The following is a 57,671-nucleotide window of genomic DNA, read 5'->3' as shown; positions in this document are numbered from 1 at the left end:
CGCCACGCTCCAATCTGATAAAGCGATCTGCCCAATTTCAGTGCGATACGGCCCCAAGACATGAATCGCGACCACAAATAATGCGGCCAACACGCGAAGTACATCGAGATACGCAATATGCCCTTGATGTTGCGCTGGTTGCATTTGTTAACACCTTTAACCATCTGAGTGAACAAGACGAACTTCATAATACGCCAAATTGCCGTCAAAAGACGCTCATTCACGACAACTTACAGTCAAGTATGTCAATTTTTATGCCGAAAACTAGCACACAGATCGGCTTATTACGTTAAAAGTTAGTATTTAATGTTGATATTTGGTTTAAAAAACAATTAACATCCGGCCTTCTTTCCCATTGACGGGAAGTGCAGCACTAACATGGAGACGAATGACATGCACTCAAACACCTCCGAGCAACGGGGCGGCCCACATAAACGCACGCTGTTTACGCGTTTTCTCGATACCGTCGAGTGGCTCGGCAACTTATTACCCCATCCTGTGACCTTATTCGCAATTTTCTGCGTCGCTATTCTGCTGGCATCGGGTGTCGCCGGTTACTTTGATGTTTCAGTGGCGGATCCGCGTCCAGAAGGCGCAAGCGGGCGTGCCGCCGATGGCATGATCTACGTGCAAAGCCTGCTTAATGCCGAAGGTTTGCAAATGATCGTCACCAATTTGGTGAAAAACTTTACTGGCTTTGCGCCATTAGGCACCGTATTGGTTGCTATGTTGGGTGTCGCAGTAGCCGAGCATTCTGGCTTACTCTCAGCATCAATGCGCGGTTTAGTGATGGGCGCCTCTCGCCGTACCGTCACCTTTACCATTGTCTTTGCAGGTATTATCTCTAACACCGCCTCAGAGCTCGGTTATGTGGTCTTAATTCCGCTCGCGGCGATGATCTTTCACTCGTTAGGCCGCCACCCACTTGCCGGCTTGGCAGCAGCATTTGCCGGGGTGTCGGGCGGCTATTCAGCTAACTTATTGCTGGGTACCGTCGACCCATTGCTCTCCGGGATCACCGAATCTGCTGCACAAATGATTGATCCCGAGTACACCGTGGGCCCAGAGATGAACTGGTACTTTATGTTTGTCTCCACCTTCTTTATTGCCTTTGTCGGCGCTTGGATAACCGATAAGATTGTTGAGCCTAAGCTTGGACCTTATGACCAAAGCCAAGCGTCTGAAGACATTTCTGCGGCCTCGGCCAGTAAGCTTAATGATGACGAAAAACGCGGCCTGCGTAATGCGGGGATTGCGGTGCTGATTGTCAGTGGTATTTTAGCGCTCACCATTGTCCCAGAGTGGGGAGCACTGCGTCATCCCGAGACCGGTGACGTGGCGGGATCTCCGTTCTTGAAAGGGATTGTCGCCTTTATCATGGTGTTCTTCGCGGTACCGGGTATCGTGTTTGGTCGTACGGTTGGTACCATCAACAACGATCGTGATGTGATTGACTCGATGTCGAAATCGATGAGTGCGATGGGGATGTACATCGTACTGGTGTTCTTCGCCGCTCAGTTTGTCGCCTTCTTTAAGTGGACCAACTTCGGCCAAGTGATTGCCGTCGGCGGCGCAGACTTTCTGCAAACCATTGGTTTAACCGGCCCTGCGTTATTCTTTGCCTTTATTTTAATGTGCGGTCTAATCAACCTATCGGTGGGATCTGCATCGGCACAATGGGCGATTACCGCACCGATTTTTGTGCCGATGTTAATGTTGGTGGGGTATGCACCAGAGACCATCCAGTCCGCTTATCGTATCGGTGACTCGGTCACCAATATCATTACTCCGATAATGAGTTACTTTGGGCTGATTTTGGCGGTAGCTTGCCGCTATGTGAAAAACCTGGGGATTGGTACCTTAATAGCCACCATGCTGCCTTACTCGATGATCTTTATGGTCGGGTGGAGCATCTTGTTCTATGTGTGGGTTTTTGTTCTCGGTTTGCCGGTCGGCCCGGGCGCAGAGACGTATTACAACTTTAACCAATAATCGTCTTTTATTCTTTACCAGGCAAGCCGATCACGCTTGCCTTTTTTCCCTCTTAAGTGGGATTTTCATCCTTCCTCGAAGACGGTTATAGTAACGCTATCTCAATGATGGTAGCCAACAAATGACAACTCTTGCCGACAGTCAGGACCAACCGGCTTGCGACGCTCACTCTCTTGCCCGCGAGGCACAACTGAGTGAGACGTTTAAACACAATATTACGCCCTTTTGGCAGCAACGTGAGCATGGATTTTTCCATGGAGAAAGTGGCTTGCGTCTGCATTGGTGTAGCTTTACGCACCCACAACACACGCGTGCAGTCGTGGTGGTAAATGGCCGTATTGAAAGCGTAATGAAGTACCAAGAGATCTTTTATGACCTCTTTCAAATGGGCTATGACGTTTACAGCTTTGATCATCGCGGCCAAGGTTTATCAGAGCGTTTAGTCATTAAACCGCGCGATTTGGGACATGTTGAACGTTTTGACGATTATGTCACCGATCTCGCGACCTTCATGCAAACCATTCGGGCCCATCGTCATTATGATCAGACCTTCATGCTAGGTCACTCGATGGGGGGCGCCGTTGCCACACTCTATGCGCATCAGTATCCGAACGCGCTCGCAGGATTAGCCATGACCGCGCCCATGTTTGGCGTACAAGTGAGTCCCTGGCTCGGCCGTATCGCGCCTTGGCTTTGTCGCTCGATGGCACGCTATCAACACCCACCGCGTTTTGGGCCGGGGCAAGTGGGCTATCGTCATGTGCCGTTTGAGCAAAACCGCCTGACTCACTCGCGAGCACGCTATGCCTGGTTTCGCCAGCTATATATCAACCAACCCCAGTTACAAATCGGTGGACCGAGCGCGCGCTGGATTGCCGAAGGCATGGCCGCAGGCGAACAATGCTTAGCGGTCGCATCACAATTAACGACGCCAACATTTATCTGCCAAGCTGGTGGCGAGCAAATCGTCTCTAATCCGGCCATGTCGCAATTTCATTTTTTACGCCAACAGGCCAATCAACCCAGCCAATGGCAGTTTTTTGCGGGGGCACGGCATGAGATCCTGTTTGAAACCGACACCCATCGTATTGCCGCTTTATCCGCAATACGCGACTTTTTTGATCGCCAATGCGAGGATCGCTAATGCAAGCTGTCGGCTCATCCATGGGGTCACTAAAAGCGGAAATCAAACAGTGATAGTGTTCCCTTTTTAACCGCTACGAGTTGCAGTAGACTCAAAGGATACTGTGATTGTGATCGCCAAACTAATGAGGACATGATGTACAAACTTGTCGCTTCTGATCTCGACGGTACCTTGCTGACGCCTGAGCATCGTATCGCCCCCTATACCAAGCAAGTGCTGGAGCACCTTCATCAGCAAGGTATTCACTTTGTGTTTGCGACAGGTCGCCATCATGTCGACGTTGCTAGCATTCGTGAAACGGTTGGTATTCCAGCTTACATGATCACCTCGAACGGCGCCCGTGTGCACGACAGTGATAACCAGTTGGTTTACCAGCATAATGTTGACCCTGCTATCGTCGCGAGTCTGATTCAAGACGTCAAAGATGATGCAACTGTCACCATTCACTTATACCGTGATGATGAATGGCTACTGAGTAAAATGGACGAAGAACTCGCCCGTTACCATCAAGACTCAGGGTTCCAGGCCCGTGAATTTGACGTCGATAATCCCCCGGTTGATAACGTGGCCAAGATTTTCTTTATCCGCCATGATCATGACTACCTACTGCAGTATGAGCATCAATTTATTGAGCAGTATGGGGATCAAGTCAGCATTGCTTTCTCTACCCCTTTCTGTCTCGAAGTCATGGGGAGTGGGGTGTCAAAAGGCGCAGCCTTAGAGGCCGTCGCCCGCCGCCACCAGCTCAATCTCAGTGACTGTATTGCGTTTGGCGATGGCATGAATGATGTCGAAATGCTGAATGCCGCCGGCCAAGGGCTGGTGATGGCAACGGCACAAGCACGGGTAAAAGCGACTCTTTCAGACAAGGCAATCATTGGCAGCCATGCCGACGAAGCCGTCGCTCGCTATTTAAAAGCCCATTTATTGGATCAGTGACAGCTTCATTGGGCTTACTTTTGGCGCCAGCCTCGCTGTGGTTACTCCCCCACCATGGCGAGGATGGCCTGCCATTGCGTATCCGTCACCGGCATCACACTTAGACGGTTGCCTTTTTTCACCAAGGGCATCTCAGCCAGGGCCGGATTACCTTTTATCTCAGCCAAGGTAATTAACGGTAAATGACGCTGATAGGCCACATCCACCATAAACCACCTCGGTATCTGTGGCGTCGATTTCGGATCAAAATAGCCGCTTTCTGGCTCAAACTGGGTATGATCGGGATAACACGCACGCACCACGGTCGCCATGCCGACTACCCCAACGTGCTTGCAGGATGAGTGATAAATCAACACCTGATCACCGACCGTCACCTCATCACGCAGCATATTTCGTGCTTGATAATTGCGCACCCCTTCCCAGCATGAAACCTTTTGCTGCTTTAAGGTGTCTATGGAAAACGTATCTGGCTCGGTTTTAAATAACCAATAACGCATGCTAGCTTGCTCTTCATCCAATCCTAACGGCAATCTTGCCCGCCAGCTTGAATCGGCGCAAGTCTGTCTATCGCTTATCACAAGGAGTTTATCGTGCCATCCACTCGTCATCTGTTCGTGATTACCGCTGTGAGTGTGCTCAGTTTGGTGGGATGCAGCCAATCTTCTGGCCCTATAGAGCTTGGGCACCGTAGCGATGTCGTTGCCTCGGGACTCAGTCAGTCGCCAATTCCTTTTATGCAAAGCGGTCGTATCGCTGTGAGTCCCGAAACAGCCAGTTTTATCCCCTGCGGCAGCCAACAACAGTACTGGCTCGATTTAACCAGCGAACAGCGCGCGGCACTTGACCAGCATGAGGCATCGGTTTATGCCGAATTTGAAGGCTTTTTCACCCCTGTCTCTCGCCGAGGTTTTAGTGCCGATTACCCCGCCGCCGTCACCGTTTCGCGCTTAAACATGCTGACAAGTGAGCTAAAAGGTTGTGCTCAACCGCGTAATACTGTGCTGGCCGAAGGCAGTGATCCCCAACTTTGGTCCGCCGCGGTAGGAAAAGGACATGTAGCGTGGGAAAGTGACAATGATACCCAAGAGGTTCCCCTATCCGACTATCAGTTGGACGATGAACAGGCGCAGTTTAGCAGTAAAGAGGCCGTTCTCACTCTCACCCTCAACGGCTGCCAACAAAGCGAACACACCCTTTATGGCTGGCAGGCTCGTTTAAAAACAGCCCAAAATACCTTCCAAGGCTGCGCGGTTTTGCCTTCAGCCGATACCAGCCAGCATTGGACGGGCCAGTATCAAGGGATTAGCCAACACTCGGGCCAACCAACACTGACCACCCAACTGACGTTACTGCCTGACCACAGCGCCATCACCATCTATCACCCGCAAGGGGAAGCCGTGACTAAAGAAACCGGGGTTTGGCAGCCGGTCGCTAACAATAAGGTACAAGTGCTAACCACTCGCAGTGGCGAACAAATGGTAGTGTCTGAGCGTATTTATCAACGCAACGGCTTGTCCTTGACCGCAACCGAAGAGACATTTAATGGCAATACGTATCCTTTGGGCCCTGAAGGGTTAACACTTAAGCGTCAGGTCGATGGCGCGGACAGCAGACAACAATGACCTGGTATTCGTGGCTTGGCTTGCGCACAATAGCGCGCTATTAACCAAGGAGACAATCATGGCCCGTTCGCCCTGCCGCCAATGCGGTTTTACCTATCACTGCATCTGTCACTGCTATTGGCCGCTTGAAAGCCAATTGCAATGCGTGCTGGTGATGCACGAAAACGAAGCGGCGCGCCAATCCAACACCGGCAAACTGGTTAAAGCGGCGCTGCCCCACACTCAGATAGAGATTTGGCAACGCAAACAACCACCGCAAGCCTTGCTCGACAGCTGGGCGCGCGGTGATGTGTCACCTTGGTTGTTGTTTCCCAGTGATGATGCCGTCCCCGCAGATAGACTCTTCGCTGACCCGGCTCGGTCTGTCTCTTGCGAGAATAGGTTAGTCTCTTGCGCGGATAGGTCAGTCTCTTGCGCGGAGACGTTAGCCGCCACGAATGCGCCTCGCGCGCCGTTACAATTTGTGGTGCTGGATGCGACTTGGCAGCAGGCGCGAAAAATACTCAATAAAAGCCCATGGCTCAATCGTCTGCCGCGGGTCAGTTTGCCGTCGACAGCCGCCTCGCAATATACGCTCAGGCGCAACCAACCCGAGGGGCATTTGTGTACCAGTGAAGCGGTAAGTGCATTACTACGAAGCCGAGGCGACGTGGATGCCGCCACGCAGCTGGACTATTTTCTTGCCCACTTTATCGAGAGCTACGAGGCCGACCGCCATCATCAAACCGAGCCTCTCCCCGCCGCCAAGGTGCTGACGCCAAAAGAATGAAAAAAGAACGCCGAGCACAGCGCGCTGCCATGCTCGGCGTTTAAGCGGTTTATAGGTTACAGCTTAAAGCGGCTGATCTCTTGCTCGAGGCTATGAGAAAGCTCGGATAACGTCGCAGCTTGACGCGCGGCTTCATCCGCTTCAGTCGATAACTCATTGGACACATCGCGAATGCCCTCTGAGTTGCGGGTGATCTCCGACGTCACGCTCGACTGCTCTTCCGCCGCCGAGGCAATTTGGGTGGCCATATCGCTAATTTGGCTCACCGCCGCAACAATTTGGCTCAGGCTTTCATGCGCAACGCTCGCCTCATCGACACTGGCATGTGCCCGTTGTTGGCTATTTTGCATCATAGTCACCGCTTTACCGGTCGCTTGCTGCAAGGTATCAATCATTTGCTGGATTTCGGTAGTCGAGGCATGGGTGCGTTGACTCAAAATACGCACCTCATCGGCCACCACCGCAAAGCCTCGGCCTTGCTCGCCCGCACGCGCCGCTTCGATCGCGGCATTCAACGCCAACAAGTTCGTTTGTTCGGCCACACTCTGAATGGTCGATAAGATACTCGTGATGCTGTGCGCGTGTTGATCCAACTCACCAATCACACCGGTGGCCGCCTCGACGTCATGGGCCAACTCGGTGATAGCGTGTTTGCTTTTCTCTACCTGCTGGCCACCATCGTTGGCGACGCTTTCGGTCTCTTGGGCAGTGCGTGCGGTGTTATCGGCATTGCCGGCAATATCTTGGGTCGCCGAGGCCATTTCATGGATAGCGGTCGCCACCATATTGATTTCATCTTGCTGATGACCAATACGGGTGGAACGCTCTTCCGCTTGCGCCGCGGTCAGCTCGGCTTGTTGCTTGAGCGAGCCAGACAGCTGGCGCAAATGCGACACCATGGTGTGCATGTTGCCGACAAAGCGGTTGAAGTTATTGGCCAGTTTACCAATTTCATCATTGCTGTGTGGCTCAAGGCGCTGGGTTAAGTCCCCTTCACCGGAAGCAATTTCTTCTAGCGCGGCGGACACATTGAGCAAGTCACGGAACAACACGTGCATCAACCACGTCACGGCACCGGCCACCAACAAGGTGATAACGAGGGCTGTCAGTATAAGATCGAACAAGGCATCACCCTGGCTGGCGTATTCGGTGCGCTTATCCAGTTCAATCGCCAGCACCCAATCAGTGTGAGGAACCGACGCAAAATAAAACAGTTTATCAACGCCATCGACAGGCAATTCCACCAGCGATTGCTGTGCCAACGCCTGACGCACGCGGTTTTCATTCAGCTCAGGAGACAGGCTACGATACGGCTTTAGCAAGCGTGCTTTGTCTTTGTGGGCGAGAAAAGTGCCGTCAGCGCCTAGCAGCATCGCGTTCGCATTTTTGCCCACTTTCAATTGGGTCACATCGCGGATCAACTGGTCAATCAACACATCTGCGCCCACTACACCGATCAATTCGCCATTGCGACGTACTGGCTCGGCCAAAGTCACCAACATCGCACCGGTAATCGCATCACTGTAAGCGGTGGTAATCATCGGGCTACCTGCACTCACGGCTTGCTTGTACCACGGGCGAAGACGCGGGTCATAATCATCGCGGTTGCGCTCTGGGCGCGAGCGATACATGGCACCTTTTGGGGTACCAAAGTAGATATCGTCAAACCCACCGGCCTCGCGCGCTTGCTGTAAATAGCTCACACGATGGCTACTGCTGGTGTAATCGATAAAGGCACTGGTGATATCAGCACGGATTTGCACCCAACCGCTGATCGATTCAGTCGCCGCATCGGCGATACCACTGACGCGGCTATAGATGCTCGACTGGGTTTGGGCTTGAATCTGGCTTACCGCAAGCCAGGTGAGAAAGGCGGCCATCAGCAATACAGCAGATAAGCATGCCCCAATTAATTTTTGTTTTAGTGATAACTGCATGGGAACGGCTCTCAAAGCAACGACAGGTTAATTCCAAACTCCCCGATAACCGAGGTAGCAATAGTGAACAGCCGTCACCCCGTCCCTAGGGTACCGCGAGCCCATCCAGTGCATCGCGGGTTCACAGCGCCGGATAGTTTTTATCCGACATGGCAAGCGCGCGCTAATGTAACAGCGCGCAAGAAAGATTGCCATTTTTTAGACAAAAAACAGTCAACTAGAGAATATTTAGAATAAAGATCACATAAACCAATTATCGCTTATGATACGCAGTTTGTTGCAAACAACACAAAAGCAAGCATCTGAGGATTGGGGATTCCTCGCAAGACCGACAGAAACGCGGCCTATTGGCGGACCTCAATAATAACTCGGCTATCTGCATATGAATCAATCAGCGCACCTATCTTTTTCGTATTCTCTGAGTCGAGAAACGCATCCCATTCATCCAGAATCAAGTGACCCGAGCTATTTTCCAGTAACCACTGAATACTCTTGGCGGAGTACATACCATCAGACAGTATTGCTGAATCATCCCAAGGCCACAGTAAGCGCTTAGACGGGTTGAAGTAGAGATAATCATTTTTGGCGCAGAGGTGCCTTAAGAAAGAAGTTTTTCCAGATCCGTTTTCTCCAACAACGCGAAAACGGCCCTCCTGCGCTTGAGCAAGGTTCACGGTATCAACGCTCTCGTTATCTTTAAGGATCGCGATATTCCATTGTGGCTGGTAAAGCGGCTTATTTTTCGAAAAACACGTCATCACCGACAGCTGGCCTTTGATAGACGGAAAAGAGATTAACAAGCTAACAATATCCGACGCAGAATTTAAAAGATGATAAATGCGTGTGAGGTTAACAATCGACGCCACCTTTACCTCCATCGGGACACTGCTAGACGTAAAAATGAACAGTAATACACAGGAAGTTGGCGCAAGCGCGAGCAAGGAAGAAACCAACAATGCCTTATACCTAAACACAGCCTCTTTGATTCTCAGCCCTAAGTATTTCGCTTTCCCTTCCTCGAACCGCGTTTGATAAGCCAATGCATTCACCGACGAACCAAAATGTACATTGTCATGGATAGTCGATAACGTTGACGTCAGTGATGAACCCGCTTTATGGGTGGTGACGGCGTTATGTTCTAGATGCGAGGAAATGAGTTTATTGAACCCCAAGATAAGCAGCACACTGATCATAACGCTGACAAAAAAACGCCAATCAATAAAAGCGGTGATCATTAGCAGACTCAGGAAGAAGTTGAGCCCAGACGACATCCCCCAAAAGGCATAGCCAATAAAGTCAGAAATCGCACTCTTTCCCTGAGAAACGTACACGCCCAGCGTATGGTCGACTGTGCGACTGTCAGTGCAAGATTGATAGCGTTTAGTCGCGGATTGCCAAAATCGACTCAGTGATTCACACAACCACTTTTCTTTATACACATCAGAAAAGTAGCCGATTATATAGGGAAGAATCATCGCGACAATGTAGAGGAATACCCAGAGCTTCAATGCTTCATAATGTTGATTAATTTCAAGAATATAGCCTGAAACCATCACAGAGGCGAAAATAGAAAAAGCAATCGATGACTGGTGAAGCAGCACAAATAGAAACGTATAGAGCGTGTTTTTATTCGATACACCACGGCATATCTCTCTCACGCTTAGAAAAGAAATCACTCACCACTCCTTGGCTCTACTTAAGGAAAAACGGGGAGTCTTCATCCTTTATCCACCCCGCAGCAGATTCTCTACGTGATTAGCGATTAAGCAATAAATTCAGTAAGATAATGTGCATCCAAGCATGTTTTTTTATACATTCTGCCCGGCTACCCAGCCGGAGCTCCAAGCCCATTGGAAGTTATAGCCGCCGAGCCAGCCGGTGACATCAAGCACTTCACCGATAAAATACAGGCCGGGAATATCTCGCGCTTCAAGGGTTTTCGAGGAAATTGCGTGGGTATCCACCCCACCAAGCGTCACTTCTGCGGTGCGGTAACCTTCAGTGCCATTTGGGGCAATGGACCACTGGTGAAAGTAGTAATGAAGCTGATCGAGCTGCTTGTCATCGAGCTGCTTGAGCGGTTTATCCGGCAAGCTATCGCGCGCAATCAAGACCTCGACCAAGCGTTTGGGGAATAGGCGAGACAGTGAGGTTTTTAAGGTTTGGTTGGGGTGCTTATCACGCATCGCCACCAGCACGTCTTTTAGCGACTCACTGGGGAGTAAATCGATGGTGACCGCTTCGCCCGGCTGCCAAAACGAGGAGGTTTGCAACACCGCCGGTCCCGATAAGCCACGGTGGGTAAAGAGCAGGTTCTCGCTAAAGCAAACGCCAGACTCGGTGGTGATCGAACATGGCACCGACACCCCGGAAATATCGGCAAAGCGCGTTTTGTCCTCTTGGTGCAAGGTATACGGCACCAAGGCGGCGCGAGTGGGCAGCACTTTTAGACCAAATTGCTCGGCAAGCTGGTAACCAAAGGGGGTGGCACCAAGCTTGGGCATGGAAAGGCCGCCCGTGGCGACTACCAAAGACTGGCAGCGTACCGGCTCACCATTGAGTTTGAGGCGAAAGCCAGCTTCTTCTTGCTCGATATCATGCACTTCACAGCGATAGCGTTGATTGATGGTGGCTTGGTCGCATTCGGCCAAAAGTAGGTTAACGATATCTTTGGCGCTGTCATCACAAAACAACTGGCCATGGTCACGCTCGTGATAGGCCACGCCATGGGTCGCCACCAGGCCAATAAAGTCCCATTGGCTGTATTGCGCCAATGCGGATTTGACGAAGTGCGGGTTCTCACACAGGAAATTATTGGCGGTGACGTCATAGTTGGTGAAATTGCAGCGCCCGCCGCCCGAGATCAGGATCTTGCGACCCGGCTTTTTGGCATGGTCCACCACCAAAACGCGGCGGCCACGTTGGCCGGCTTGTGCCGCACACATCAATCCGGCGGCACCGGCACCAATCACAATTACATCATACTCAGTCACACGCTTACCTGTTTATTCTCTGCTCACCCTGTGGGAGCGGCATTGTAGCAGCCCGCACGTGAGCGGCAAGCGCGATTTAACGCGCCTGTGCATCTGGCGGTGGCCTCATAGCAGCAGCACCTTGCTCTAGCATATTCGGATCCATATGCAGCGTGCGGGTAGGAAGAGCAATATCCGCACCATGCTGATGAATAATTTCAATCACTTTTAATAACACGTCTTGTTTTACCTGATGGTAACGCTGCCAGTTGACCGTTTTGGTGAAGGTGTAAATAAAGAAATCAAGTGAATGCGGGCCAAAACTGTTGAAGTTCACAATCAAGGTTTGCCGCGTTTCAATATCTGCATGCGCTTCTAACATCGCATACACATCATCAATTACCGTACTGATTTTATCGGCGTCTTGATAACGCAGCCCAATGGTTTCGTAAATCCGACGGTTCAGCATCCGCGAGGGGTTTTCCACCACTACGTTACTGAATACCGAGTTGGGCACGTATAAAGGGCGCAAATCAAAGGTGCGCACTACCGTCATGCGAATACCAATTTTTTCCACCGTGCCCTCAATGTTGCGATCGGGGGAGCGCACCCAGTCGCCCACTTTAAATGGCCGATCAAAGTAGATCATCACCCCACCGAAGAAGTTGGAGAGCAAATCTTTGGCGGCAAGACCGACAATTAAGCCCCCCACACCACCAACCGTGAGTAACCCGGAGACACTGACACCCAGGCTTTGTAGCAGCGTAATCACGCCAATGCAGACGGCGAGTGCGCGTAAGACGTTACCAATGGCGTTAATCGTGGTGTGATCACGGCGCCCTTCGTCAAATAACAGCTGCTCACCACTGTTGACCACTCGGAGCAAAAACCAGATCAATAAGAACACGACCAGCAGCTCTCTGATCACACTCACCCAGCTTAAATTCAAGTGACCTGCGGTATTATCAAGAAAAATTTCTAGCGCATGAAACGCAGGCCAGCCCCAGATTAAGAGGGAAAATGGCGTATCAATCGCGGGCCACAACACATCATCCCAACGTGTTTGCGTGCGCTCTGCCAGTGCCTTTAAGCGCCCCATCAACACACGCCATATCGCCCAGACGACGGCTCCAAGCCCCATCAAAATGACAATATCTGAGATCCAGTCCCACGCGGCGGCTTGATAGAGTGACTGCCACCATTGGATTAGGCTTTGCATGCTTCCCTCACGATTACGGTGTCTAGGCGTTTATGCTTGTCAGACTAACAAAAAAAATGCTGACCAAGGTCAGCATTTTGTCTAAAGGATGGTTATCCGTTTACCAGCCCGCAAAAGCGACAAGAAAAAAGGTCGCGAGTAAGGCACCGGACAGGGCAACATTAAGCGTGAACAAATGACGCACCTTATTGCATTTACCCACAAATGCCGCATCGTGATGATGAAGGTACTCTTGGCTGCGAATATATTGGTATAAACGTTTTTGTCGCGAGATATCGCCTTGGGGCGATAAAGTGAAGAAGTTGCTCTCACGACGACAGATTTGCTGGTAAAGCAACGGGTTGGCATCACGTAACATCACCACCAATGCCCGCAATGACGATACATAGCGTGCGATATTTATCACTGTCACTGTGAACACAGCCACAATTAGGATATCACCGTTCATAATCCTCTCCCTTCACTACACTGGATGGCGCTTCAGAGGGAGAGGTTACGTAATTACTGCCCCGCTGAGCTGTCCATCACTGACGTTGATTCTTCAACTGCCATGGATGCCAAGTCTTTGTCGATAAAGAACAGAGCCTTGCCATCTTCGCCGACTAACTCGATCTTATCGAGTACGCCTTTAAACAACTTCTCTTCTTCGTGTTGCTCCGCGACATACCACTGCAAGAAGTTAAAGGTAGAGTAGTCTTGCGTGGTAAACGCGGCATGCGCCAAGCTGTTAATTTTTTCCGTGATTAAGCGCTCATGCTGATACGTTTCGCGAAACACCTCACCTAACGAGGAAAATTCGTGACGCGGTGCATCAATCGACCCCAAGATAGGCATGGCCCCTGTCTCACTCACATACGTAAACAGGCGCTGCATATGCTGCATTTCTTCCTGTGCGTGCTTATGTAAGAATTTTGCCGCGCCTTCGAAACCCTGATCCTCACACCAAGCGCTCATTTGTAAGTATAGGTTTGATGAGAAAAACTCCAAATTGATCTGCTCATTGAGCCTGTCAACCATGGCAGGTGCTAGCATATAAAACGTCCTCTTTATTGGGGGTTAGCTGCCATTCTGACCAGCAGCACGTCGGTTTTCAAGCGGATTACGCCGGTAATGTCCAGCGTGACCGATTCTTATATCGAATTTATGACCCGCCTCATTGTCGAATTCTTAATCGGAATGCGATCACAGTGACGGATTTTGCCTCTCAAGCTGGTTAAACTGCGTTTATAACCTCGCATAAAAAGGATAACTCTATGTCATACAAGCATATTTTGGTTGCGGTTGATTTGTCAGATGACAGTGAAAGACTGTTGAAAAAAGCTGACGCACTTGCCTTCGCCTTGGGCGCACAACTGTCGTTGGTTCATATTGACGTCAATTATGCCGAGCTCTATACCGGACTGATTGATATTAACTTAGTCGAATCACGTAACCGAGTGATTGAAGAAGCCCAGCAAAAACTCAATCAACTGGCCAGCGACGCACAAAGCACGGTCACACACACCTTGGTCAGTAGCGGTGATTTAGCGGAAGAGATCACCGAGTCGATTCAAAACATGGGGATTGATTTGGTGGTCGTCGGCCATCATCAAGATTTCTGGAGCTCGTTGTTGTCGTCAACTAAACAACTGCTGAATAAAACGCCCGTTGATCTTTTGATGGTGCCCATCCGCGACTAAACCCTCTTCGCTAACCACTCTCGACAGAAGGCGGGTCATTCTGCCTTCTGCGCTTTTAACCATACGCTGACTGGGAACCGATTGCGTCCTAGAAGCGAAACGGTACACTGCCCTTTTACTCTCTTTATCGAAGGAACCGAGTTATGGGGTATCTTAGCGGCGTGACACTGCTGTGGGCCTTTTCGTTTAGCCTAATTGGCGTGTATCTAGCCGGCCAAGTCGACAGCTACTTTTCTGTATTGATGCGTATCGTGCTGGCAGGATTGGTGTTTTTACCTTTCTTACGTCCTCGCCAAGTGCGCCCCGCGTTTGCCGCCAAATTGATGTTAGTCGGCGCGTTTCAGCTTGGCATCATGTACTGTTTCTTCTATCAGTCCTTCTTATTCTTATCGGTACCAGAAGTGCTGTTGTTTACCGTTTTTACTCCGCTTTATGTCACCTTAATTTACGATGCGTTGAAAAGGCAGTTCAGCGCTTGGTACCTGCTCACCGCGGCCATCGCGGTGCTTGGCGCCGTAGTGATCCGCTATGCCACTGTCAATCCGGACTTTCTGGTTGGTTTTTTAGTGGTACAAGGTGCAAATTTGTGCTTTGCGATTGGCCAGGTCGGTTACAAATACTTGATTGAGAAAGAGCAAACTCAGCTGCCTCAGCATGCGGTATTCGGTTGGTTTTATCTTGGCGCCTTAGTGGTGGGCGTGCTGGCTTTCGCCTTGCTCGGAAACAGTGACAATCTGCCTTCTACGCCAACCCAGTGGGGAGTGTTGATTTATCTAGGCACTATCGCGTCAGGGCTGGGCTATTTCTTTTGGAATAAGGGTGCAACCCTGGTCAATGCTGGGGCGCTCGCAGTGATGAACAACGCGCTGATCCCAGCCGGCATTGTGGTGAACGTACTGATTTGGAACCGCGACGCGGATCTTCTGCCGTTACTCAGCGGCGGGGTACTGATTTTAGCCGCGCTGTGGTTTAACCAAACCTGGGTCAAGCGCCGCGTCGACGCCCAACGGAATGCCGACCCAAAGCCTCAGTAACCCGAACGTAAAACAGGCAGGGAAACCCCTGCCTGTTTATTTACCCGAGAGCCAACCCTGATCAGATAAAGGCAAACGCGTCTGAGTAGAGATGATCACGACTCACGCCGCGCTCTTTGCAGAACATATCACGTGCCACGCCTGCCATTTCAAAGCGCCCGGCAATATAGATATCGTAAGCGCCGAGGCTAACAAAATCTTCCATCACCGCTTCTAATACATTCCCTACTTTGCCTCGCCATTCGCCTTCCGCCTGTTCAACCACAGGCATAAAGGTAATATTGCGATGCGATTCAGACAGTGCTTGCAGCTCGTCATGCGCGTAAAGCTGGCACGGGTTGCGTGCCCCCCAATAAATAAAGATCGGAGACTGTATTCCTTGATTAATACAGTGATCGACCATGCTGCGAACATACGAAAAACCGGTCCCGCCGGCAATCAACAGCAAGGGACGCTCACTCTCACGCAACCAGGCATCGCCGGCCGGTTCGGTGATTTCAAAGCTCGCTTCACCGCTTTCTAGCACGGCTTTGGCTTTTTCAACCACTTCCAGCGCGAACGGATTTTCATCGGCGGCGCCCACATGGAGCTCGAGCTCACCGCCGTCTTGGCGACATGGACTACTCGCCAGTGAAAACGGGCGTTTATCTTTTTCGCCCATTACCGCCATCACATATTGCCCAGGGTGATAGCTCACCGCCTGCTGAGGCTTTAGGACAATGCGGTAAGTGTGACACGCCAGCGACTCAACGGCGGTCACTTCACATAGTATCGACATTCTGTTCCTCTGTTCGTTTTGCTACAGCCGTTGAGGTTATGAGAGGCGGTATCACTGCCGCCTCAGGCTGTGTTTTTATCATTAACGGTGAATGCTAGCGCATACCAACCGGATTAGTCTAAGATCCCTAATTCGTCCCATATCGCATCGACACGTGCGACCACATCCGGGTCTTTCGCGATCGGTGTGCCCCACTCGCGAGCGGTTTCTCCTTGCCATTTATTGGTGGCATCGAGCCCCATTTTCGAGCCAACGCCAACCACTGGCGACGCAAAGTCGAGCGAATCTATCGGTGTATTTTCCACCATCACGGTGTCGCGCGCGGGATCCATGCGAGTGGTGATTGCCCAAATAACATCATTCCAGTCACGCGCATTCACATCGTCGTCACACACTATCACAAACTTGGTGTACATAAACTGGCGCAAGAAAGACCACACGCCCATCATCACGCGTTTCGCATGCCCTGGGTATTGTTTTTTCATAGTGACCACCGCCATCCGGTACGAGCAACCCTCCGGAGGCAAATAAAAGTCGACAATTTCCGGGAACTGCTTTTGCAAAATGGGCACAAACACTTCGTTCAGGGCCACACCCAGTACGGCAGGCTCGTCCGGTGGCCGCCCCGTGTAGGTGCTGTGATAAATCGGCTTTTTGCGCATGGTCAGATGCGTCACAGTGAATACATGGTGACGCTCTACTTCGTTGTAATAGCCAGTATGATCGCCATAAGGCCCTTCGTCAGCATATTCGTTCGGATCGATATACCCTTCCATCACAATCTCGGCACTCGCCGGCACATCCAAATCGTTACTGATGCTCTTTGCCACCTCGGTTTTACTGCCGCGCAACAGCCCTGCAAAGGCATATTCAGACAGGGTATCGGGCACGGGGGTGACGGCGCCGAGAATGGTGGCCGGATCCGCGCCATAAGCAACGCTGATAGGAAAAGGTTCACCCGGATGGGTTTGCATCCAGTCATGCAAATCAAGTGCGCCACCGCGGTGTGCGAGCCAACGCATAATCACTTTGTTTTTGCCGATTTTTTGCTGGCGATAAATACCAAGATTCTGGCGCTTTTTATTCGGCCCGCGCGTAATGGTCAGCCCCCACGTCAGCAATGGCGCCACATCGCCCGGCCAGCAGCGCATCACTGGGATTTTATCCAAATCAACGTCATCGCCGCTAAGCACAACTTCTTGGCAACGCGGACGACGGACTGTCTTGGCGGGCATATTTAACACCTGACGAAACACAGGCAGCTTGTCGAGCGCATCGCGAAACCCTTTAGGGGGCTCAGGCTCTTTTAAGTAGGCCAGCAGTTTGCCGACTTCACGTAGCTCAAGCACATCGTGTCGGCCCATACCGAGCGCCACACGCTTAGGGGTGCCAAACAGATTCGCTAATACCGGCATGTCATACCCGATGGGATTTTCAAACAGAAGGGCCGGCCCGCCCGCTCTTAGGGTGCGGTCGCATATCTCAGTGATCTCTTGGTCAGGATCCACTGGCTGCGTAATGCGTTTAAGCTCACCTTGGGCCTCAAGGTAATCAATAAAATCGCGCAGATCGGAAAGTTTCATATCAGGCTCAATGAGTTAATGGACGCCTCTATGATACCAAGTAAACCGGTATCCGGATCGGTAAAGGGTCGACATTAGCGCGACGACAACGCAGATGCAATGTGCTGGCGGCCAAGGGGGCCAAGCTCGTCACCTAATCCACTTAACCACTCATCTTTTCCAGCTTCGACCAATAATTGTGCCACCTGCTGCCCTTGGCGTAATGATAACTGAGACATCAAAAAGTCAGCGACTGGCGCGGGTAATGGAGAAAGATTCGCCAGTTGTCGAATCGCGGGGCCACGCAGCGATGGGTTATCTGCGGCGGCCATCATTTGTTGCAACGCAAACCCATCATTAGCTCGTTGACGCAAAGCATGCAGTGCATTGAGGCTGTATTGATCGGTACCGCGCCGCCAAAGACGATCATACAGTGCCGGCCGGTCCGTCGCTTGTGCAATTGCAGCCAAAATCGCGTTATCTGGTAGCCACATTAAGGTGGGATCAGTGAGGTATTGTTCGACCAAATAGGCTAAGCCATCGCTGTCATACTCATCAATCATCGCGACCAATGCATCACGGCGTTGTCGATAACCCGGCTGAGATGGCTTAATCCAGTCAGCAATCACCAATTGGCGATAACTGAGTAACATGCCTAACTCTTGGGTCAGTTGTTGCTCCCGATAACGGTTTAACTGTTGGCGTGCTGCTGCCGCGTAATGGAAGGCAGGGGTCGTGACCCAATAACCGTCTTGCTGGTGACGTAACAAAAAATGGGGTTGTTGCTGACTCAATTCAGCCAGATAACGTCGCCAATGATCGTTGTTCAGTGGCAAGGGTGAAGAGAGTAAACGGTAGAGTGTCGCTTCACGTGTGAGCGGCGGAAGCTGACGAATATGCGCTTTGAGCGCAGCGACATCGTCTTTCGCGAGCAGAGTAGACATGGTACGCATGGCTTTAGCCGTGTTCGCGTTATCTAGCACCTGTTCAATAAAGGTTTGGGTGACGATCTGACCATCCGCGGCTGGCGCATTAGCCGCCAAGGCCGCCGGGCTCGACAAGCTCATGATCCCAAGCCCTATAGCCAACAGTGTCGTACAGTAACGTCTTGCCATCCGTTGCAATCCTATGCCCAGTGTCACGCGTTCGGCGCCACCTTTCCTTGGTCACGTCTATTGTGCGAGCTGGGCCTTGGGTGAGCAATAAAAAAGCACTGCGAATGCGCAGTGCTTAACACTATTGCGTTAGCCGTTACGAGTTTTGCCGCCGCATGGCATCAAAGAACTCATTATTGGTTTTGGACATCGCCAATTTACCAATCAAGAACTCCATCCCTTCAAACTCGCCCATTGGATGCATGATCTTTCTTAAAATCCACATCTTTTGCAGTTCATCGGGTTTGGTAAGTAGCTCTTCACGGCGGGTGCCTGAGCGGGTGAAGTCAATGGCAGGGAAAACACGTTTTTCCGCAATCTTACGCGAAAGGTGCAGTTCCATGTTACCTGTCCCTTTAAATTCTTCGTAGATCACTTCATCCATCTTCGATCCCGTATCCACCAGCGCGGTAGCAATGATAGTCAGGCTCCCGCCTTCTTCCACATTACGCGCCGCACCAAAGAAACGCTTAGGACGATGGAGAGCATTGGCATCCACACCACCGGTCAATACTTTGCCCGATGATGGCACAACCGTGTTGTAAGCGCGGGCTAAACGCGTGATCGAATCCAACAAGATCACCACGTCTTTTTTATGTTCAACCAGACGTTTTGCCTTCTCAATCACCATTTCGGCAACTTGCACGTGTCGGTTAGCTGGCTCATCAAAGGTCGAGGCAACCACTTCCCCTTTAACCAGACGCTGCATCTCGGTCACTTCTTCCGGACGCTCGTCAATCAAAAGCACCATCAGTTCGCAATCAGGGTGGTTAAACGCAATGCTTTGAGCAATGTTTTGCAACAACATGGTTTTACCCGCTTTCGGCGGTGCCACAATCAAACCACGTTGGCCTTTACCGATAGGCGAAGCCAAGTCGAGGACACGGGCGGTGATGTCTTCGGTAGAGCCGTTACCGCGCTCCATCACCATCCGCTCGCTCGCGTGTAATGGGGTTAAGTTTTCGAAAAGGATTTTACTGCGGGCATTGTCGGGTTTGTCGCTGTTAACTTGGTTAACTTTTAGTAGCGCGAAGTAGCGCTCGCCGTCTTTCGGCGGCCGAATTTTACCCGCGATGGTATCGCCTGTGCGCAGGTTAAAGCGCCGAATTTGGCTGGGCGAGACATAAATATCATCAGGGCCGGCCAAATACGAGCTGTCTGCGCTGCGCAAGAAGCCAAACCCGTCTTGAAGAATTTCCAGCGCGCCATTGCCAAAAATATCTTCACCGCTTTTTGCGTGCTGTTTGAGGATCGAAAAAATAATGTCCTGCTTACGCAAGCGAGCCAGGTTTTCAAGTCCCATGCTTTCGCCAAGCGCAACCAGCGTCGAGACGGGTTGAGTCTTCAGTTCGGTAAGATTCATAGTGGTGAGTGTCTTGTTTGTCAAAGTTGAGGTCTGAAATTAGTTAGCGTGTCGAGACCAGTGGCATGTTCGAGAGATGAACAGAAGTACAAATTCCGTGCAATAAGGTAGCACCTAAATGGGGTATCGTCTAGTTGACAGAAAAACAACCGCCGCTGTGAGGCAGCGACGGTTACTTTAACATTACAGGTTAGCGTCAAGAAACTCTTTCAGTTGAGTTTTTGACACAGCACCAACTTTAGTTGCTGCCACGCTGCCATCTTTAAAGAGTAGCAGTGTTGGGATACCACGGATGCCGAACTTAGGCGGAGTACCTGCGTTCTGGTCAATGTTCAGTTTTCCGATGGTGACTTTACCTGCATACTCCTCGGCGATTTCGTCCAAAATCGGTGCAATCATTTTACATGGACCACACCATTCTGCCCAAAAATCAACCAAAACAGGTCCTGCAGCTTTTAGAACGTCTGCCTCAAAGCTGTCGTCGGTTAGCTGCATAATTTTGTCGCTCATCTTTTACTCCAATACATGTTTTAGTTACTGGCTAAATTGCGACCAGTAAATTATGGGACTATTTGACTGGATTCGCTTCCGTATTGCAAGCCTAAGCTGATATTCTATCCGGATGAAAATGACGCATATCACAGAGCAGAAATTTGCCGAGCTCGGCTTGCACGCCGATGTTCTTAAAGGCTTGGATGCCAAGGGGTTTACTGAATGTACTCCTATCCAGGCATTGGCATTGCCGGTCCTGCTCACCGGCCAAGACATTGCAGGGCAGGCGCAAACAGGGACAGGAAAGACCCTGGCGTTCCTCGCTGCGACGTTTCATCACCTCCTCACGACCGATGTCCCCGCATCGCGTAAACAAAATCAACCGCGTGCCATCATACTAGCTCCTACGCGTGAGTTGGCGATTCAGATCTATAACGATGCTGAACCGCTTTTGGCGAATACCTCAATCACCGCCGGTCTCGCGTATGGTGGTGAAGGTTACGATAAACAGCAACAAACGTTGGAACAAGGGGTTGATATATTAATCGGCACCTGTGGTCGTATCATCGACTTCCACAAAAAGAAAATTATCGACTTGCACAGCATTCAGGCAGTGGTGCTGGATGAAGCCGACCGTATGTTTGATTTGGGCTTTATCAAAGACATTCGCTTTTTGTTTAACCGTATGCCGGCCCCCAACCAGCGCTTAAACATGCTGTTTTCGGCGACCTTGTCCTATCGTGTACAAGAGCTGGCCTTTGAGCACATGACTAACCCTGAACACGTGGTAGTGGAGCCTGAGCAAATCACAGGACATCGGATTAAGGAAGAGCTTTTCCAGCCATCCAACAAAGAAAAAATGCCGCTGCTACAAACCCTCATTGAAGAAGAGTGGCCCGAGCGCGCCATCATCTTTGCCAATACCAAACATCGCTGCGAATCCATTTGGGCCCATTTAGCCGCCGATAATCATCGCGTAGGTCTGCTCACTGGCGACGTCCCTCAGAAAAAGCGGGTTAAAATTTTAGAGCAGTTTACTAACGGCGAACTGGACCTGCTCGTTGCCACCGATGTGGCAGCACGTGGATTACATATTCCTTTGGTTACCCACGTTTTTAACTATGACCTTCCCGATGATGCGCAAGACTATGTCCATCGCATTGGCCGTACAGGACGAGCCGGCGCCAGTGGCAGCTCAATTAGCTTTGCCTGTGAAGAGTACGCGATAAACTTACCGGCGATTGAAGAGTACATTGAGCACAGTATTCCGGTCAGCGAATTTGATCGTAACGCGCTATTGAAGGATCTGCCGCCGCCAAAGAAAATGGCTAAACGCCCGAACACACAGCGTCGTAGTAATAACAAGAGCGGTAGCAATAATAAAGGCAGCAGCAACAACCGCAACCGGCAGCGCCGCCGTCCACAAAAGTCGGCATAACAGAAAAGAAACATAGGTCAGAGCGCATCATGAGTGGTCACGGAAATACAACATCAACACCGACGCTGTACGCCGCGATTGATTTAGGCTCCAACAGCTTTCATATGCTGGTGGTGCGCCAAGTGGCCGGCAGTGTTCAAACCCTTGCCAAAATAAAGCGAAAAGTACGTCTCGCCGCTGGGATGGATAACCAACAACAGCTCAGCGATGAAGCCATGCAACGCGGCTGGGATTGTTTGGCTCTGTTCGCCGAACGCTTGCAAGACTTTAACACGGACAATATTCGCGTGGTCGCGACCGCTGCGCTGCGCCGTGCCAGTAACGCTGATGCCTTTTTAGCCAAGGCAAATACTTTACTGGGTTACCCTATCGAGATTATCTCAGGCGAAGAAGAAGCGCGCACCATCTATCAAGGGGTGGCGCACACCTCAGGTGGTCCGGGTAAACGCTTGGTCGTCGATATTGGCGGGGCCAGCACCGAGCTGATTATCGGTGAGCAGTTTGAACCGACCTTGTTACAAAGCCTTAATATGGGGTGCGTGACTTTTTTAGAAGACTACTTTGCCAATCGCATACTCAACCAAGCCGCTTTTGAGAATGCGATCGCCGGTGCGAAAGCAGAGTTGGCCCCGTTGGTAGCTCAGTATCGCGAACTGGGGTGGGACTGTTGTGTTGGCGCCAGCGGCACGGTACAAGCGCTGCAAGAAATTATGGTGACCCAAGGGATGGATGAAGTGATCACCTTGGAAAAGCTTCACCGACTGCGCGATCAAGCGATTGCCTGCGGGCAAATGGACGCACTGGATATTGAGGGGTTAACGCTCGAGCGCGCCTTGGTTTTTCCAAGTGGTCTGTCCATCTTGATTGCCATTTTTGAGTGTTTAGAGGTTACTCGCATGACCCTCGCCGGCGGGGCGCTACGTGAAGGCTTGGTGTACGAAATGATGACCGCGATGCGTCACAGTGATATTCGTGCGCGCACCATAGCTAGCATCCAATCCCGTTATCAGCTTGATGAGGACCACGGGATCAATGTGGCTGCGACCGCACTTGAATTACTTCATCAGTGTCCCGCGTCATGGATTCCAGAGCCGGAAGCCGGTAGCCTGCTCCATGCGGCAGCCTGCGTGCACGAAATTGGGTTGAGCATTGGCTTTAAACATGATGGCGACCATGCCGCATATTTAATTACTCATCTCGATTTACCTGGCTTTACCCGTGCACAAAAACAACTGGTTGCCACCTTGTTACGCTATTACCGTGAACAACTGGTATGCATTGATGGCCAACATGCCTTGTCCACCACCAGTGCCAACCGTCTCCTCCGACTACTACGCGTAGCTGTGATTTTATGCCATCGTCGCAACAGTCGCGTTCGGCCAATGATCGGACTCAATGCTGACGGCGACGCACTCACTTTAGCGTTAGATACCACACTGCTTGACGCTAGCCCACTGTTACGCGCGGAGCTAGAGCAAGAGGCGCTGCGTCAATCAAGCCTTGGACAGCCACTCGTCGTGCACGCTCAAGACGCTCACGCTCTATCGCATACACACCATTAGCAAAACAAAAGGCCCACACCTTGATGGTGTGAGCCTTTTTATCCTTGGCGCTGTCAATCAGCTCAGCGGGCAATTAAGCCGCTGCAATCCCACTATGACGCAATAACGCCTCAGGGCTTGGCTCGCGACCTCTAAAGCGAACAAACAAGTCTTTCGGTGCTTCACTGCCCCCGCGGCTAAGAATATGGTTTAAGAAGTCTTCACCGGTGTCACGGTTAAAGATCCCATCCTCTTCAAAACGCGAATAGGCATCACTCGAGAGTACTTCAGCCCATTTATAGCTGTAATAACCTGCACTATATCCGCCCGCAAAGATATGCCCAAAAGCATGCGGAAAGCGGTTCCATTCAGGCGTCGGCACCACTGAGACTTGCTCACGCACCGCATTTAGCGTTTCCATGATCCGCGGGCCCACATCCGGATCAAACTCGCTGAATAGACGGAAATCAAACAAACTAAACTCGAGCTGACGCAACATTCCCATGGCTGAGTTAAAGTTTTTCGCCGCGAGCATTTTTTCCAGCATGTCTTCAGGAAGCGCTTCTCCGGTTTGGTAATGCCCCGAAATAAAGCTCAGCGCCTCTTGCTCCCAGCACCAGTTTTCCAAAAACTGACTCGGCAACTCTACCGCATCCCAAGGCACACCATTAATGCCGGAGACATCAGCCACATCGACTTGCGTCAGCATATGATGAATGCCATGACCAAATTCGTGGAACAGGGTGACCACTTCATCATGGGTAAACAACGCCGGGTCGTCACCCACTGGCGGATTAAAGTTACAGGTTAAGTACGCCACCGGTGTTTGCAGTTCACCGTTCGCTTTGCGACGACGCACCCGGCATTCATCCATCCACGCGCCACCACGTTTATGCTCCCGCGCGTATAAGTCCAAATAGAAGCTGCCACGCAGCGTCCCTTGGCTGTCATGAATGTCATAAAAGCGCACACTTTCATGCCACGTGTCGATTCCTTTACGCTCGGTAATCGTCATACCGAACACACGTTTCATCACTTCGAACAAACCATTGAGCACTCGCGCTTCAGGGAAGTAAGGGCGGAGTGCCTCATCGGAGATGGTATAACGCGCTTGCTTGAGTTTCTCGCTGTAATACGGAATATCCCAAGGCTCAAGGGTATCGACGCCAAATTCTTGCTTGGCATACGCCTTCACTTCGGCAAACTCGCGTTCACCTTGAGGGCGGGCTTTGTCGACCAAATCATTCAAAAAGCCCATCACTTGGTCTGGTGTTTCTGCCATCTTGGTCGCCAACGACAGTTCGCTGTAGCTATTAAAGCCCAACAAACGTGCCAGTTCGTATTTTAAGCGCAACGACTCATTCATCAGCTCGGAATTATCCCACTGCCCCGCTTGCGGGCCGCGGTCAGAAGCACGCGTGGTAAAGGCTTCATACATTTGTTGACGCAGTGCACGATTATCGCAATACATCATCACAGGCAGGTACGAGGGGACATCCAGGGTAAATAAATAGCCTTGCTGCGATTTTGCCTCTGCTTGCGCTTTCGCCGCCTGGCGCGCGGACTCAGGCAAGCCTGCGAGTTCACTCTCGTCAGAAATCAACTTGGTCCATCCCATGGTCGCATCAAGTATATTATTGCTAAATGAAGAGGAAAGCTCAGACAAACGCTTTTGAATGTCACCAAATCGGTGCTGCTGATCCACCGGCAAGGCAATGCCCGAGAGTTCAAAATCTTGCAGCGCATCGGTGATGGCTTTTTGCTGAGCAATCTCTAGGGTCTCGAATTCGGCGCTCTCTTTTATCGCTTTGTATGCTTGATACAAACCTTTGTGCTGCCCGCGCCATGTTGAATACTCAGATAATAACGATAAGCAGCTTTCATAGGCTTCACGCAATGGCTGGCTATTGACCACCGCATTCATATGGCTGACCGGTGACCAGATCCGGCCTAGCCGATCTTCGGCCTCAGTCACCGGTACGCAAACAGTGGTCCAGTTAGCTTGGTCAGTGCCAGCAGCGGCATCGACAGCTTGGCGACAGTCAGCAATAGCGGCTTCCACTGCCGGCTTAACATGCTCAGGCTTAATCGCCGAAAACGGAGGTAAATCCTCAAATTGAAGTAGCGGGTTGGACATAATGCCTTCCTTTTTGCTACCAGACGCTCACTCTATGAGGCCTGGAATATGAATGACAACTTGTATATGCCGTCTCGAGGCGGACTTTTCAATCCTTTGGACTCAAGCAAGTTGTATTGCGAGCGTTACAAAATGATTCTGAGACTGCTGCCTCACTGACGGTTTGGTATGCTAATACTCAGAAGGTCAGAGTGGGTGGCTTTACAAGCGCCACCAAACAGGACAAGCTGACCTCGACATAAAAGCCAGTGGCACCCTGTGCCTATAAGATGGAGAAAGACATGGCGAAGCATTTCGACTATATCTGTATCGGTGGCGGTAGTGGCGGTATTGCCTCTGCCAACCGTGCCGCGATGCACGGTGCTAAAGTCGCCCTTATTGAAGCAAAACACCTAGGCGGCACCTGCGTCAACGTAGGGTGTGTGCCAAAAAAAGTGATGTGGCATGGCGCCCAAGTCGCAGAAGCGCTTAACCTCTACGCGTCAGACTACGGTTTTGATGTGGATGTGAAAGGCTTTAACTGGTCAACACTGGTTAATAACCGTGAAGCCTATATCGGCCGCATCCATAAGGCCTACGACAATGTTTTAGATAAAAACAACATCGATGTCATCCGTGGGTTTGCGCGCTTTGTCGACAACAACACGGTTGAGGTTGATGGTGAGCATTACACCGCCGATAACTTCTTAATTGCGGTCGGTGGCACGCCCACTGTTCCAACAATTCCGGGCGCTGAACTTGGCATCGATTCTGATGGCTTCTTTGCTCTCCCCGAGCAGCCTAAGCGGGTGGCTGTTGTCGGTGCCGGCTATATCGCGGTGGAGATTGCAGGCGTGTTACATGCGCTCGGCTCTGACACCCACTTGTTTGTGCGTAAAGACCGTCCACTACGGACATTCGATCCTATGGTGACAGATACCTTGGTCGAGGTAATGGAAAAAGAGGGGCCAACCCTTCATACCCAGCATGTTCCGGTTTCCGTTACCAAAGAGAACGATGGCAGCCTGACGCTATCATTTGAAAACGGCACCACCCACAATACAGACACCTTGATTTGGGCAATTGGCCGTCACCCCACCACAGATAAAATCAACCTGGGTGCGACGGATGTTCAAACCACGGCAGATGGCTACATCAAAGTCGACCCATACCAGACCACCAGCGTGCCACATATTCACTGTGTCGGCGATATCATGGATGGCGGCATTGAGCTCACCCCTGTTGCGGTGAAGGCGGGACGCTTATTATCAGAGCGCCTATTTAACGGCCAGACACATGCCAAAATGGACTATGAGTTGGTGCCAACCGTGGTATTTAGCCACCCGCCAATCGGCACCATTGGCTTGAGTGAGCCAGAAGCACGCGCCAAGTATGGCGATGACAATATAAAAGTCTACACGTCCAGCTTTGCGGCCATGTACACCGCTGTTACTCAGCACCGTCAACCCTGCAAAATGAAGCTGGTGTGTGCTGGCGATGAAGAAAAAGTGGTGGGCCTGCACGGGATCGGCTTTACGGTCGACGAGATGATTCAAGGCTTTGCGGTGGCGATGAAAATGGGCGCCACTAAGGCAGACTTTGATAGCGTGGTTGCGATTCACCCAACCGGGTCAGAAGAATTCGTTACCATGCGCTAAGCCGCGCGAGATAGGTTCATATCAAAACGCCGTGTCGATACACGGCGTTTTTTATGGGGATTCATTGTTTGTTACAGCAATTAGCCTGTCAACTGCGCACAGAAGCGGGCCAAGCCTTCTTTAAGACTCGCCAGTGCCGCCGTGGCTTGATCGGCTTCTCCTTGCTTGGCCGCTTGCTCTAGTGTCAACGCGTTCTGATACAGCTCTAGTGCGGCCAAATTACTGGCACTGCCTTTCATTTTATGCGCTTCTCGGACTAAATCGGCGTAATTAGCCTCCGCTAACTGCCTTTCCATCATCGGAAGCTGTTGCTCGCTTTCTTCAACAAAAATACGGCAGGCTTCGTCAAGAAGCGCCGGACTGTCCATTAACCGACTTAACGCTTCTTCTTTATCCCAAACCGATAGGTCGGCCTTTCCTTGATTGACACTCATGTTGGATCCTTTGTACTGATAGACCTATGCGCCACATGGGCTTTTTGAATGCTTTGTAGTCATCTTATTTCTAGCTGTTACTAAGGTTAACCAGCTGCGTTTATCCTGTTGAGATAGTGGTTAAACTCAGGTCCAATCATGCTCGCTTTTCCCCCAAATCATAACAACAGAAGTGAGTGCAAATCATGATGGATATGTTGCCTTGGCTAATCGTTTCCGGTCTGATTGTTTCAGTCATCACCGGACTATTAACCGTATTGATGGTAAAAGGCCTCGATTAAATCTGAAAGACTCCATGGTACGCCATGGAGTTTTTGCTTGTCCGCTGTTTATATTGATTTAGGGTTTATCCGACTTAGCCTTCTTTCTGGCCTTTTTATCCGCTTTACCCTTTTTGTCTTTCTTGGCTGCTTTTTGTTTGGCTTTTTTAGCTTTTTTAGCGGCGTGATCAGACGCTTTCTTCGCTTTCTTTTCTTCACCACTCACTAGCGAGATAGGACGACAGACGTAGCCTTTTCCACTCGCGACCCGCGCACATTTACTACAAGCCACGCGTGGCGGTGTGGTAATGATTGCCAAGGAGGATAGGTTAGCTTCAACCTCGCCTCGGCGCCATTTACATAAAGCTTTGGCCACTTACGCCTCCGCGCCTAACGCTGCGTTAATGTACATATCAAAACGGTTTTTCTTGGTGGTGATGGTCGAATGCGGTGGTCTATCCGCTAACGGCGTCGCATAATCCGGCCGCTTAACCACCACGCGACTGCGGGCCAGTTGAAGTGCGGGCAGCAATAAGGCATCTGCATCGCTATCTGCCCCCACTAAAGATTGAAAAACGCGCATCTCTTTTTTCACCAAGGCGGCTTTTTTCTTGTGGGGATACATGGGATCAAGGTAAATCACATCAGGTCGCACCAAACCTGGCATGTTTGCCATGTCAGTCAGTGCTTGCTCACTATTGGCATGCAATAACGTCATCCGTGATTGCATCCATGCACCAATATCGGGGTCCTGATAGGCTCGCTGTAAGCCATCATCAAGCAAGGCGGCAACAACCGGATGCCTTTCTATCATTTGCACGGAGCAGCCTAAAGACGCCAATACGAACGCATCGCGCCCCAGTCCAGCGGTGGCATCGAGTACGCGCGGGGTGATCCCCTTATTGAGCCCAACCGCTTTCGCTATCGCTTGTCCTTTCCCCCCGCCAAATTTACGACGGTGGGCGACCGCACCGCTCACAAAGTCAACAAACACTGCCCCTAATTTAGGTTCATCGCGCTTGCGTAGTTCAAGATGCGTTTGTGTCATTACCAGGGCAAACGATGAATCAGGATCGTGAGTGAGTGACCACTTCGACTTTAGCCTTTCAAATTCCTCGTCTTTTTCAAGAGCGTCACAAATCAAACTGAGTTGCACATCGGATCTCCACAGCTGGGGCTGGTCCGATTATATCAGAGATGGTTTTTTTCCTTCACTGTCTCACGACTGGGACGCCACTTTTTTACCTGATCGCTCAACGGCGCCGGGATACTAAAGTGATAACCTTGGGCATAGTCGATGCCAAGCGCTTTGACTCTGTCCAAGATAGCTGCGTTTTCAACAAATTCAGCCACGGTTTGTTTTCCCATTTGCTTAGCTAAATCATGAATGGCTTTCACCATGGCATAGTCGGTTTCATCAGTCTCAATATCGCGGATAAACTGTCCGTCAATTTTTATAATATCGACCGGTAAACGCTTCAGATAGCCAAACGAAGAAATGCCGGCACCAAAATCGTCTAAGGCGATGGTACAGCCCAGTGCTTTAAGCTGAGAAAACAGATCGATCGCACTGCTCATATTACTGATCGCCGCGGTTTCCGTGATCTCCAGGCAGAGGCACTCGCTGGGCACCTGGGTCTGTTTAATGGCATCAAGGAGAAAAGCAACGAACGTGCTTTGGGTAATCGACCGGCCCGATAGATTAATCGATACCTTGCCCAACTTCGCAATTTGCTCGGGATTCGCATCAAACCAGGCAAGCGTTTTGGTTACCACCACCGTATCCAGTTGATGCGCCATGCTGTAGCGTTCGGCGGCAGGAATAAACATACTAGGAGGTAACCAACCGCCTTTGGTGTCGCGCATTCTGACCAGTGCTTCAATGTAGAGCGTGTCTTGCGCATCTGATTGGATATCCACAATTTGTTGTGCATAGATGTCAAAGCGGTCATGCGCGATCGCCTCATGAATATGGCTGACATAAGCCATTTCTTGCTCTCGGCGTTGCAGCTCTTCATCATCGGGGTGATAAATGTGGAGTCGATTGCGGCCTTCATCTTTAGCGGCATAACACGCTGTGTCTGCTTGGGCATGAACTTGTTGAGGCGAACCCGCGGTACGGTCAAGCAGACGAATCCCCAACGAGCACGCTAAGCGCATCCGGCTGCCATGCCAGAAGAACTCACTGTCAGCAAGCACCGCCAGCAAAGATCTTCCCCAGTTCACTGACTGCTCCGCGGCGTGATGATACGCGATAACGCCAAACTCATCACCACCTAAGCGTGAGAGTACCGCCCCTTCCGGCAAGTGCTGACGGATAATCTGAGCCACTTGTTTTAACGCCTCATCCCCCGCTTCATGGCCCGCGGTATCATTAATTAATTTAAACTGGTCCATATCGATGTAGAACATCGCATGGCACTCACCATCTTCTCGAGCTTGTAATAATGCCGCGGCCAGTTTTTGTTCAAAGTAGCTACGGTTGTAAAGACCGGTCAAATAGTCATGATGCGCTTGATAGGTCAGCTGGTTTTCCATTTCTCGGTGCGCGGTAATATCTTCACCCACGACCATTAGCTGGGTTTGATTGTGCATAGCGCGGATGGTTTCTCGAACCCACAAGGTGTGTCCATTGCCGGCTCGATACGGAATCTCACGGCGCCAGACTTGCTCTTGGTTATGCTGATCCCGTTTAATCATCCGATGGGGTGGCGCCTGGTCGCTCACATACAGCTCAGTGATTTTATGGCCCAGTAAGCACGATTTTTCATGGCCGAATAAATCTGCGGCGTATTGGTTCAGTGACTGGATGCGCGCCTGGTAGTCCACCGTTAACAAAATAACGGGTTGTTGCTCATAGAGCATGCGATATTCAATTTCGCTGCGCTGTAGCTTCTCTTCAGTTTGTTTGCGTTGGGTGACATCTCGCGCTTCAAGTAATACGCGTGGCTGGCCTCGTTCACCGGGAAAGCTTTTCACTGCCACGTCCAAGATCACTTCACGGTGGGCTTCGCTTAAACATAATTCAAACCGCTTTGGCTGGGTGGTTCCAATCTGTTTTAGGTGTTGCTCCAAACTTGCCGGATTACGCCACATTGGCCACAGCCATAAAGGACGCTCTCCATACGCCTGCCTGTCGGTGATCAGCTGATAAAAGCTGGTGTTGCCTGAAACGACGATGCCATTTTGATCCAACAACGCGATCAGTTGATTACTTTGATCAAACACCCCTTTGAGCATCGCCCGGTGACGCATCAACGATGCCTCACTGCGTCGAAGCTGACGAATATTCGCGGCTAGCATGACAATCACGCTGCCCAGTACCAAAACAGCCAAGGCGACCGCTTGCACAGCCACCGGATGAGTTTGCCATATTGGTTCGGGTTGATTGGTGATCGTCACATCATCAAACGCGCTAATATCTAACTGCCAGCGCTTGAGTGCCGGGTAATCAAACATGGTGATATTGGTCCCATCACGTTCGGCGGGTAGCTGACCACTCAAGGTCTTAAGAAGGAGCTTCCCTTGATGGTAGCCTTGATTTTTACCATCTATCACCACGCCGCCGACCACACCCTGACCGAGCATAAAACTCATGGCACCATAGATGGGCACGGGCGTATTGTGAGTGAGCGTTCGGATACCACTGAGTTTATCGAGAAATTGTCCGTTGCTATCCCTAAAATAGGAAAGATAAAACACCGCCTCACCGTCATGCATGGCTTGAATTCTATCGCGTAGTCCCGAAAAGGTGAGACTAGAAAGGCGCACGACGTCGATGCCAGAATCACCGTTTCTGGCCAGTTGCGCTTGCACGACATTCCAGTATTGACGACTCGAGAAGGTATTATCGAGCAACACATAAACGCGCTCTAAACCAGGGTGCAACCGCTTCATTAACGCCAAGTTGCGCGGTAGATCCACTTCCTCTTTGACGCCGGTTAGCTTAGGGAGCAACGGATAATGCTGGCGACCAAAGTTATTCAGGCCCGCGTAAACAACTGGCGTTTCACCAACATATTCATGCAACTGATGGATTAACCAAAGTGCGGCATTATCCGTGGTTAAGATCGCATCGAATTGATGGTTCCCGAGCTTTTGGATATAGAGTTTTTTGAGTTGCTCTCGATACGCCTCTGACTGATAACGTTTAATTTCTAGATAAGTATGTTGAAACGCAATGTCTTCTCCCGCGGTGGCAGTATCGAGTCCTTCGACCAGAGCTTGGTTCCAAAAGAAGTTGGGATGATAGGAATGCACCACCAGCACGTTTTTTTGTGCGGCGCTGACACTCAATGCTACCCAGAACAGTAAACCGCCTAAAAGGTATTTGATCCCCACATCTACTTCCTGTTGGTTGATTGGTATCGCACTAAACAACGCGATACCCTACATTAGGTGTTAACCGAACGGTCAAGCAATCGTGTTAACGAAAAACAAGACCTCGCTATAATAAAAAGACGAAAACAATGAACGAATTGCCGAAACTGGATGACCTTGATCGTCGAATTCTTTCTACCTTACTGGATGATGCACGCGTTCCTTACGCAGAAATGGCAAAGCGATTTAATGTCAGCCCTGCCACCGTGCACGTTCGTGTCGAAAAGATGAAAGCCGCTGGCATTATCGAAGGCACCGAGATATTGGTAAATACTAAAAAGCTAGGCTATGACGTATGCTGCTTTATTGGTATCAATCTGAAAGCGGCGCGCGATTACCACTCCGCGCTAGAAAAGCTGAACCAACTCGATGAGGTAGTCGAAGCTTACTATACGACAGGGGCCTATAACATCTTCGTGAAGCTGATGTGTCGCTCTATCGAGGAGTTACAGTTTGTATTGATTGATAAACTGCAGGCCATCGATGAGGTCCAATCGACAGAGACACTGATCTCACTACAGAACCCGATCAACCGCAATGTTATCCCTTAAGTTTTGTGGGGTAATTCATGCCCTTACTAAAAAAACGCCCCTGCCAATGGCAAGGGCGTAGAGACACTGTGTGGTCATTTAGCCGACGGTATCTTCCGGCCGCGGTGGTAATGGAGCGCCCGCGTCTTCGGCTAACCACTCGGCAACTTGCTTGGCAAAGTAGGTTAAAATGCCATCCGCACCCGCTCGCTTAAAGCACAGAAGTGATTCCATTACCGTTTCCCGCTCTTTCAGCCAACCGTTATCAAACGCTACTTTATGCATGGCATACTCACCAGACACTTGGTAGGCAAACGTTGGCACATTGAGCTCACTTTTCACTCGGCGCACCACGTCCAAATACGGCATTCCAGGCTTCACCATCACGGTATCGGCGCCTTCAGCAATGTCCATTGCAACCTCATGGAGGGCTTCGTCACTATTGGCCGGATCCATTTGGTAGTTGGCTTTGTTACCGCCTTTAAGGTTAGCTGCTGAACCAAGTGCATCACGGAAAGGCCCGTAGTAGTTGGAAGCATACTTGGCTGAATATGCCATGATTTGGGTATTAATATAGCCGTTTGCTTCCAACGCTTCGCGAATACGTCCAATTCGCCCGTCCATCATATCCGACGGGGCGACAATATCGACACCAGCTTCGGCATGAGACAGGGCTTGCTTGATCAGTACCTCAGTGGTTGGCTCATTCATCACATAGCCGTCGTCGTCGATAATACCGTCTTGACCATGAATGGTATAAGGGTCAAGCGCCACATCAGTAATCACGCCCATTTGTGGCACATGCTCTTTGAGCAGGCGCACAGCACGAGGCACTAACCCTTCCGGATTAAAGGCTTCCGATGCACAGAGCGTTTTAGCATCTTTGGGGATCACCGGAAACAGGGCGATCGCGGGCACTCCCAATTTGGCAAGGTAGTCCGCTTCATGTAACAGCAAGTCGATAGACAGTCGTTCAATACCTGGCATTGAAGCCACTGGCTCGCGACGGTTTTTGCCCATCAGGACGAAGACCGGATAAATTAAATCATTGGCAGAGAGTGTATGTTCTGCCACCAAACGGCGGCTAAAATCAGTTTTGCGTGTACGACGCAGGCGTCGTGCAGGAAAGGCGCTTTGAATGGATACGGCCACGGTATCCTCCTTAATGTTGCAGACCTGGGCTTTGGGGCAGCGTACTGCCTCGCTATCGTTATGCACCCCTCACTGTATCGAGAAACAGCGCTGGGTATTTTTTATTGTACAATCAATAATCTGTTCAACAGGCTGTTGGCGAAGTTGCGCCACCGCCTGTGCAATATGCGGTAAATACTTGGGCTCATTACGGCTACGTTTGGGCCGCGGGCGCAGATCGCGCGGCTGCAAATACGGGGCATCCGTTTCAATCATCAAGCGATCATCGGGCAGCCAGCTTACCTGTTGCTGAAGCTGCTGTCCGCGCCGTTCGTCGCAGAGCCAACCGGTGATACCTATGTATAACCCGGCATCCAAGCAATCTCGCAGTGCCTGATCCTCACCGGTAAAACAGTGCAGTACCGCCGCCGGCAACTTGTCTAACCAAGGACGCAATATCGCCAGCCAACGGTCATGAGCCTCCCGACAATGCATAAATACCGGCATTGACTGCTCAGCGGCTAATGCGAGTTGCGCCTCAAAGACCGCTTCTTGTTGCGGGCGCGGCGAAAAGTCACGGTTAAAGTCGAGGCCACATTCCCCTATCGCCACCACCTCGGCGCGCTGCGCCAGTTGCCGAATCATGGTTAAATTGGCTGGATCGACAGATTTGGCATCGTGCGGATGCACCCCGGCAGTGGCATAGGCGTAGCCAGGGTACCGCGCCGCTAAATCCGCCGCTGCTTGGCTTTCTTCAACGTTGGTGCCGGTAAAAATCATCCCAGAGACGCCGGCTTGCTGCGCATGAGCAACAACCTCGTCTCTGTCTTTATCAAATCGTGAGCTGGTGAGATTGACACCAATATCAATCATTCATTGGCCTCTTCAGATGCCGATGCGTCGCGCGGGACATAAAAACGTGACAGCAACACACCCAGCTCGAACAGCAAACACATAGGAATGGCGAGCAAGGTTTGCGAAATCATATCGGGCGGGGTCAACATCATGCCAACGACAAAGGCCGCCACCACGACATACGGACGCTTGCTGGTCAAGCTTTTCGCGGTTGTCGCGCCCGTCCAGACCAGCAGTATAATCGCAATAGGGATTTCAAAGGCAATACCAAATGCTAGAAATAAAGCCAAAATGAAATCGAGATAACTGGCAATATCCGTTGCCACCTGTACCCCTTCTGGCGCAATCGAGGTAAAAAAGCCAAACACCAAGGGCAATACCACCCAGTAGGCAAACGCCACGCCCGCATAAAACAACAACGAGCTCGATACCAAAAGCGGCATCACCAAGCGCTGCTCATGCTTATACAGGCCAGGGGCAACAAAGGCCCAAATTTGGTAAAGCACCACGGGGATGGCAACAAACACCGAGATAACCAGCGTCAGTTTGATGGGGGTGAAAAAGGGCGACGCCACATCGGTGGCAATCATGCTCGCCCCTTCAGGCAGCTTGTCAATCAGTGGCTGAGCGACCAAGCTATAAATGTCGTTGGCAAAATACACTAACCCGGCAAAGACCACTAAGATGGCAACGATGGCGCGAAGCAGGCGGTTACGGAGCTCCATCAGATGACTGATGAGTGGCTGAGAATCGTTTACAGAAGACATAGTGGTTTTTTCATCAGAGACATAAGGCGTCGCTCGTTATCACTTATCGGTCGACGAGGTGGACGAGGGACTGGTGGCCGTGTCCGCACTCTCGGTATCACGCGCTGCAGCGGTTGATGTTGGCGAAGACGCATAAGGATGCTGCACATCGGCGGCTCGCTGTCGCAGCGTCTCCACCGATTCTTGCAGTTCAGGGGAGAGATTTTTCATCCCTGCTTGCTCGGCTTTGTGCAAATTATCTTGCAACTCTTTGATCTTGAGCTCTTGCTCGAGCTCGTCACGGACCGAACCTGCCATACGCTTGGCCGCGCCCACCCAACGTGACACATTACGTATCGCAATGGGCAGCCGCTCTGGGCCAAGCACCACAAGGCCAATGACGGCAATCAGTACCAGCTCCCAGAAACCAATATCAAACACGGCTTATACCTGCTCTTTGTCTTTTTGCGTTTTTTCGCTTTTCGACGGTTCAGCACGCTCATTAAGCGACGTTGGCTCGAAGTCAGCATCTTGATCAGCGCGCTTACCCTCGTCATCATGCATCGCTTTTTTGAACCCTTTTACCGCAGAGCCCAAATCACCACCCATATTGCGTAACTTCTTGGTGCCAAACAATAACACCACGATGACTGCAATGATCAGCAGCTGCCAAATACTAATTCCACCCATACCGGTTCCCTTTATTCCGCTTGGTTAATGTTATGTGCGCAGCAGTGTAACTGCTATTTGTTACAGGTTTTATTACAAAGTCGCCAGCCACACAACCAGAAAACGACCGCCCCCGCTGTCGCAACACTCGGTAGTGTATCGATCCGGTTGGCATACAAGATAGTCGCAGTCAGTAGTAAGGTGGCACCAATACCCAGTAGATATGTGGCGCGCGAGTGGCGCTGTTTGGTCTGTAAATAGCTTTGATAGTAGGTGTCTAACCGCTGATTAACTTGCCGCCCCTGGCGGAGGCCATCGTAGATTAGCTCGGGAATTTCTGGCAGCTTTTCGGCCCAAAATGGTGCCTTCTCTTTGACCGCCGCCCATACCGCTTGCGGTCCGACTTGCTGTTTCATCCACGACTCTAAAAACGGCTTTGCTGTGGTCCACAAATCAAGTTGCGGATAAAGCTGACGTCCAAGCCCTTCAATATAGAGCAATGTTTTTTGCAGTAAGACCAGCTGTGGCTGCACTTCCATATTAAAGCGGCGCGCGGTGTTGAAGAGGTTTAATAACACATTACCGAACGAAATTTCACACAGCGGCTTTTCGAAAATCGGCTCGCACACGGTACGAATAGCAAATTCGAAATCGTCGACATTGGTGTCATGCGGCACCCAACCTGAATCGACATGAAGCTCAGCGACCTTGCGATAATCACGGTTAAAGAAGGCAATAAAGTTTTCCGCTAGATAGCGTTTATCATCGCGGTTTAACGTACCAACAATACCGCAATCAAGCCCAATCCACTGCGGGTCGTGCGGGTGTTCATACGACACAAATACGTTGCCTGGGTGCATGTCCGCATGGAAAAAACTATCGCGGAAGACCTGGGTGAAAAAGACTTCAACCCCCCGCTCGGCGAGCAGCTTCATATCTGTACCGTTCGCCTCAAGCGCGTCGATATCTGACACTTGAATACCGTAAATGCGCTCAGACACCATCACGTCTTTGCGGCAATAGTCACTAAACACTTCGGGCACATACAAGGCTTGATCGTTTTCAAAGTTGCGACGCAATTGAATGGTATTCGCCGCTTCGCGCATTAAATCCAGTTCATCAAGCAAGGTTTTTTCATATTCGCGAATCACTTCTACCGGCTTTAAGCGACGTGCATCAGGGAGAAAACGCGCCACCAGCCGTGCCACGCGATACATCAGACGCAAGTCGGCCTGAATAACCGGCAAGATATCGGGACGGATCACCTTAATCACCACTTCACGGCCATTTTCTTTTAATGTCGCGGTGTGGACTTGTGCGATGGATGCGGAGGCTAATGGGTTGGGCTCAAAATCACTGAACCAAGTTTCCAGAGGCCCACCCAGTGACGCTTCAATTTGCGTTTTTGCTTTGTGGCCATCAAAGGGTGCGACTTTATCTTGCAACTGGGCGAGTTCATTGGCGATATGAGCAGGAAAAAGATCGCGGCGGGTCGACATCATTTGCCCAAGCTTTACCCATACCGGCCCCAAACTTTGCATCGCTAAACGCAAGCGCTCACCCACAGGCTTGTCTGGGTGTTGGTTTTTAAGCCAAAACAGCGATTTACGCCCAAGATGGGCGAGTCGAGTCAGCGGTTGCCTGGGTAGTAGGGCATCAACACCGTACAATAACAAAGTACGAATAATAAAATACAGGCGACGAATCTCACTGAGTGTCATGCGGACTCCATCCGTTCTACTAACTGCTTAACCTTGGCTTCCAACCGCGCCGCGTCACTGCGCAATTCATCCACTTGATCACTGTATGCCGCCACTTCTAACGGCCCCGGCGCCAAGCGCCACTCTTCGGTGATCACTTCCCCAGCATAGCGCTGCTGACGCTGAGCCAGTTGTTGTAATTGCTGCCAACGCTGCTGTGCCTGACTGACGAGGGTATGGGCAACCACATCTCCGGTATAAGGCGATAACCATTCGGCGACATCAAACTGAATGCCGCTCAACAATTGAGAAAACTGCTGGGCCACGTCCATATCACCATCAAGTGTCAGCTTATCGGCTTTTATTAACGCAGTAAGATTGGCTTTTTGCTGCAACTGCGGCAACGCAGAAAGCGAGAGGGATAGTGCACAATCAAGCTCTCCCTCGTAATGGCTCAGTACATCGATCTGCTGGCCAAAAACAAAGACCCACTGTCGATTATATTCTTGCAGCGTGACGCCAATACTGCGCCCTTTTAGTCGCGCTAAACGGCGCTGGCTATCTGCATCTTTATTAATCACGCCATTTAAGGCGGTCTCGAGTCCTGCACACACGAGTGAGTCAAACGCCATACCGGCTCCTTAGAATTTATACCCACGGTGCAGCGCGACAATGCCACCGGTGAGATTATAATAGCTGGCTTGTTCAAAGCCGGCTTGTTCCATCATGCCTTTCAAGGTTTCTTGATCAGGGTGCATACGAATTGATTCAGCAAGATAACGATAGCTATCTGGGTCATTGACAATGAGCTGCCCCATCTTAGGTAAAATGTGGAACGAATAGGCGTCGTATACTTTCGATAACGGCTTCGCCACCGGTTTAGAAAACTCTAGGACCAGAAGGCGCCCTCCCGGTTTGAGTACACGAAACATCGAGCGCAGCGCCGCATCTTTATCGGTGACATTACGAAGCCCAAACGCGATGGTAATACAGTCAAAGTGATCGTCAGGAAAAGGTAGCTGCTCGGCATTCGCCTGCACATAGCTCACGTTGCCAACAATACCCTTATCGCGCAACTTATCGCGACCCACTTTCAGCATCGAGTTATTGATATCCGCGAGTACCACCTCACCTTGCTCACCGACGATGCGAGAAAACTTGGCGGTCAGATCACCGGTGCCGCCGGCTAAATCCAACACTTTTTGTCCGGGGCGTACACCACTACAGTCAATGGTGAAGCGCTTCCATACCCGATGAATGCCCATCGACATCACATCATTCATCAGATCGTATTTAGCGGCGACCGAATGAAATACATCAGCCACGAGGCTTTCTTTTTCTTGGCGTTTGACTTTCTGGTAGCCAAAATCAATCGTTTCTTGGTCCTGGTGCGAATTTTTCTCTGTCATTGTATTCCCCTAACATATTGGCTCCAGTTTACTTTATCGCCCATCCGGACTCCAAGCGCGCAACCCAGTTTATTCTCATTCTTGCGTGGTGGTGCCTGGGTCCGTCTGCATGACATTGACCGACTCTCCCGGTCCAGGTTCCGTGGCCACACTGGCCAGCGCCGGACTTATATCGCGTTTAACCTCGACACCTAGGGCTTTAAAGCTCTCCGCTTGGCGCAAGATATTGCCGCGCCCTTGGCTAAGTTTGTTCATCGCTCCTTGATAACTGTCACTGGCTTTACCTAGCGCGCTGCCCAGCCCTTCCATATCGCTAACAAAAAGTCGCACCTTGTCATAAAGCTTGCTGGCCTTCTCGGCGATTTGTTTGGCGTTTTGATTTTGATATTCATAGCGCCATAAATTATTGATTGTTCTGAGAGCCACTAACAAGGTGGTCGGGCTCACCAGCATGATGTTGTTGTCCATGGCGTCCCGAATCAGGCTGGCATCCGCCTCAACCGCGACCTGAAAAGCCGGCTCAACAGGAATAAACATCAGTACGTAATCCAGTGAGCGTACTCCATGGAGTTGATGATAATCTTTGCGACCCAAACCACGAATATGCTGACGAATTGCCTGGACGTGCTCTTTAAGCGCGGCATCTTGTTCGGCTAGTGTCTCAGCGTTGTAATAGCGTTCATACGCGACCAAGGCCATTTTGGCATCAACGACGACATCTTTTTCTTGTGGCAATTTAACCACCACATCCGGCTGATAGCGCTTGCCCTGTTCATTTTCAAAGCTGACTTGGGTTTGGTACTCACGCCCCTCTCGCAAGCCAGACTCTTCTAAAATGCGCGCGAGGACCACTTCGCCCCAATTACCTTGTTGCTTATTATCGCCTTTAAGCGCCTGAGTCAGGTTATGGGCCTCACGGGTCATGTCCGCGTTTAATTGTTGTAAATTTTTGATTTCATGAATCAAGGTATGGCGCTCTTTGGCTTGCTCGCCAAAGCTGTCGGTCACCTGCTTCTTAAATCCTTCCAACTGCGATTTAAGCGGTCCAAGCAGGCTTTCTAAGCTCATTTTATTTTGCTCATCGACCGAGTGGACTTTTTGCTCAAATACTTGATTGGCAAGTTGCTCAAACTGGGTGCGTAATCGCTCCTCCGCGTTTTCTAGCAGTGCGTGTTTTTCCTTTGCCGCGTTTAACTGCTGCTCCGCGCTGGCTTTGACTTCTCGCAACTCTGCCAACAGTTCAGACTTTTCCTCACGTACCGTATCGAGTTTATCTGACAGTGCATGATTGTCTTGGCGTAATTGTTCCAATTGGCGCAGTTTCTCGCTCGCCGACGTCAACTTTCCATAATACTGGCGTAACTCTTGCGTCAGACGATCGCGCTCGACATCTAAGCTATCTAACTCGTGCTGTTGCTGATCAAGCTGCTGCTGCAGTTGTTGGTGTTGCATGTCAGCACTGGCTTGTTGCTGCGCATATTGCGTTTCATACCATTGCTGGTATTGCGCAACGACACGTCGGTGTAGGCCATAACCGAGTCCAAGGGCACTGACAGCGCCAAAACAAAACGTGAGAATAGGTAAAGCGGAAAATGACAAGCCATCAAGCATAAAGCGTTCTCTATTGTGCGGTCATTGGTATTAGCAAAGGCTAATGGGATACTGGATAGATGTCCAGTCTATCTCAGTCAGTTACAATGGCGTAGACTGCCTGGAACGACAGGCATATTGGCAAGGAGGCAACATGCATAACGAACGGAAGGCACTGATCTTTGCCTTGTCTGCTGTACTGCTATGGTCAACGGTTGCAACCGCATTCAAAATCACCCTGAGCTACATGACACCGATTCAAATGCTGGCAGCGGCCAGCTTAGTGTCGGTAGTAATTTTAACCGTTATTGCTGCTGTGCAAGGAAAGCTTCACGCGCTGTGGCCGACCTTTCGGCGTCAACCCGGTTACTATTGCGTGTTGGGGATGATTAATCCATTCATTTACTACTTGGTGCTTTTTAAAGCTTACGATCTGTTACCCGCTTCATTAGCCCAGCCTTTAAATTACAGCTGGGCTATCACTCTGACATTAATGGCGGCATTGTTTTTAGGCCAAACGATTCGTCGTCAAGATTGGATTGCGGCGGCGTTGGGCTATTTTGGCGTGGTTGTGATCGCTACCAAAGGCCAGCTTTTATCGCTCCAGTTCGATAGCCCGCTTGGCATTGGTTTGGCGTTACTCTCAACGTTATTGTGGGCAGGTTTTTGGGTCCTTAATACTAAAAATCGCGCTGATCCTGTGCTCGGCATTTTGCTCTGTTTTATTCTGTCACTGCCTGTATCTTTGCTATTGGCTGGATTAACAAGCACTTGGGAAGGAATCCCTTGGCAAGGATGGTTGGCAGTCGGTTATGTCGGGCTATTCGAAATGGGAATAACCTTTATGCTGTGGCTGAGCGCGATGAAATATACCCAGAACACCTCTCGGATCAGTAATCTGATTTTTATTTCGCCTTTTATCTCTTTGGTGTTACTGGCCACCATTATTGGCGAGACAATTCATATCAGTACCTTGGTTGGACTAAGTTTTATTGTAGTGGGGTTACTGATCCAACAGCGTACCCCAAAAAAGCGCAAACAACCTGCCGCGAGCGCGTAATCTGTATTGCTTAAGGGTCGCCAATGCCGCTCACAATGATCGGCGCCCGTTGCACGGCGCCCGTTGCACGGCGTCAATCGGCATTAACCCATCTTACGCTGGATCATATATTGGTATAGCTCGTCAGCCGACAGGCCATCTTGCTCCAAACCTTGGGTGATTTCCTCGATACGCTCAGCACGACGATCTTCAATCACGTGATTAAATTGATAAACCAGCTCGCGTAAATATTTGAGCGGCACTTGATGGGCGGCGCTACGGACACGCTCTTCACTTTGGCTGCCTAGCTCTACCAATAATTTACCAAACATGATTTTTTCCGGCGATTCCTCAAGTTGTTCAAGGACGCGCGCCATTTCGATTGTCGATAATGACATAGTGTATAACTGACCTTTGGATATAAAACGAAAAGGAATGAGCGTTAATTCGATTTGCTTAGTAAATATACTCTGAACCACGCACGTTTAGCAAAATAAAAAAACGCTGGCCGAGGCCAGCGCAAAAGGATGATGGGTTGTCGAGACCCCTGCGTTTTGCACGTCTTATTATTGTTTGCCAACTGAGACGTTGTTTTATTGATTATTTAGCTTTTTACCACTTTGGCATGCCATTGCTTACCTTTCGGTGACCATAAAATAATCAGACCCGGCACTAATAACCACATATGCACCGTCATCAAATCACTGGCCGATAAGCCTAGACGCTGGGTTAAGCTCACGAGTAGCCCAGCCCCGCTCATTTGGAATAACCCGAGCAATGCCGCGGCCGTGCCCGCGCGGTCCGAAAACGGCGCTAATGCTGCTCCAGCTGACGCGCCTAACACCCAAGCAAAGCCGAATGAAGAGGTAAAGATCGGCAACATAAAGGCCCAAGGTGCAGCGATGGGGCTGAGCGCCAACATCAACCCGCCCGATCCCACCAGCATCATAAGGCCAATATTTAATGCCCGGCGGCTACCAAACTTTTGCATATAACGCGGCCCCAACATTGCCGCGGCAATATTTAACGCCGCATTGGCGCCAAACCAAAAGGTGAAACTGTTCATGGAGATACCGTATCTGTCCATCAACAGCACAGGTGCGGAGGTGACATAAGCAAGGATCACCGCCATCGCCAACATGCAAAGGGTTATGTGATAAGTAAATGTTGGTACACGCAGCACCTGCCAATAACGACGTAAGCTGAATAGGCGGCCCGAGGTATCAGTATGCGATGGTCGGGTTTCGGGCAAAAAGACGATAACCAGCACCAACCCTAATACCGCATAACCGAGCATAAAGGTGAAGTTAGCACGCCAGTCAAACACCTGGGTTAACCAACTACCAAGTAGAGGCGCTAAAGCCGGTACAAAACAAATCGCGCCATTTAAGTAGCTAATCATATGGCCACTGCGTTCGGCACCAAAACGATCGCGGACGGCGGCAAAGGCACACACAGAGGTTGCACACGCGCCAAACCCTTGCAGTAAACGCGCCACCAGCATCATATCCATCGAGGTGGCGAGCCACGCCATCAAAGAGCTAAGGCCATAAAGCGAAATACCAATAATAGCCACAGGCTTACGGCCAAAGCGATCGGCCAACGGCCCCGCAAACAGCTGACCAAGACCTAAGCTAAACATAAACCAGGTCACAGTGTCTTGAGCCAAAGTGGGACTCACATTAAAGTCACCCGCCATATGCGATAGTGCCGGTAGGTAAATATCAATCGCCATGGGGCTAAATAGCACCAGTAACACCATTAAGGCGACCAGTAAGCGATTTGATGTCGGTGAATCAGTGTGCGTCATTGGTTACTCCTCTATACAGGCACGCAGTATAGTGGCTTCAGGATATGAACCATAATGGTTTATAGTAAAAGCAGTTATTCCCAAGGAGAATACAAAAGATGGATTTGGACCAACTGCAACGTACCGACCTCAATTTATTGGTGTGTTTGCATGTACTTTTAGAAGAGTGCAATGTCACGGGCACAGCCAAACGCCTGCATTTAAGTCAATCGGCGGTGAGTAAAAATCTGGCCCGGCTAAGATCGCAATTTAACGATCCGCTTTTTACTCGAGCCGCCCACGGCTTAAAACCCACGGTTCGTGCACAAACCTTGCAACCTAAATTACGCGCTTTGCTCAATGATATCGCGGCGATGACCGAACCTGACCATTTTCAGCCACACTTAAGTGATCGCTGTTTTCGCTTTGCGCTTGTAGAAAGCGCCTACCCATTACTGCTGCCCCAATTTATTGGCGATATGTTAGAGGCCGCCCCATCGATCACCCTCAATACCGCCGCTTGGGATCAAACCACTTTTGATGGTCTCGCCCGTGGCAATATCGACTTTGGTATTACCGGCAAAGATTTAAATCCCGCCGATGCCATGCTGACCCTGATGCCGCCCAAGGGTGTGCGCTACCAAGAGCTTTGCCAAGATCACCAGTGTGTCTTGATGCGCGCCGATCACCCCGCACTCAAGGGCCCATGGGATGAAGCGCGTTACCTTGGACTGCGACATGTACAGGTGAAATGTGATGGAAATGATCGCTGGTTGTTGGACTATAAACTGGCAGAGCGTAATATTGAGCGTGACATTGCCATGTACGTGCCTGATTTTAACAGTGCGGCGAGCCTGTGTACCTATACCGACCTGGTGTTTACCTCACCAAGCCAGTTTGCGCATTATATTGCCGCGTCGCTCAATTTGGTGGTACGGCCGTTACCGACGCCAATACCGCCGATGGCGTACACCTTGTTTTGGCATCAAAATCAAGAAAATGACCCGGGGCACCAATGGCTGAAAGATTTAATTATTTCGCGCTGTCAGCAGTTTAGCCCGGCAAAATTGCAGCCTATCGCCCATCGCGCTAGGGTCTAATCCACTGGTTTTTTACGCGTGGCCGAACATGGCAAGTTCACCCCATACAAAGAAGGAAGAATAATGGACGCGACCCTTACCAAGCGTGTTGAGCAGCTAAGACACTGGCTAGCTCAACACGATTATGACGCCCTACTCATCCCCCACGAAGACGAATATCTCGGTGAGTATGTGCCCGAGCACAACGAACGCCTCCACTGGGCAACCGGCTTTACCGGCTCCGCAGGAGCGGCGGTGATCACCCGCGACAAGGCAGCGATTTTTGTTGATGGCCGCTATGTGGTTCAAGTCCGTAAGCAAGTCCCCGCCGGCCTGTTTGACTACTGCCACCTGATTGATGAGCCACCGGTGCAATGGGCCCAGCAACAATTGCCCAAGGGTGCCAAGCTGGCTATCGACGCTCGCATGCATAGCGTCGCTTGGTACAAACGCACCCAACGCGCGCTGGATGGGGCTTTGGCTTTGGTGAGTGTTGAGCAAAACCCGATTGAAAGCTTATGGGACGATCGCCCCGCCCCGCTTAATAGCCCTGCCATTTTACTGGGTGAAGAGAAAACCGGCCGCGCCAGCTTAGATAAACGCCAAACCATTGGCCAGCAGCTGGCCGATCAGAACCTTGATGCCGCGGTACTCACTCAACCCGATGCTGTGTGTTGGCTGCTCAATATCCGTGGTCGCGACATCCCACGTTTGCCGGTGGTGCTGACCCAAGCGATCATCAAGCAATCCGGTGACGTCACCGTGTTTATCGACCCTGACCGTCTCCCCGACGGCTTTGATGCACACGTGGGTGAAGGCGTGAGCGTCGCGCACCCAGACAGCCTAGTTGATGCCCTGCAAGCGCTGAGTGGTCAACGTGTATTGGTCGACCCAAACGGTGCCAATGCGTGGACACTGGACACGCTCCAACAAGCGCAAGTCACCGTGGTGGAAGCGCAAGACCCATGTGCGCTTGAAAAGGCGGCCAAGAATCCGCAAGAAATCGCCGGTATGCAAGCCTGTCACGTGCGCGATGGTGTTGCCGTGACTCGCTTTTTGGCGTGGTTTGACCGTCAAGTCGACGCCGGTGAACGCCCTGATGAAGCTGTGCTCGCAGACACCCTGTATCAATTCCGCCAACAAGACGATCAACTGGTCGACTTAAGCTTTGATACCATTTCCGCCGCCGGTGGCAATGCGGCCATGTGTCACTATAACCACAACAATCAGCCCAAACCGAGCGTGATTGAGAGCAACAATGTCTACTTGGTGGACTCAGGCGGCCAATACTATGACGGCACTACCGACATTACCCGTACCGTGCCGGTGGGCGAATGCAGCGCTGAGATCAAAAAGGCCTTTACGCTGGTGCTTAAAGGGCATATTGCGCTGGCCACTGCGCTGTTCCCGAAAGGGACGTCAGGCAGCCAGCTTGATGCCTTAGCACGCCAGTATTTGTGGCAACACGGCTATGATTTTGACCATGGCACCGGTCACGGTGTCGGGCATTTCTTGGACGTGCACGAAGGGCCGCAGCGCATTTCCAAAGCGCCCAATAGCGTCGCGCTATTGCCGGGCATGGTGGTGTCAAACGAGCCGGGCTACTATCGCGCCGACGCGTTTGGGATCCGGATTGAAAACCTCGAGTTGATTGAAGAAAAACCCACTGAGGGTGACATGACGATGCTCGGACTTGCCTCACTCACGCGTGCGCCTATCGATCGTCGTTTGGTCGATGTGAGCTTGCTCAGCGAGGCGGAAATCCAGTGGTGGAATCGCTATCATCAAACCGTGTGGGATGAAGTTAGCCCATCTTTAGATGATCAAGACCAAGCTTGGTTAAAACAAGCGACCGCGCCGCTAAGCCGTTAAGTCGCCTCTTCACTAAGTATAAAAAAACAAAAAGCGTCCGATTGGACGCTTTTTTTATTCCCCTTTCAGGGCTTTCTCGACCGCTTTGGGCGAAAAGCCGCGCAAGGTGGTATCGCCAATACAAATCACCGGGACACCCCGCGAGCCTGTTGCCGCCAGCAGCTTCTTGCCTTTGGGCGTGGCCGTATCGACGACACGATAACGCAGCCCTTTTTTATCCAAGTAAGCTTTGGCCGCCTCACAGTGAGGACAGCGCGGGCCCACATATACAGTAATACGTTTCATGCCCGCATTGTCGCTAACCCGCTGCCGTTTGTGAAGCCATTTGCACCTGACGCGCGATATCGTAGATGTTATCCCAATCTTTCCATACCACCTCAAAACCGAGGGCACGGACGCTGGCGGCCACCTCTGCCGCGCTACGTTCATCACTGATGGCAAACTGCTCCAATTGTGGCTCAGGGTTGGCATAACCGCCCGGTTGAGTTTTTGACGCCGCGGATAGACTCGTGACACCAAGCGGCAACACATTGTCGCGAAAGTGAGGTGACTCCCGTGTCGATAGCGACAGCTCTACCTGCGGATTCCACAACCGATAGGCACAAATCAGCTGGACCAGCTGCTTATCCGTCATCACCGATTTCGGCTGTAACGCCCCCGCGCAAGGACGTAAGCGCGGAAAAGATAGCGAATAGCGGCTTTGCCAGTATTGCTTTTCCAGATAATCGAGATGCTGGGCGGTAAAAAAGCTGTCGGTCCGCCAGTCCTCAAGGCCAATCAAGGCGCCGAGACCAATCTTATCGACCCCTGCCTGCGCCAATCGGTCTGGAGTTTGCAGCCGGTAGTGAAAGTCGGTTTTATTGCCGCGCTTGTGATGTTCCCCATAAGTTGGAGCGTGGTAGGTTTCTTGGTAAACCATCACCGCATCCACACCCTGTGCCACCAAGGCGCGATACGCGTCGGTATCCAGCGGCTGCACCTCCATCGCCACATGATGAAAGTATCGCTTCACCACCGGTAAGGCGCGGAGAAAATACTCGAGCCCTACCTTGGTTTCATGCTCACCGGTCACCAAGAGCACACTGTCAAAGCCCATTTTTTTGATCGCTTCACACTCGGCGGCGATCTCAGCTTCATCCAGCGTGCGCCGTTTGATTCGGTTTTCCATCGAAAAACCGCAATAGGTACACACGTTGGCGCACAAATTGGAGAGATACAGCGGAATATAAAACCCCATGGCGTAGCCAAAACGCTGCCGCGTCAGCGCCGCAGATTGCTGAGCCATGGCCTCAAGATACCCTTCAGCGGCTGGGCTGATCAGGGCAGCGAAATCGTCCAAATTGCGCGAGGATTTAGCCAGCGCCCGCTCGACATCTTGGCGCGTTTTACTGTAAATCGAAAGGCGATGATGATCCCAATCGAGTGCCGCCCACCGCTCAGAAAAGCTCATCACGCCTCCTTAGCGTCAAGAAACGTAGTTAAGGGGCTAGAAGCGTGGGCGTGATTGTGTGTGCCCGCCAGCCCAGCGCGATACGCGCAGCGTCCTGCTTCAACCGCTTGTTTAAACGCTGCGCCCATGGCAATCGGATCGCCAGCCGTGGCAATGGCGGTGTTGACCAAAACTGCATCGGCACCGCGCTCCATCGCTAACGCCGCATCTGACGGTGCACCAATGCCGGCATCAATGATCACCGGCACGCGAGCTTGCTCAATAATGATGTCGAGAAACGCCATTGAGGCCAGTCCTTGGTTGGAGCCAATTGGTGAGCCAAGGGGCATCACCGCCGCGCACCCCACCTCTTCCAAACGCTTACACAGCACAGGATCGGCATGACAATATGGCAGCACCACAAACCCCTCATCTACAAGCGTTTTCGCCGCTTGAAGGGTTTCAATCGGATCAGGCATCAGATACTTAGGGTCGGGGTGAATTTCCAGCTTTACCCAAGGCGTTCCTAATGCTTCTCGAGCAAGACGCGCGGCAAACACCGCTTCTTGCGCATTTTTCGCCCCCGAGGTATTGGGCAGCAGGCGCACACCTAGTTCACGCAGCGGGGTTAAAATATCGTCTTGTGTGGCATGCACATCGACTCGCCTTAGCGCCATGGTGACCAGCTCAGTACCACTGGCCGCCAGTGATTCGGCCATGACCTTGCGACTGGCAAACTTGCCGGTGCCGGTTAACAGCCGAGATGAAAACGTCGTATCCGCAATGGTTAACATAATTATCCTCCGGCAATCGCTTGAAAGACCGCCAAGCTATCGCCAGCGGCAAGTGACGTGGATGACCAAGCATCGCGCGCAATAATGGTCTGATTTAGCGCGACCGCGACTGATTCAGCCGGCACCTTCATCTCCTCAATCAATTGCGCGACGGTCGTGGCATTGACCTCTGTAGGCGTGTCATTAATGGTTAACTGCATCGCTTACCTCCCGCTTTGGCTGACAAACCGCACAGTGCGGATGCACAGGCAGCGAAAAGTGCTGCCATGTCATGGTTTGCCCATCCAGTCGTGACAAGCGATTGGTCCTGACCGCCTGTCCTAATAACAGCTTTATTCCTTCCAGCGCTTGCGCGGTGGCCATCATGCCGACCACAGGTCCCATTACCCCAGATTCAGCGCAGCGTGTGGGTTCAGAGGGCGTCACGTCTGCAAAGGCGCACGCATAACATGCACTATGTGGTTGATAAACCAATAACTGGCCTTGCCAGCCAATCGCCGCTGCGCTCACCAACGGCGTGCCAGTCTCTACACAGACTTGGTTGACCGCATGACGAGTGGCGAGATTATCACTGCAATCAAGCACCACATCCGCCATCGCCACTTCGAGCGCCAGGCGCTCACCCTCGAGATAGGCATTGATGGCCCGGCACTGGCAATGAGGATTCAGCGCGACCAAGTTAGCGGCTAGCGCTGCGGCTTTACCGGTGCCGATTTGCGCCTCCCGATACGCCACCTGACGCGCCAAATTAGATAGCTCAATGTGGTCCGAGTCAGCAATCGCTAACTGACCCACGCCAGCGCCTGCAAGATAGAGGCCCGCGGTGGTTCCAAGCCCACCGGCACCGACCATTAACACGCGCGCCTTGCTAAGTGCCTGCTGCCCGCACTCTCCGACTTCTGGCAGCATGATTTGCCGGCTATAACGCAAGTATTCACTGTCCGATAGCATCACACTCTCCTTGCTGTCTGGATGGATTCAGACAGCGATTAAACGCGTCAATGCGCGCCGCTAAATCGGGCGCTTGCGTCACGGCGCGGACTACCGCAATGGCGTCCACGCCAGTGCGCCAGACCTCGGGAGCTCGGTCGAGATCAATACCGCCAATCGCCACCGTCGGGAAGCGGCCCTCCACAGTCGCCACCTGCTGCGCTAACGCTGAAATACCTTGCGGTGGTTCGGCGAGCTGTTTGGTGGTGGTGGGAAAAATATGGCCGATGGCGAGATAGCTTGGCGTGAGTTCAACCGCTGCAGCGAGCTGTTCTGGACTGCGCGTCGACACACCGAGACGCAGCCCTTGCCGCGCAAGCCGGTCAAGATCCGCCTCACGTAAGTCTTGTTGCCCTAGATGGACGCCATAGGCGCCAGCTTCAAGCGCGAGCTGCCAGTGATCGTTGATAAACACCTGCGCATGGTGCGCGCGGCCCAATGCCACCGCGCGCTGTATCCAATCCGCCAATTGTGGATGCGCTGGCTGCTTCACGCGCAGTTGCACAGTTTTCACCCCCAAACAAAGTAAGCGTTCGAGCAAATCCACATCGTCCACCACCGGATATAATGGGCCTACGCCTTCAGACATAGGCGCAAACGGAGTCAAACTCATGATCCCACCTTGTCGCTGTCTTCCACCTCAGTACCGTGTTGTGGCTGAAGATGGGATTTTTGCAGGTAGAGCTCACTGCCCTTTTCTCGGAATTCTTGCGATTTTTGCTGCATGCCTGCTAACGGGTCTTCCAGCATAGCGACATCAATCGCTTGACCCGCGGCGGCATAGCCGTTTTCTTTGGCGTAGTCCCGGACTTCCTGGCTGATTTTCATGGAGCAGAACTTCGGTCCACACATCGAGCAAAAATGTGCGACCTTGCCCGACTCTTGAGGCAGTGTTTCATCGTGATAGGCGCGTGCCGTGAACGGATCAAGGGATAGATTGAACTGGTCTTCCCAGCGGAATTCAAAGCGCGCTTTAGAAATGGCGTTATCACGCACCTGCGCCCCCGGGTGTCCTTTAGCTAAGTCCGCAGCATGCGCGCAAAGCTTGTAGGTGATAAGCCCAATTTTAACATCCTCCTTATTGGGCAGACCCAGATGTTCTTTGGGCGTGACATAACAGAGCATCGCACACCCAAACCAGCCAATCATCGCCGCACCAATGCCGGAGGTAATATGATCGTAACCGGGAGCAATGTCGGTGGTTAGCGGGCCGAGAGTATAGAAAGGCGCTTCATGGCAATGGGTGAGCTGCTCGTCCATGTTCTCTTTGATCATATGCATGGGCACGTGGCCAGGGCCTTCAATCATCACCTGCACATCGTATTCCCATGCCACCTTGGTGAGCTCGCCCAGGGTACGTAGCTCACTGAATTGCGCTTCGTCGTTCGCGTCTGCCACTGAGCCGGGACGCAGCCCATCGCCCAACGACAAAGACACGTCGTAAGCGGCACAGATTTCGCAGATTTCGCGAAAATGGGTATACAGGAAACTTTCTTGATGATGCGCCAAGCACCATTTGGCGATAATCGATCCACCGCGCGAGACAATCCCAGTCACGCGATTGGCGGTCATGGGCACATAGTGCAAACGCACCCCAGCGTGAATGGTAAAGTAGTCGACCCCTTGCTCGGCTTGCTCTATCAAGGTATCGCGCATGACTTCCCAGGTCAGGTCTTCGGCAATGCCGTTCACTTTCTCAAGCGCCTGATACATAGGCACAGTGCCAATCGGGACTGGGCTATTACGTAAAATCCACTCGCGGGTTTCGTGAATATTGCGGCCCGTCGATAAATCCATCACCGTATCCGCACCCCAACGAGTCGACCATACCAATTTTTCAGTTTCTTCCTCTATTGAGGAGCTCACCGCTGAGTTACCAATATTGGCATTCACTTTCACCAGGAAGTTACGCCCGATGATCATCGGCTCCGCTTCTGGGTGATTAATGTTAGCCGGAATAATCGCCCGCCCTTCGGCGAGCTCTTGGCGCACAAATTCGGGGGTGATTTGTGATGGCAAATCCGCACCAAAGCTTTCCCCGGGATGCTGGCGGTTCAGCTGCTCTTCACGATACTGCTGACGCCCCATATTTTCGCGAATGGCGATAAATTCCATTTCTGGGGTAATGATGCCTTGGCGTGCGTAATGCAGTTGAGTCACACACTGATTAGGTTTCGCGCGGCGGATAGATGGTAAGGCACTAAAGCGAAGTTCATCCAAGGTTTCATCACTGAGGCGGGTTTGGGCATAGTCAGAGCTCACCGCATCAAGAAACTCCGTATCGGCACGTTCATCGATCCAGGCTTTTCGCACTGGCGCTAAGCCTTGGTAAATATCGATAGTACTCTGTGGGTCGGTATAAGGCCCTGATGTGTCATAAACCCGAATGGACTCATTGTCTTCATACTGAGGCTTTTCTTTGCTGCCGCCCACAAAGGTGGGGGAAAGATGGATCTCGCGCATCCCGACGCGAATGTCAGGTCGCGAGCCCTCGACATAGACTTTTTCCGAGTTGGGGTAGGTTTGCGCAGAAAGGGAATCGATAAAGGATTTGGCCTCAAGGCGGGCCTGTTTACGGGTCGACATAGCATTACTCCGGTGTTCATTATGGGAATTAATGCTTGCCGGAAAACGCTGAATTTGAGATGTGAGCAAACTGGCAGACGGGTTGCGTCTGTGATCTGAAGCATCTCTTGTTCCCTTCGCTGGTCTTAACCAGATCAGGTTCAACGGATCCCACTTTATGTGGTCTCAGCCAATTGGCACTCCGACAAGTTCAATGCCAGTATAAGAAATCACCGCCGCAACAACAAGCGACGTACGCGATGTTTTCTATTACCCGGTAATACGTCCCAACAGCCAAGCCCCCATCGCTGCCGCTCCGAGGCATAAGGCGAGATTCAAACCAACATTTAGCAAGGCTTTCACCGTTTCTCCATGTTGGAACAGCATCAAGGTATCGACAGAGAACGTCGAGAAGGTGGTAAAAGCCCCTAAAAAGCCAATCGCAATCAGTTGACGCCAAGGGACCGGGGCAATTAGCTCTTGGCTCATCGCCGCTAAAAAGACGCCCATTGCTAATGAGCCCAGCACATTAACCATTAGGGTGCCGTACGGGAATCCTCGACCAAACACCGCGACGCTCCACTCTGAAACTAAAAAACGCGAGGACGCCCCTAATGCGCCACCAAGCCCTACCCACAATATGCTTACCACTGGGTGCTCCTTTCGATTGGTAAAAACTCATCATACCGCGACATGTGAACAAGAAACAGGAGGAAGAAAAAGGGAAGAAAGGCGTGGTTACTACTACAGACAGTAGACATAAAAAAAGCACCGACAATGTCGATGCTTTAATATTTGGCAGGGGTAGAGGGATTCGAACCCCCAACACGCGGATTTGGAATCCGCTGCTCTGCCAGTTGGAGCTATACCCCTGTAGATAGTTGCCTATTGTAGCGATCTCGCGACAAATTACCACCATCAATTACTAGTCAAACGTTTAATCGCTTATTTATAAAGCGATCTGTCTGGTCGTCCAATAACAAAAAACCCCAGCTTTTCAGCTAGGGTTTCTAAGTAGTGGCGGAGTGGACGGGACTCGAACCCGCGACCCCCGGCGTGACAGGCCGGTATTCTAACCAACTGAACTACCACTCCGCACCAATTCTGTATGACTAAAGGCTTATATCTCTTTGCTTTAATCAATTGTAATAAAAGCCTGGCGATGTCCTACTCTCACATGGGGAGACCCCACACTACCATCGGCGCTGCTTCGTTTCACTACTGAGTTCGGCATGGAGTCAGGTGGGTCCAAAGCGCTATGGTCGCCAAGCAAAATTTGGTGTGTCTTCACTTTTYAGTCAAAACACGTATCTAGAAAGCTGTTTCRTTCTCGCCACAATCAACTGGCTTATTTCGAGTCCAACCCAAAACCTCTTGGGTGTTGTATGGTTAAGCCGCACGGGCAATTAGTACAGGTTAGCTCAACGCCTCACAGCGCTTACACACCCTGCCTATCAACGTCGTMGTCTACGACAACCCTTTAGAGAGCTCGAAGCTCTAGGGATGACTCATCTCGGGGCCATTCTCGCCACAATCAACTGGCTTATTTCGAGTCCAACCCAAAACCTCTTGGGTGTTGTATGGTTAAGCCGCACGGGCAATTAGTACAGGTTAGCTCAACGCCTCACAGCGCTTACACACCCTGCCTATCAACGTCGTMGTCTACGACAACCCTTTAGAGAGCTCGAAGCTCTAGGGATGACTCATCTCGGGGCCAGCTTCGCGCTTAGATGCTTTCAGCGCTTATCTGTGCCGAACTTAGCTACCGGGCAATGCGTCTGGCGACACAACCCGAACACCAGCGGTTCGTCCACTCCGGTCCTCTCGTACTAGGAGCAGCTCCCCTCAATCATCCAACGCCCACGGCAGATAGGGACCGAACTGTCTCACGACGTTCTAAACCCAGCTCGCGTACCACTTTAAATGGCGAACAGCCATACCCTTGGGACCGACTTCAGCCCCAGGATGTGATGAGCCGACATCGAGGTGCCAAACACCGCCGTCGATATGAACTCTTGGGCGGTATCAGCCTGTTATCCCCGGAGTACCTTTTATCCGTTGAGCGATGGCCCTTCCATTCAGAACCACCGGATCACTATGACCTACTTTCGTACCTGCTCGAGCCGTCACTCTCGCAGTTAAGCGGGCTTATGCCATTGCACTAACCTCACGATGTCCGACCGTGATTAGCCCACCTTCGTGCTCCTCCGTTACRCTTTGGGAGGAGACCGCCCCAGTCAAACTACCCACCAGGCACTGTCCTCACCCCCGATWAGGGGGCTAAGTTAGAACATCAAACATACAAGGGTGGTATTTCAAGGATGGCTCCACGACAACTGGCGTCGCCGTTTCAAAGCCTCCCACCTATCCTACACATGTAGGCTCAATGTTCAGTGCCAAGCTGTAGTAAAGGTTCACGGGGTCTTTCCGTCTAGCCGCGGGTACACAGCATCTTCACTGCGATTTCAATTTCACTGAGTCTCGGGTGGAGACAGCGTGGCCATCATTACGCCATTCGTGCAGGTCGGAACTTACCCGACAAGGAATTTCGCTACCTTAGGACCGTTATAGTTACGGCCGCCGTTTACCGGGGCTTCGATCAATGGCTTCTCTTGCGATAACCACATCAATTAACCTTCCGGCACCGGGCAGGCGTCACACCGTATACGTCATCTTTCGATTTTGCACAGTGCTGTGTTTTTAATAAACAGTTGCAGCCACCTGGTATCTGCGACTGCCCATAGCTCCATCCGCAAGGGACTTCACCGTGGGCAGCGTACCTTCTCCCGAAGTTACGGTACCATTTTGCCTAGTTCCTTCACCCGAGTTCTCTCAAGCGCCTTGGTATTCTCTACCCGACCACCTGTGTCGGTTTGGAGTACGGTTCCTACTTACCTGAAGCTTAGAGGCTTTTCCCGGAAGCATGGCATCAATGACTTCACCACCTTGGTGGCTCGACATCGGGTCTCGACCGTGTGTAATCCCGGATTTGCCTAAGATTACAGCCTACACCCTTGAACCTGGACAACCATCGCCAGGCCCACCTAGCCTTCTCCGTCCCCCCATCGCAGTAAGTAGCAGTACGGGAATATTAACCCGTTTCCCATCGACTACGCCTTTCGGCCTCGCCTTAGGGGCCGACTTACCCTGCCCCGATTAACGTTGGACAGGAACCCTTGGTCTTCCGGCGTGGAGGTTTTTCACCCCCATTATCGTTACTCATGTCAGCATTCGCACTTGTGATACCTCCAGCATGCCTCTCAGCACACCTTCAACGGCTTACACAACGCTCCCCTACCCAATACGATAAATCGCATTGCCGCAGCTTCGGTGTATCGCTTAGCCCCGTTACATCTTCCGCGCAGGCCGACTCGACCAGTGAGCTATTACGCTTTCTTTAAATGATGGCTGCTTCTAAGCCAACATCCTGGCTGTCTGAGCCTTCCCACATCGTTTCCCACTTAGCGATAACTTTGGGACCTTAGCTGGCGGTCTGGGTTGTTTCCCTCTCCACGACGGACGTTAGCACCCGCCGTGTGTCTCCCGGATAGCACTTACTGGTATTCGGAGTTTGCAAAGGGTTGGTAAGTCGGGATGACCCCCTAGCCTTAACAGTGCTCTACCCCCAGTAGTGTTCGTCCGAGGCGCTACCTAAATAGCTTTCGGGGAGAACCAGCTATCTCCGAGTTTGATTGGCCTTTCACCCCTAGCCACAGGTCATCTCCTAACTTTTCAACGTTAGTGAGTTCGGTCCTCCAGTTGATGTTACTCAACCTTCAACCTGCCCATGGCTAGATCACTCGGTTTCGGGTCTAATGCTAGCAACTACACGCCCAGTTAAGACTCGGTTTCCCTACGGCTCCCCTATGCGGTTAACCTTGCTACTAACATTAAGTCGCTGACCCATTATACAAAAGGTACGCGGTCACCCCACAAAGGAGGCTCCCACTGCTTGTACGTAGACGGTTTCAGGTTCTATTTCACTCCCCTCACAGGGGTTCTTTTCGCCTTTCCCTCACGGTACTGGTTCACTATCGGTCAGTCAGGAGTATTTAGCCTTGGAGGATGGTCCCCCCATGTTCAGACAAGATATCACGTGTCCCGTCCTACTCGTTTTCCGGGTACTTAGATGTTTCAGTTCCCCGAGTTCGCCTCTTAGCGCTATGTATTCACGCTAAGATACCTGCTTATGCAGGTGGGTTTCCCCATTCGGATATCCCAGATTCAAATGGCTTTTACTGCCTTATCTGGGCTTTTCGCAAGTTAATACGTCCTTCATCGCCTCTGACTGCCAAGGCATCCACCGTCTACGCTTARTYACTTAACCATACAACCCCAAGAGGTCTTTTTTGCGCAAGATTGCCTAAAAAAGAAATCTACGTCGCAAAACCACTGAGTGTTGAATCATCAACCAATTAAGGTTTTGTTTTTGCCGGACTCAAATAGAAGCTTTGTCGTTATTGATTCAATAAGACAAAGTCCAAGCACACTTGATTGTGTGAGTGACATGATATGTCACTGATTGAGAACTTTACTGTCATTCTTAAAGAATGACTTGTCAGCTTTCCAGATTGTTAAAGAGCATGTGTATTTATCATAACGATAAACCACTTTATTATTCGCTTTCAGACACTCGTCGTCGCAACAGGGGATAACTGCTGTCTAAAAACGTATAATGAAATGGTGGAGCTAAGCAGGATCGAACTGCTGACCTCCTGCGTGCAAGGCAGGCGCTCTCCCAGCTGAGCTATAGCCCCAATAATGGCTTTTTCTCTATTGAGAAAATGGTGGGCGATACCGGGCTCGAACCAGTGACCCCCTCCTTGTAAGGGAGGTGCTCTCCCAACTGAGCTAATCGCCCATCTTTCAGACTTGGTGGAGCTAGGCGGGATCGAACCGCCGACCTCTTGCATGCCATGCAAGCGCTCTCCCAGCTGAGCTATAGCCCCGCGTCTGAGAAATGGTGGGTTGTACAGGATTCGAACCTGTGACCAATTGATT

50 protein-coding genes, 5 tRNA genes, 2 rRNA genes, 1 pseudogene and 1 riboswitch (1 of these 59 running past the window's edge) are annotated in these 57,671 nt (G+C 51.3%); of the genes and pseudogenes, 14 read left to right on the top strand and 44 right to left on the bottom strand.

Annotated features, from left to right (window positions below):
* Positions 1 to 144: the start of an acyltransferase gene (locus tag BZG81_RS00290; RefSeq protein ID WP_077660386.1), read on the bottom strand. Its footprint begins 867 nt before the window's first position; 144 of the gene's 1,011 nt are visible here — the first part of the coding sequence; it begins with the start codon at positions 142 to 144; the stop codon falls past the left edge of the window.
* Positions 145 to 393: 249 nt separating this feature from the next.
* Between BZG81_RS00290 and BZG81_RS00285 the strand changes: the two genes are divergently transcribed.
* The 3 genes from BZG81_RS00285 (at position 394) to BZG81_RS00275 (ending at position 4,075) form a co-directional block, all read left to right on the top strand.
* Positions 394 to 1,992 carry an AbgT family transporter gene (locus BZG81_RS00285; RefSeq protein WP_077676497.1) on the top strand — a complete coding sequence of 533 codons (1,599 nt, stop codon included), beginning with the start codon at positions 394 to 396 and terminating at the stop codon, positions 1,990 to 1,992.
* A gap of 121 nt (positions 1,993 to 2,113) precedes the next feature.
* The gene (locus tag BZG81_RS00280) at positions 2,114 to 3,136 is read left to right on the top strand and encodes an alpha/beta fold hydrolase (protein ID WP_077576388.1); all 1,023 of its coding nucleotides are present in this window, start codon (positions 2,114 to 2,116) and stop codon (positions 3,134 to 3,136) included.
* A 135-nt stretch (positions 3,137 to 3,271) separates the two neighbouring features.
* The gene (locus BZG81_RS00275; protein ID WP_077461872.1) at positions 3,272 to 4,075 is read left to right on the top strand and encodes a Cof-type HAD-IIB family hydrolase; all 804 of its coding nucleotides are present in this window, start codon (positions 3,272 to 3,274) and stop codon (positions 4,073 to 4,075) included.
* Positions 4,076 to 4,116: 41 nt separating this feature from the next.
* Here the strand turns inward: BZG81_RS00275 and BZG81_RS00270 are convergent, their stop codons facing one another.
* Positions 4,117 to 4,572: an EVE domain-containing protein gene (locus tag BZG81_RS00270; RefSeq protein ID WP_077676496.1), complete on the bottom strand. Its 456-nt coding sequence runs from the start codon at positions 4,570 to 4,572 to the stop codon at positions 4,117 to 4,119.
* A gap of 93 nt (positions 4,573 to 4,665) precedes the next feature.
* Here BZG81_RS00270 and BZG81_RS00265 point away from each other — a divergent pair, with 93 nt between their 5' ends.
* Positions 4,666 to 5,697: a hypothetical protein gene (locus BZG81_RS00265; protein ID WP_077676495.1), complete on the top strand. Its 1,032-nt coding sequence runs from the start codon at positions 4,666 to 4,668 to the stop codon at positions 5,695 to 5,697.
* Positions 5,698 to 5,755: 58 nt separating this feature from the next.
* A complete protein-coding gene (locus tag BZG81_RS00260) occupies positions 5,756 to 6,466 on the top strand; it encodes a tRNA-uridine aminocarboxypropyltransferase (protein ID WP_158011816.1) in 711 nt (236 codons plus the stop codon).
* A gap of 56 nt (positions 6,467 to 6,522) precedes the next feature.
* Here BZG81_RS00260 and BZG81_RS00255 read toward each other — a convergent pair whose 3' ends face one another.
* From BZG81_RS00255 to ftnA, 6 genes are all read right to left on the bottom strand, one after another.
* On the bottom strand, positions 6,523 to 8,403 hold the full coding sequence (locus tag BZG81_RS00255) for a methyl-accepting chemotaxis protein (protein WP_077676493.1): 1,881 nt from the start codon (positions 8,401 to 8,403) through the stop codon (positions 6,523 to 6,525).
* Positions 8,404 to 8,747: 344 nt separating this feature from the next.
* Entirely contained in the window at positions 8,748 to 10,079 is a 1,332-nt protein-coding gene (locus BZG81_RS00250) for an ATP-binding protein (protein ID WP_077676492.1), read from the bottom strand.
* Between the two features lie 132 nt (positions 10,080 to 10,211).
* Positions 10,212 to 11,396 carry an NAD(P)/FAD-dependent oxidoreductase gene (locus BZG81_RS00245; RefSeq protein WP_077676491.1) on the bottom strand — a complete coding sequence of 395 codons (1,185 nt, stop codon included), beginning with the start codon at positions 11,394 to 11,396 and terminating at the stop codon, positions 10,212 to 10,214.
* 76 nt (positions 11,397 to 11,472) lie between these two features.
* Positions 11,473 to 12,594 (bottom strand): mechanosensitive ion channel family protein, encoded by a 1,122-nt coding sequence (locus BZG81_RS00240; RefSeq protein WP_108743351.1) that lies wholly within the window; start codon positions 12,592 to 12,594, stop codon positions 11,473 to 11,475.
* 100 nt (positions 12,595 to 12,694) lie between these two features.
* Positions 12,695 to 13,042, bottom strand: a complete 348-nt coding sequence (locus tag BZG81_RS00235; RefSeq protein ID WP_021022219.1) for a universal stress protein UspB — start codon at positions 13,040 to 13,042, stop codon at positions 12,695 to 12,697.
* A 53-nt stretch (positions 13,043 to 13,095) separates the two neighbouring features.
* Positions 13,096 to 13,626, bottom strand: coding sequence for a non-heme ferritin (gene ftnA / locus BZG81_RS00230; RefSeq protein WP_021022218.1), 531 nt, complete (start codon positions 13,624 to 13,626; stop codon positions 13,096 to 13,098).
* A gap of 221 nt (positions 13,627 to 13,847) precedes the next feature.
* On the opposite strand from ftnA, the gene BZG81_RS00225 reads away from it, so the two are divergent.
* Both BZG81_RS00225 and BZG81_RS00220 read left to right on the top strand, forming a co-directional pair.
* Positions 13,848 to 14,273: a universal stress protein gene (locus BZG81_RS00225; protein ID WP_021022217.1), complete on the top strand. Its 426-nt coding sequence runs from the start codon at positions 13,848 to 13,850 to the stop codon at positions 14,271 to 14,273.
* Positions 14,274 to 14,416: 143 nt separating this feature from the next.
* Complete coding sequence (locus BZG81_RS00220) at positions 14,417 to 15,307, top strand: carboxylate/amino acid/amine transporter (RefSeq protein ID WP_077676490.1); 891 nt, start codon at positions 14,417 to 14,419, stop codon at positions 15,305 to 15,307.
* A gap of 61 nt (positions 15,308 to 15,368) precedes the next feature.
* Here the strand turns inward: BZG81_RS00220 and fre are convergent, their stop codons facing one another.
* The 5 genes and pseudogenes from fre to trxA form a co-directional block, all read right to left on the bottom strand.
* The gene (fre, locus tag BZG81_RS00215) at positions 15,369 to 16,085 is read right to left on the bottom strand and encodes an NAD(P)H-flavin reductase (protein WP_021022215.1); all 717 of its coding nucleotides are present in this window, start codon (positions 16,083 to 16,085) and stop codon (positions 15,369 to 15,371) included.
* A gap of 161 nt (positions 16,086 to 16,246) precedes the next feature.
* Positions 16,247 to 17,668, bottom strand: a pseudogene (gene ubiD / locus BZG81_RS00210) (4-hydroxy-3-polyprenylbenzoate decarboxylase); the annotation flags it as partial.
* Positions 17,669 to 17,742: 74 nt separating this feature from the next.
* Positions 17,743 to 18,762 (bottom strand): hypothetical protein, encoded by a 1,020-nt coding sequence (locus BZG81_RS00205; protein ID WP_131826340.1) that lies wholly within the window; start codon positions 18,760 to 18,762, stop codon positions 17,743 to 17,745.
* 136 nt (positions 18,763 to 18,898) lie between these two features.
* Positions 18,899 to 20,164, bottom strand: coding sequence for a transcription termination factor Rho (gene rho, locus BZG81_RS00200; protein ID WP_021022212.1), 1,266 nt, complete (start codon positions 20,162 to 20,164; stop codon positions 18,899 to 18,901).
* A gap of 183 nt (positions 20,165 to 20,347) precedes the next feature.
* On the bottom strand, positions 20,348 to 20,674 hold the full coding sequence (gene trxA, locus BZG81_RS00195; protein ID WP_021022211.1) for a thioredoxin TrxA: 327 nt from the start codon (positions 20,672 to 20,674) through the stop codon (positions 20,348 to 20,350).
* Between the two features lie 112 nt (positions 20,675 to 20,786).
* On the opposite strand from trxA, the gene rhlB reads away from it, so the two are divergent.
* A complete protein-coding gene (gene rhlB, locus BZG81_RS00190; RefSeq protein ID WP_077669685.1) occupies positions 20,787 to 22,094 on the top strand; it encodes an ATP-dependent RNA helicase RhlB in 1,308 nt (435 codons plus the stop codon).
* A 29-nt stretch (positions 22,095 to 22,123) separates the two neighbouring features.
* Positions 22,124 to 23,656 carry a guanosine-5'-triphosphate,3'-diphosphate diphosphatase gene (gene gppA / locus BZG81_RS00185; RefSeq protein WP_077669684.1) on the top strand — a complete coding sequence of 511 codons (1,533 nt, stop codon included), beginning with the start codon at positions 22,124 to 22,126 and terminating at the stop codon, positions 23,654 to 23,656.
* Positions 23,657 to 23,729: 73 nt separating this feature from the next.
* Here the strand turns inward: gppA and prlC are convergent, their stop codons facing one another.
* Positions 23,730 to 25,772, bottom strand: coding sequence for an oligopeptidase A (gene prlC / locus BZG81_RS00180; protein ID WP_077669683.1), 2,043 nt, complete (start codon positions 25,770 to 25,772; stop codon positions 23,730 to 23,732).
* 281 nt (positions 25,773 to 26,053) lie between these two features.
* On the opposite strand from prlC, the gene gorA reads away from it, so the two are divergent.
* Positions 26,054 to 27,409, top strand: coding sequence for a glutathione-disulfide reductase (gorA, locus tag BZG81_RS00175; protein ID WP_021022207.1), 1,356 nt, complete (start codon positions 26,054 to 26,056; stop codon positions 27,407 to 27,409).
* 80 nt (positions 27,410 to 27,489) lie between these two features.
* On the opposite strand, the gene BZG81_RS00170 is transcribed toward gorA, so the two are convergent.
* The 4 genes from BZG81_RS00170 to BZG81_RS00155 all read right to left on the bottom strand — a co-directional run bounded on the left by BZG81_RS00170 (position 27,490) and on the right by BZG81_RS00155 (position 32,444).
* A complete protein-coding gene (locus BZG81_RS00170) occupies positions 27,490 to 27,843 on the bottom strand; it encodes an Hpt domain-containing protein (RefSeq protein ID WP_077576396.1) in 354 nt (117 codons plus the stop codon).
* 339 nt (positions 27,844 to 28,182) lie between these two features.
* Positions 28,183 to 28,479 carry a hypothetical protein gene (locus tag BZG81_RS00165; protein ID WP_077676489.1) on the bottom strand — a complete coding sequence of 99 codons (297 nt, stop codon included), beginning with the start codon at positions 28,477 to 28,479 and terminating at the stop codon, positions 28,183 to 28,185.
* Entirely contained in the window at positions 28,480 to 29,259 is a 780-nt protein-coding gene (locus BZG81_RS00160) for a class I SAM-dependent methyltransferase (protein ID WP_077576397.1), read from the bottom strand. It lies immediately after the preceding gene.
* A gap of 35 nt (positions 29,260 to 29,294) precedes the next feature.
* Positions 29,295 to 32,444 (bottom strand): bifunctional diguanylate cyclase/phosphodiesterase, encoded by a 3,150-nt coding sequence (locus tag BZG81_RS00155; protein WP_241827336.1) that lies wholly within the window; start codon positions 32,442 to 32,444, stop codon positions 29,295 to 29,297.
* A 128-nt stretch (positions 32,445 to 32,572) separates the two neighbouring features.
* Between BZG81_RS00155 and asnC the strand changes: the two genes are divergently transcribed.
* Positions 32,573 to 33,034: a transcriptional regulator AsnC gene (asnC, locus tag BZG81_RS00150; protein ID WP_021022202.1), complete on the top strand. Its 462-nt coding sequence runs from the start codon at positions 32,573 to 32,575 to the stop codon at positions 33,032 to 33,034.
* 78 nt (positions 33,035 to 33,112) lie between these two features.
* On the opposite strand, the gene hemB is transcribed toward asnC, so the two are convergent.
* From hemB to rmuC, 9 genes are all read right to left on the bottom strand, one after another.
* Positions 33,113 to 34,165, bottom strand: coding sequence for a porphobilinogen synthase (gene hemB, locus BZG81_RS00145; protein WP_021022201.1), 1,053 nt, complete (start codon positions 34,163 to 34,165; stop codon positions 33,113 to 33,115).
* Between the two features lie 69 nt (positions 34,166 to 34,234).
* The gene (locus BZG81_RS00140; RefSeq protein WP_077676488.1) at positions 34,235 to 35,017 is read right to left on the bottom strand and encodes a TatD family hydrolase; all 783 of its coding nucleotides are present in this window, start codon (positions 35,015 to 35,017) and stop codon (positions 34,235 to 34,237) included.
* Entirely contained in the window at positions 35,014 to 35,766 is a 753-nt protein-coding gene (gene tatC, locus BZG81_RS00135) for a twin-arginine translocase subunit TatC (RefSeq protein ID WP_021022199.1), read from the bottom strand. The genes BZG81_RS00140 and tatC overlap by 4 nt, the downstream gene beginning before the upstream one ends.
* Positions 35,767 to 35,805: 39 nt before the next feature.
* Entirely contained in the window at positions 35,806 to 36,186 is a 381-nt protein-coding gene (gene tatB / locus BZG81_RS00130; protein ID WP_077676487.1) for a Sec-independent protein translocase protein TatB, read from the bottom strand.
* Between the two features lie 3 nt (positions 36,187 to 36,189).
* Entirely contained in the window at positions 36,190 to 36,435 is a 246-nt protein-coding gene (gene tatA, locus BZG81_RS00125) for a Sec-independent protein translocase subunit TatA (RefSeq protein WP_021022197.1), read from the bottom strand.
* Positions 36,436 to 36,488: 53 nt separating this feature from the next.
* Entirely contained in the window at positions 36,489 to 38,135 is a 1,647-nt protein-coding gene (gene ubiB, locus BZG81_RS00120; RefSeq protein WP_021022196.1) for a ubiquinone biosynthesis regulatory protein kinase UbiB, read from the bottom strand.
* On the bottom strand, positions 38,132 to 38,746 hold the full coding sequence (locus tag BZG81_RS00115) for a ubiquinone biosynthesis accessory factor UbiJ (protein ID WP_077461855.1): 615 nt from the start codon (positions 38,744 to 38,746) through the stop codon (positions 38,132 to 38,134). The genes ubiB and BZG81_RS00115 overlap by 4 nt, the downstream gene beginning before the upstream one ends.
* Before the next feature lie 9 nt (positions 38,747 to 38,755).
* On the bottom strand, positions 38,756 to 39,523 hold the full coding sequence (ubiE, locus tag BZG81_RS00110) for a bifunctional demethylmenaquinone methyltransferase/2-methoxy-6-polyprenyl-1,4-benzoquinol methylase UbiE (RefSeq protein WP_077461854.1): 768 nt from the start codon (positions 39,521 to 39,523) through the stop codon (positions 38,756 to 38,758).
* Between the two features lie 75 nt (positions 39,524 to 39,598).
* Positions 39,599 to 41,134 (bottom strand): DNA recombination protein RmuC, encoded by a 1,536-nt coding sequence (gene rmuC, locus BZG81_RS00105; RefSeq protein WP_077669679.1) that lies wholly within the window; start codon positions 41,132 to 41,134, stop codon positions 39,599 to 39,601.
* A gap of 133 nt (positions 41,135 to 41,267) precedes the next feature.
* Between rmuC and BZG81_RS00100 the strand changes: the two genes are divergently transcribed.
* Positions 41,268 to 42,173: a DMT family transporter gene (locus BZG81_RS00100; protein WP_021022192.1), complete on the top strand. Its 906-nt coding sequence runs from the start codon at positions 41,268 to 41,270 to the stop codon at positions 42,171 to 42,173.
* Positions 42,174 to 42,256: 83 nt separating this feature from the next.
* On the opposite strand, the gene tsrA is transcribed toward BZG81_RS00100, so the two are convergent.
* Together tsrA and BZG81_RS00090 are read right to left on the bottom strand one after the other, a co-directional pair.
* Positions 42,257 to 42,550, bottom strand: coding sequence for an H-NS-like global regulator TsrA (tsrA, locus tag BZG81_RS00095; protein ID WP_021022191.1), 294 nt, complete (start codon positions 42,548 to 42,550; stop codon positions 42,257 to 42,259).
* Positions 42,551 to 42,756: 206 nt separating this feature from the next.
* A complete protein-coding gene (locus BZG81_RS00090) occupies positions 42,757 to 43,962 on the bottom strand; it encodes a multidrug effflux MFS transporter (protein ID WP_077676486.1) in 1,206 nt (401 codons plus the stop codon).
* A gap of 98 nt (positions 43,963 to 44,060) precedes the next feature.
* On the opposite strand from BZG81_RS00090, the gene BZG81_RS00085 reads away from it, so the two are divergent.
* Entirely contained in the window at positions 44,061 to 45,041 is a 981-nt protein-coding gene (locus tag BZG81_RS00085; protein ID WP_077660403.1) for a LysR family transcriptional regulator, read from the top strand.
* Between the two features lie 63 nt (positions 45,042 to 45,104).
* The gene (locus BZG81_RS00080) at positions 45,105 to 46,892 is read left to right on the top strand and encodes an aminopeptidase P family protein (RefSeq protein WP_077676485.1); all 1,788 of its coding nucleotides are present in this window, start codon (positions 45,105 to 45,107) and stop codon (positions 46,890 to 46,892) included.
* 54 nt (positions 46,893 to 46,946) lie between these two features.
* Here BZG81_RS00080 and BZG81_RS00075 read toward each other — a convergent pair whose 3' ends face one another.
* From BZG81_RS00075 to BZG81_RS00005, 15 genes are all read right to left on the bottom strand, one after another.
* Positions 46,947 to 47,177, bottom strand: a complete 231-nt coding sequence (locus tag BZG81_RS00075; RefSeq protein WP_069361819.1) for a glutaredoxin family protein — start codon at positions 47,175 to 47,177, stop codon at positions 46,947 to 46,949.
* A 13-nt stretch (positions 47,178 to 47,190) separates the two neighbouring features.
* Positions 47,191 to 48,342, bottom strand: a complete 1,152-nt coding sequence (gene thiH / locus BZG81_RS00070) for a 2-iminoacetate synthase ThiH (protein WP_077660406.1) — start codon at positions 48,340 to 48,342, stop codon at positions 47,191 to 47,193.
* Positions 48,342 to 49,115, bottom strand: coding sequence for a thiazole synthase (locus BZG81_RS00065; RefSeq protein ID WP_077461847.1), 774 nt, complete (start codon positions 49,113 to 49,115; stop codon positions 48,342 to 48,344). The genes thiH and BZG81_RS00065 overlap by 1 nt, the downstream gene beginning before the upstream one ends.
* Before the next feature lie 2 nt (positions 49,116 to 49,117).
* A complete protein-coding gene (gene thiS / locus BZG81_RS00060; protein ID WP_077461846.1) occupies positions 49,118 to 49,315 on the bottom strand; it encodes a sulfur carrier protein ThiS in 198 nt (65 codons plus the stop codon).
* Entirely contained in the window at positions 49,299 to 50,066 is a 768-nt protein-coding gene (locus BZG81_RS00055; RefSeq protein ID WP_077676484.1) for a HesA/MoeB/ThiF family protein, read from the bottom strand. The genes thiS and BZG81_RS00055 overlap by 17 nt, the downstream gene beginning before the upstream one ends.
* The gene (gene thiE, locus BZG81_RS00050) at positions 50,050 to 50,718 is read right to left on the bottom strand and encodes a thiamine phosphate synthase (RefSeq protein WP_077660409.1); all 669 of its coding nucleotides are present in this window, start codon (positions 50,716 to 50,718) and stop codon (positions 50,050 to 50,052) included. The genes BZG81_RS00055 and thiE overlap by 17 nt, the downstream gene beginning before the upstream one ends.
* Positions 50,715 to 52,691 (bottom strand): phosphomethylpyrimidine synthase ThiC, encoded by a 1,977-nt coding sequence (gene thiC / locus BZG81_RS00045; protein WP_077669673.1) that lies wholly within the window; start codon positions 52,689 to 52,691, stop codon positions 50,715 to 50,717. Before thiC ends, thiE begins: the two co-directional genes overlap by 4 nt.
* 94 nt (positions 52,692 to 52,785) lie before the next feature.
* A riboswitch (TPP riboswitch) is annotated at positions 52,786 to 52,885 on the bottom strand.
* A gap of 55 nt (positions 52,886 to 52,940) precedes the next feature.
* Positions 52,941 to 53,321: a fluoride efflux transporter CrcB gene (gene crcB, locus BZG81_RS00040; protein ID WP_021022180.1), complete on the bottom strand. Its 381-nt coding sequence runs from the start codon at positions 53,319 to 53,321 to the stop codon at positions 52,941 to 52,943.
* 145 nt (positions 53,322 to 53,466) lie between these two features.
* Positions 53,467 to 53,543 (bottom strand) — tRNA-Trp (locus tag BZG81_RS00035).
* Between the two features lie 145 nt (positions 53,544 to 53,688).
* Positions 53,689 to 53,765, bottom strand: a tRNA-Asp gene (locus tag BZG81_RS00030).
* Positions 53,766 to 53,824: 59 nt separating this feature from the next.
* Positions 53,825 to 53,940 (bottom strand): 5S ribosomal RNA (rrf, locus tag BZG81_RS00025).
* A gap of 310 nt (positions 53,941 to 54,250) precedes the next feature.
* A 23S ribosomal RNA gene (locus BZG81_RS00020) occupies positions 54,251 to 56,997 on the bottom strand.
* Positions 56,998 to 57,351: 354 nt separating this feature from the next.
* Positions 57,352 to 57,427: transfer RNA gene (locus BZG81_RS00015), tRNA-Ala, on the bottom strand.
* A 28-nt stretch (positions 57,428 to 57,455) separates the two neighbouring features.
* Positions 57,456 to 57,531: transfer RNA gene (locus tag BZG81_RS00010), tRNA-Val, on the bottom strand.
* Positions 57,532 to 57,543: 12 nt separating this feature from the next.
* Positions 57,544 to 57,619: transfer RNA gene (locus BZG81_RS00005), tRNA-Ala, on the bottom strand.
* Positions 57,620 to 57,671: the final 52 nt, after the last annotated feature.

It is taken from the genome of Salinivibrio sp. MA607 (assembly GCF_001996245.1).
Taxonomy (GTDB): domain Bacteria; phylum Pseudomonadota; class Gammaproteobacteria; order Enterobacterales; family Vibrionaceae; genus Salinivibrio; species Salinivibrio costicola.
The sequence above is the reverse complement of the archived record's forward strand: the minus strand, read 5'-3'. Positions and strand labels throughout refer to the sequence as shown.

Excerpts from the sequence above, each read along its gene's own strand:
- BZG81_RS00285 (WP_077676497.1), top strand. The coding sequence starts at position 394 with ATGCACTCAAACACCTCCGAGCAACGGGGCGGCCCACATAAACGCACG.
- BZG81_RS00280 (WP_077576388.1), top strand. The coding sequence starts at position 2,114 with ATGACAACTCTTGCCGACAGTCAGGACCAACCGGCTTGCGACGCTCAC.
- BZG81_RS00275 (WP_077461872.1), top strand. The coding sequence starts at position 3,272 with ATGTACAAACTTGTCGCTTCTGATCTCGACGGTACCTTGCTGACGCCT.
- BZG81_RS00270 (WP_077676496.1), bottom strand. The coding sequence starts at position 4,572 with ATGCGTTATTGGTTATTTAAAACCGAGCCAGATACGTTTTCCATAGAC.
- BZG81_RS00260 (WP_158011816.1), top strand. The coding sequence starts at position 5,756 with ATGGCCCGTTCGCCCTGCCGCCAATGCGGTTTTACCTATCACTGCATC.
- BZG81_RS00255 (WP_077676493.1), bottom strand. The coding sequence starts at position 8,403 with ATGCAGTTATCACTAAAACAAAAATTAATTGGGGCATGCTTATCTGCT.
- BZG81_RS00240 (WP_108743351.1), bottom strand. The coding sequence starts at position 12,594 with ATGCAAAGCCTAATCCAATGGTGGCAGTCACTCTATCAAGCCGCCGCG.
- BZG81_RS00235 (WP_021022219.1), bottom strand. The coding sequence starts at position 13,042 with ATGAACGGTGATATCCTAATTGTGGCTGTGTTCACAGTGACAGTGATA.
- ftnA (WP_021022218.1), bottom strand. The coding sequence starts at position 13,626 with ATGCTAGCACCTGCCATGGTTGACAGGCTCAATGAGCAGATCAATTTG.
- BZG81_RS00225 (WP_021022217.1), top strand. The coding sequence starts at position 13,848 with ATGTCATACAAGCATATTTTGGTTGCGGTTGATTTGTCAGATGACAGT.
- BZG81_RS00220 (WP_077676490.1), top strand. The coding sequence starts at position 14,417 with ATGGGGTATCTTAGCGGCGTGACACTGCTGTGGGCCTTTTCGTTTAGC.
- fre (WP_021022215.1), bottom strand. The coding sequence starts at position 16,085 with ATGTCGATACTATGTGAAGTGACCGCCGTTGAGTCGCTGGCGTGTCAC.
- BZG81_RS00205 (WP_131826340.1), bottom strand. The coding sequence starts at position 18,762 with ATGGCAAGACGTTACTGTACGACACTGTTGGCTATAGGGCTTGGGATC.
- rho (WP_021022212.1), bottom strand. The coding sequence starts at position 20,164 with ATGAATCTTACCGAACTGAAGACTCAACCCGTCTCGACGCTGGTTGCG.
- trxA (WP_021022211.1), bottom strand. The coding sequence starts at position 20,674 with ATGAGCGACAAAATTATGCAGCTAACCGACGACAGCTTTGAGGCAGAC.
- rhlB (WP_077669685.1), top strand. The coding sequence starts at position 20,787 with ATGAAAATGACGCATATCACAGAGCAGAAATTTGCCGAGCTCGGCTTG.
- gppA (WP_077669684.1), top strand. The coding sequence starts at position 22,124 with ATGAGTGGTCACGGAAATACAACATCAACACCGACGCTGTACGCCGCG.
- prlC (WP_077669683.1), bottom strand. The coding sequence starts at position 25,772 with ATGTCCAACCCGCTACTTCAATTTGAGGATTTACCTCCGTTTTCGGCG.
- gorA (WP_021022207.1), top strand. The coding sequence starts at position 26,054 with ATGGCGAAGCATTTCGACTATATCTGTATCGGTGGCGGTAGTGGCGGT.
- BZG81_RS00170 (WP_077576396.1), bottom strand. The coding sequence starts at position 27,843 with ATGAGTGTCAATCAAGGAAAGGCCGACCTATCGGTTTGGGATAAAGAA.
- asnC (WP_021022202.1), top strand. The coding sequence starts at position 32,573 with ATGAACGAATTGCCGAAACTGGATGACCTTGATCGTCGAATTCTTTCT.
- BZG81_RS00140 (WP_077676488.1), bottom strand. The coding sequence starts at position 35,017 with ATGATTGATATTGGTGTCAATCTCACCAGCTCACGATTTGATAAAGAC.
- tatC (WP_021022199.1), bottom strand. The coding sequence starts at position 35,766 with ATGTCTTCTGTAAACGATTCTCAGCCACTCATCAGTCATCTGATGGAG.
- tatA (WP_021022197.1), bottom strand. The coding sequence starts at position 36,435 with ATGGGTGGAATTAGTATTTGGCAGCTGCTGATCATTGCAGTCATCGTG.
- ubiB (WP_021022196.1), bottom strand. The coding sequence starts at position 38,135 with ATGACACTCAGTGAGATTCGTCGCCTGTATTTTATTATTCGTACTTTG.
- BZG81_RS00115 (WP_077461855.1), bottom strand. The coding sequence starts at position 38,746 with ATGGCGTTTGACTCACTCGTGTGTGCAGGACTCGAGACCGCCTTAAAT.
- ubiE (WP_077461854.1), bottom strand. The coding sequence starts at position 39,523 with ATGACAGAGAAAAATTCGCACCAGGACCAAGAAACGATTGATTTTGGC.
- rmuC (WP_077669679.1), bottom strand. The coding sequence starts at position 41,134 with ATGCTTGATGGCTTGTCATTTTCCGCTTTACCTATTCTCACGTTTTGT.
- BZG81_RS00100 (WP_021022192.1), top strand. The coding sequence starts at position 41,268 with ATGCATAACGAACGGAAGGCACTGATCTTTGCCTTGTCTGCTGTACTG.
- tsrA (WP_021022191.1), bottom strand. The coding sequence starts at position 42,550 with ATGTCATTATCGACAATCGAAATGGCGCGCGTCCTTGAACAACTTGAG.
- BZG81_RS00090 (WP_077676486.1), bottom strand. The coding sequence starts at position 43,962 with ATGACGCACACTGATTCACCGACATCAAATCGCTTACTGGTCGCCTTA.
- BZG81_RS00085 (WP_077660403.1), top strand. The coding sequence starts at position 44,061 with ATGGATTTGGACCAACTGCAACGTACCGACCTCAATTTATTGGTGTGT.
- BZG81_RS00080 (WP_077676485.1), top strand. The coding sequence starts at position 45,105 with ATGGACGCGACCCTTACCAAGCGTGTTGAGCAGCTAAGACACTGGCTA.
- BZG81_RS00075 (WP_069361819.1), bottom strand. The coding sequence starts at position 47,177 with ATGAAACGTATTACTGTATATGTGGGCCCGCGCTGTCCTCACTGTGAG.
- thiH (WP_077660406.1), bottom strand. The coding sequence starts at position 48,342 with ATGAGCTTTTCTGAGCGGTGGGCGGCACTCGATTGGGATCATCATCGC.
- BZG81_RS00065 (WP_077461847.1), bottom strand. The coding sequence starts at position 49,115 with ATGTTAACCATTGCGGATACGACGTTTTCATCTCGGCTGTTAACCGGC.
- thiS (WP_077461846.1), bottom strand. The coding sequence starts at position 49,315 with ATGCAGTTAACCATTAATGACACGCCTACAGAGGTCAATGCCACGACC.
- BZG81_RS00055 (WP_077676484.1), bottom strand. The coding sequence starts at position 50,066 with ATGCTATCGGACAGTGAATACTTGCGTTATAGCCGGCAAATCATGCTG.
- thiE (WP_077660409.1), bottom strand. The coding sequence starts at position 50,718 with ATGAGTTTGACTCCGTTTGCGCCTATGTCTGAAGGCGTAGGCCCATTA.
- thiC (WP_077669673.1), bottom strand. The coding sequence starts at position 52,691 with ATGTCGACCCGTAAACAGGCCCGCCTTGAGGCCAAATCCTTTATCGAT.